The organism is Castellaniella denitrificans (assembly GCF_027214045.1).
GTDB lineage: Bacteria > Pseudomonadota > Gammaproteobacteria > Burkholderiales > Burkholderiaceae_B > Castellaniella > Castellaniella denitrificans_A.
The window spans coordinates 165,844-223,104 of record NZ_JAPWHE010000005.1; the positions used below are offsets into that span (position 1 = coordinate 165,844).

At 66.4% G+C, this 57,261-nt stretch carries 49 protein-coding genes (2 of these 49 cut by a window edge); 23 read left to right on the top strand and 26 right to left on the bottom strand.

The features are described from left to right. The 6 genes in view from O4H32_RS09220 to O4H32_RS09245 are tightly spaced (at most 54 nt apart) and all read left to right on the top strand, a layout consistent with a single transcriptional unit that may run on beyond the window. A protein-coding gene (locus O4H32_RS09220) for an energy transducer TonB (protein WP_269358482.1) crosses the window boundary here: on the top strand, positions 1–327 show its 3' end. It extends 495 nt beyond the left edge of the window; only the last 327 of its 822 coding nucleotides appear in the window; its start codon lies beyond the left edge, outside the window; it ends in the stop codon at positions 325–327. Positions 328–340: 13 nt separating this feature from the next. Continuing rightward, on the top strand, positions 341–1,231 hold the full coding sequence (locus O4H32_RS09225; protein WP_407932638.1) for a MotA/TolQ/ExbB proton channel family protein: 891 nt from the start codon (positions 341–343) through the stop codon (positions 1,229–1,231). Position 1,232: 1 nt separating this feature from the next. After that, positions 1,233–1,694, top strand: coding sequence for an ExbD/TolR family protein (locus O4H32_RS09230; RefSeq protein ID WP_269358484.1), 462 nt, complete (start codon positions 1,233–1,235; stop codon positions 1,692–1,694). Positions 1,695–1,748: 54 nt separating this feature from the next. Beyond that, the gene (locus tag O4H32_RS09235) at positions 1,749–2,423 is read left to right on the top strand and encodes a response regulator transcription factor (protein ID WP_269358486.1); all 675 of its coding nucleotides are present in this window, start codon (positions 1,749–1,751) and stop codon (positions 2,421–2,423) included. Beyond that, positions 2,413–3,537: a sensor histidine kinase gene (locus O4H32_RS09240; protein WP_407932639.1), complete on the top strand. Its 1,125-nt coding sequence runs from the start codon at positions 2,413–2,415 to the stop codon at positions 3,535–3,537. The genes O4H32_RS09235 and O4H32_RS09240 overlap by 11 nt, the downstream gene beginning before the upstream one ends. A 9-nt stretch (positions 3,538–3,546) precedes the next feature. Beyond that, a complete protein-coding gene (locus tag O4H32_RS09245) occupies positions 3,547–5,421 on the top strand; it encodes a potassium transporter Kup (RefSeq protein ID WP_269358488.1) in 1,875 nt (624 codons plus the stop codon). Here O4H32_RS09245 and O4H32_RS09250 read toward each other — a convergent pair whose 3' ends face one another. The 7 genes from O4H32_RS09250 to O4H32_RS09280 all read right to left on the bottom strand — a co-directional run bounded on the left by O4H32_RS09250 (position 5,422) and on the right by O4H32_RS09280 (position 11,964). Then, positions 5,422–5,829 (bottom strand): hypothetical protein, encoded by a 408-nt coding sequence (locus O4H32_RS09250; RefSeq protein WP_269358490.1) that lies wholly within the window; start codon positions 5,827–5,829, stop codon positions 5,422–5,424. 143 nt (positions 5,830–5,972) lie between these two features. Beyond that, positions 5,973–6,305: a monovalent cation/H(+) antiporter subunit G gene (gene mnhG / locus O4H32_RS09255; RefSeq protein WP_269358492.1), complete on the bottom strand. Its 333-nt coding sequence runs from the start codon at positions 6,303–6,305 to the stop codon at positions 5,973–5,975. After that, positions 6,302–6,586, bottom strand: a complete 285-nt coding sequence (locus tag O4H32_RS09260) for a K+/H+ antiporter subunit F (protein ID WP_269358494.1) — start codon at positions 6,584–6,586, stop codon at positions 6,302–6,304. Before O4H32_RS09260 ends, mnhG begins: the two co-directional genes overlap by 4 nt. Continuing rightward, positions 6,583–7,071 carry a Na+/H+ antiporter subunit E gene (locus tag O4H32_RS09265; protein WP_269358496.1) on the bottom strand — a complete coding sequence of 163 codons (489 nt, stop codon included), beginning with the start codon at positions 7,069–7,071 and terminating at the stop codon, positions 6,583–6,585. Before O4H32_RS09265 ends, O4H32_RS09260 begins: the two co-directional genes overlap by 4 nt. After that, the gene (locus tag O4H32_RS09270; protein ID WP_269358498.1) at positions 7,068–8,717 is read right to left on the bottom strand and encodes a monovalent cation/H+ antiporter subunit D; all 1,650 of its coding nucleotides are present in this window, start codon (positions 8,715–8,717) and stop codon (positions 7,068–7,070) included. The genes O4H32_RS09265 and O4H32_RS09270 overlap by 4 nt, the downstream gene beginning before the upstream one ends. After that, positions 8,714–9,055: a Na+/H+ antiporter subunit C gene (locus O4H32_RS09275; protein WP_269358499.1), complete on the bottom strand. Its 342-nt coding sequence runs from the start codon at positions 9,053–9,055 to the stop codon at positions 8,714–8,716. The genes O4H32_RS09270 and O4H32_RS09275 overlap by 4 nt, the downstream gene beginning before the upstream one ends. Positions 9,056–9,057: 2 nt before the next feature. Next, positions 9,058–11,964, bottom strand: a complete 2,907-nt coding sequence (locus O4H32_RS09280) for a monovalent cation/H+ antiporter subunit A (protein WP_269358500.1) — start codon at positions 11,962–11,964, stop codon at positions 9,058–9,060. 244 nt (positions 11,965–12,208) lie between these two features. Here O4H32_RS09280 and hemN point away from each other — a divergent pair, with 244 nt between their 5' ends. Next, positions 12,209–13,639: an oxygen-independent coproporphyrinogen III oxidase gene (gene hemN / locus O4H32_RS09285; RefSeq protein ID WP_269358501.1), complete on the top strand. Its 1,431-nt coding sequence runs from the start codon at positions 12,209–12,211 to the stop codon at positions 13,637–13,639. Here hemN and O4H32_RS09290 read toward each other — a convergent pair. Continuing rightward, positions 13,621–14,031: a YbaN family protein gene (locus O4H32_RS09290; RefSeq protein WP_269358504.1), complete on the bottom strand. Its 411-nt coding sequence runs from the start codon at positions 14,029–14,031 to the stop codon at positions 13,621–13,623. The two genes, hemN and O4H32_RS09290, sit on opposite strands and share 19 nt — an antisense overlap. Before the next feature lie 69 nt (positions 14,032–14,100). Between O4H32_RS09290 and O4H32_RS09295 the strand changes: the two genes are divergently transcribed. Beyond that, positions 14,101–14,760: a Crp/Fnr family transcriptional regulator gene (locus tag O4H32_RS09295; RefSeq protein WP_269358506.1), complete on the top strand. Its 660-nt coding sequence runs from the start codon at positions 14,101–14,103 to the stop codon at positions 14,758–14,760. Between the two features lie 83 nt (positions 14,761–14,843). Here O4H32_RS09295 and O4H32_RS09300 read toward each other — a convergent pair whose 3' ends face one another. Both O4H32_RS09300 and O4H32_RS09305 read right to left on the bottom strand, forming a co-directional pair. Further along, the gene (locus tag O4H32_RS09300; RefSeq protein ID WP_269358508.1) at positions 14,844–16,184 is read right to left on the bottom strand and encodes a hypothetical protein; all 1,341 of its coding nucleotides are present in this window, start codon (positions 16,182–16,184) and stop codon (positions 14,844–14,846) included. 10 nt (positions 16,185–16,194) lie between these two features. Beyond that, positions 16,195–16,422: a DUF2249 domain-containing protein gene (locus O4H32_RS09305; protein WP_269358510.1), complete on the bottom strand. Its 228-nt coding sequence runs from the start codon at positions 16,420–16,422 to the stop codon at positions 16,195–16,197. Positions 16,423–16,641: 219 nt separating this feature from the next. Here O4H32_RS09305 and ubiU point away from each other — a divergent pair, with 219 nt between their 5' ends. The 3 genes from ubiU (at position 16,642) to ubiT (ending at position 19,251) form a co-directional block, all read left to right on the top strand. Continuing rightward, on the top strand, positions 16,642–17,697 hold the full coding sequence (gene ubiU, locus O4H32_RS09310) for a ubiquinone anaerobic biosynthesis protein UbiU (protein ID WP_269358511.1): 1,056 nt from the start codon (positions 16,642–16,644) through the stop codon (positions 17,695–17,697). A 79-nt stretch (positions 17,698–17,776) separates the two neighbouring features. Then, on the top strand, positions 17,777–18,730 hold the full coding sequence (gene ubiV, locus O4H32_RS09315; protein WP_269358513.1) for a ubiquinone anaerobic biosynthesis protein UbiV: 954 nt from the start codon (positions 17,777–17,779) through the stop codon (positions 18,728–18,730). Between the two features lie 38 nt (positions 18,731–18,768). Next, entirely contained in the window at positions 18,769–19,251 is a 483-nt protein-coding gene (gene ubiT / locus O4H32_RS09320; protein WP_269358515.1) for a ubiquinone anaerobic biosynthesis accessory factor UbiT, read from the top strand. A gap of 87 nt (positions 19,252–19,338) precedes the next feature. On the opposite strand, the gene O4H32_RS09325 is transcribed toward ubiT, so the two are convergent. The 7 genes from O4H32_RS09325 to O4H32_RS09355 form a co-directional block, all read right to left on the bottom strand. Then, entirely contained in the window at positions 19,339–22,350 is a 3,012-nt protein-coding gene (locus O4H32_RS09325) for an EAL domain-containing protein (protein WP_269358517.1), read from the bottom strand. Next, the gene (gene nosR, locus O4H32_RS09330; protein WP_269358519.1) at positions 22,343–23,692 is read right to left on the bottom strand and encodes a response regulator c-di-GMP phosphodiesterase, NosR family; all 1,350 of its coding nucleotides are present in this window, start codon (positions 23,690–23,692) and stop codon (positions 22,343–22,345) included. The genes O4H32_RS09325 and nosR overlap by 8 nt, the downstream gene beginning before the upstream one ends. Before the next feature lie 3 nt (positions 23,693–23,695). Then, positions 23,696–24,841 (bottom strand): ATP-binding protein, encoded by a 1,146-nt coding sequence (locus O4H32_RS09335; protein WP_269358521.1) that lies wholly within the window; start codon positions 24,839–24,841, stop codon positions 23,696–23,698. Next, positions 24,838–27,153: a sensor domain-containing diguanylate cyclase gene (locus tag O4H32_RS09340; protein ID WP_269358523.1), complete on the bottom strand. Its 2,316-nt coding sequence runs from the start codon at positions 27,151–27,153 to the stop codon at positions 24,838–24,840. Before O4H32_RS09340 ends, O4H32_RS09335 begins: the two co-directional genes overlap by 4 nt. A gap of 153 nt (positions 27,154–27,306) precedes the next feature. Beyond that, a complete protein-coding gene (locus O4H32_RS09345; protein WP_269358525.1) occupies positions 27,307–28,005 on the bottom strand; it encodes an anaerobic ribonucleoside-triphosphate reductase activating protein in 699 nt (232 codons plus the stop codon). A gap of 4 nt (positions 28,006–28,009) precedes the next feature. Continuing rightward, positions 28,010–28,192, bottom strand: coding sequence for an anaerobic ribonucleoside-triphosphate reductase (gene nrdD / locus O4H32_RS09350; protein WP_269358527.1), 183 nt, complete (start codon positions 28,190–28,192; stop codon positions 28,010–28,012). 38 nt (positions 28,193–28,230) lie between these two features. Continuing rightward, positions 28,231–30,015 (bottom strand): ribonucleoside triphosphate reductase, encoded by a 1,785-nt coding sequence (locus O4H32_RS09355; protein ID WP_269358528.1) that lies wholly within the window; start codon positions 30,013–30,015, stop codon positions 28,231–28,233. A 238-nt stretch (positions 30,016–30,253) separates the two neighbouring features. On the opposite strand from O4H32_RS09355, the gene O4H32_RS09360 reads away from it, so the two are divergent. Beyond that, positions 30,254–30,940 carry a hypothetical protein gene (locus O4H32_RS09360; protein WP_269358530.1) on the top strand — a complete coding sequence of 229 codons (687 nt, stop codon included), beginning with the start codon at positions 30,254–30,256 and terminating at the stop codon, positions 30,938–30,940. Here the strand turns inward: O4H32_RS09360 and O4H32_RS09365 are convergent. Beyond that, positions 30,914–32,062 (bottom strand): MFS transporter, encoded by a 1,149-nt coding sequence (locus O4H32_RS09365; protein WP_269358532.1) that lies wholly within the window; start codon positions 32,060–32,062, stop codon positions 30,914–30,916. The two genes, O4H32_RS09360 and O4H32_RS09365, sit on opposite strands and share 27 nt — an antisense overlap. A 106-nt stretch (positions 32,063–32,168) precedes the next feature. Here O4H32_RS09365 and O4H32_RS09370 point away from each other — a divergent pair, with 106 nt between their 5' ends. Further along, on the top strand, positions 32,169–32,933 hold the full coding sequence (locus tag O4H32_RS09370) for an AraC family transcriptional regulator (RefSeq protein WP_269358534.1): 765 nt from the start codon (positions 32,169–32,171) through the stop codon (positions 32,931–32,933). A gap of 35 nt (positions 32,934–32,968) precedes the next feature. On the opposite strand, the gene O4H32_RS09375 is transcribed toward O4H32_RS09370, so the two are convergent. From O4H32_RS09375 to O4H32_RS09390, 4 genes are all read right to left on the bottom strand, one after another. Next, positions 32,969–33,208 (bottom strand): DUF2249 domain-containing protein, encoded by a 240-nt coding sequence (locus O4H32_RS09375; RefSeq protein WP_043681763.1) that lies wholly within the window; start codon positions 33,206–33,208, stop codon positions 32,969–32,971. Positions 33,209–33,349: 141 nt separating this feature from the next. Beyond that, a complete protein-coding gene (locus O4H32_RS09380; RefSeq protein ID WP_269358536.1) occupies positions 33,350–33,547 on the bottom strand; it encodes an oxidoreductase-like domain-containing protein in 198 nt (65 codons plus the stop codon). 9 nt (positions 33,548–33,556) lie between these two features. Continuing rightward, the gene (locus O4H32_RS09385) at positions 33,557–34,387 is read right to left on the bottom strand and encodes a class II glutamine amidotransferase (protein ID WP_269358538.1); all 831 of its coding nucleotides are present in this window, start codon (positions 34,385–34,387) and stop codon (positions 33,557–33,559) included. Positions 34,388–34,683: 296 nt separating this feature from the next. Then, on the bottom strand, positions 34,684–35,838 hold the full coding sequence (locus O4H32_RS09390) for a cytochrome P450 (protein WP_269358541.1): 1,155 nt from the start codon (positions 35,836–35,838) through the stop codon (positions 34,684–34,686). 193 nt (positions 35,839–36,031) lie between these two features. On the opposite strand from O4H32_RS09390, the gene O4H32_RS09395 reads away from it, so the two are divergent. From O4H32_RS09395 to clpB, 4 genes are all read left to right on the top strand, one after another. Continuing rightward, a complete protein-coding gene (locus O4H32_RS09395) occupies positions 36,032–36,439 on the top strand; it encodes a sulfatase-like hydrolase/transferase (protein WP_269358589.1) in 408 nt (135 codons plus the stop codon). A gap of 218 nt (positions 36,440–36,657) precedes the next feature. Beyond that, positions 36,658–36,939 (top strand): type II toxin-antitoxin system Phd/YefM family antitoxin, encoded by a 282-nt coding sequence (locus tag O4H32_RS09400; RefSeq protein ID WP_269358543.1) that lies wholly within the window; start codon positions 36,658–36,660, stop codon positions 36,937–36,939. Next, positions 36,923–37,201, top strand: a complete 279-nt coding sequence (locus O4H32_RS09405; RefSeq protein ID WP_269358544.1) for a Txe/YoeB family addiction module toxin — start codon at positions 36,923–36,925, stop codon at positions 37,199–37,201. The genes O4H32_RS09400 and O4H32_RS09405 overlap by 17 nt, the downstream gene beginning before the upstream one ends. Positions 37,202–37,274: 73 nt before the next feature. Next, the gene (gene clpB, locus O4H32_RS09410; RefSeq protein WP_269358546.1) at positions 37,275–39,866 is read left to right on the top strand and encodes an ATP-dependent chaperone ClpB; all 2,592 of its coding nucleotides are present in this window, start codon (positions 37,275–37,277) and stop codon (positions 39,864–39,866) included. Positions 39,867–39,873: 7 nt separating this feature from the next. Here the strand turns inward: clpB and glnE are convergent, their stop codons facing one another. Beyond that, a complete protein-coding gene (gene glnE, locus O4H32_RS09415) occupies positions 39,874–42,633 on the bottom strand; it encodes a bifunctional [glutamate--ammonia ligase]-adenylyl-L-tyrosine phosphorylase/[glutamate--ammonia-ligase] adenylyltransferase (protein ID WP_269358548.1) in 2,760 nt (919 codons plus the stop codon). Between the two features lie 44 nt (positions 42,634–42,677). On the opposite strand from glnE, the gene O4H32_RS09420 reads away from it, so the two are divergent. After that, the gene (locus O4H32_RS09420) at positions 42,678–46,256 is read left to right on the top strand and encodes a YhdP family protein (RefSeq protein ID WP_269358550.1); all 3,579 of its coding nucleotides are present in this window, start codon (positions 42,678–42,680) and stop codon (positions 46,254–46,256) included. Between the two features lie 56 nt (positions 46,257–46,312). Here the strand turns inward: O4H32_RS09420 and gdhA are convergent, their stop codons facing one another. The 3 genes from gdhA to trxA form a co-directional block, all read right to left on the bottom strand. Further along, complete coding sequence (gdhA, locus tag O4H32_RS09425; RefSeq protein ID WP_269358552.1) at positions 46,313–47,653, bottom strand: NADP-specific glutamate dehydrogenase; 1,341 nt, start codon at positions 47,651–47,653, stop codon at positions 46,313–46,315. 13 nt (positions 47,654–47,666) lie between these two features. Next, positions 47,667–48,923, bottom strand: coding sequence for a transcription termination factor Rho (gene rho, locus O4H32_RS09430; RefSeq protein ID WP_269358554.1), 1,257 nt, complete (start codon positions 48,921–48,923; stop codon positions 47,667–47,669). Positions 48,924–49,021: 98 nt separating this feature from the next. Continuing rightward, positions 49,022–49,348 carry a thioredoxin TrxA gene (gene trxA, locus O4H32_RS09435; protein WP_269358556.1) on the bottom strand — a complete coding sequence of 109 codons (327 nt, stop codon included), beginning with the start codon at positions 49,346–49,348 and terminating at the stop codon, positions 49,022–49,024. 149 nt (positions 49,349–49,497) lie between these two features. Here trxA and O4H32_RS09440 point away from each other — a divergent pair, with 149 nt between their 5' ends. From O4H32_RS09440 to O4H32_RS09460, 5 genes are all read left to right on the top strand, one after another. Beyond that, the gene (locus O4H32_RS09440) at positions 49,498–51,459 is read left to right on the top strand and encodes a DNA topoisomerase IV subunit B (RefSeq protein ID WP_269358558.1); all 1,962 of its coding nucleotides are present in this window, start codon (positions 49,498–49,500) and stop codon (positions 51,457–51,459) included. Positions 51,460–51,480: 21 nt separating this feature from the next. After that, positions 51,481–53,787 carry a DNA topoisomerase IV subunit A gene (gene parC / locus O4H32_RS09445; RefSeq protein WP_407932640.1) on the top strand — a complete coding sequence of 769 codons (2,307 nt, stop codon included), beginning with the start codon at positions 51,481–51,483 and terminating at the stop codon, positions 53,785–53,787. A gap of 49 nt (positions 53,788–53,836) precedes the next feature. Beyond that, positions 53,837–54,883 (top strand): CDP-6-deoxy-delta-3,4-glucoseen reductase, encoded by a 1,047-nt coding sequence (locus O4H32_RS09450; RefSeq protein ID WP_269358562.1) that lies wholly within the window; start codon positions 53,837–53,839, stop codon positions 54,881–54,883. Positions 54,884–54,956: 73 nt separating this feature from the next. Next, complete coding sequence (locus tag O4H32_RS09455; protein WP_269358563.1) at positions 54,957–56,210, top strand: D-amino acid dehydrogenase; 1,254 nt, start codon at positions 54,957–54,959, stop codon at positions 56,208–56,210. Positions 56,211–56,216: 6 nt separating this feature from the next. Further along, on the top strand, positions 56,217–57,261 hold the 5' portion of the coding sequence (locus O4H32_RS09460) for an extracellular solute-binding protein (RefSeq protein ID WP_269358565.1). It continues 269 nt past the right edge of the window; the window shows 1,045 of its 1,314 coding nt (coding positions 1–1,045); the start codon lies at positions 56,217–56,219; the stop codon falls past the right edge of the window.

The following is a 57,261-nucleotide window of genomic DNA, read 5'->3' on the forward strand; positions in this document are numbered from 1 at the left end:
CAGGCTTCCGAGGCGCGCGGCGAGCCGGTGCCGGTGGATCCCGACCGGCCCCGTGCGATCGGCCAGGTGGACTATCTGGGCAAGCGGCCCAGCCCGGTGTACCCCCGGGTCTCGCAGCGGCGGGGCGAGCAGGGTCGGGTGGTGCTGCGCGTGCTGATTTCCCCGCTGGGCCGGGTGGCCGATGTCACGGTGCGCACTTCGTCAGGCCATGTGCGCCTGGACGAGGCGGCCGTGGAAGCCATGCGCCATGCGCGGTTCCGTCCATACACGGAAAACGGGATCGCCTACAAGGCGCTGGTGGACATTCCCTTCGATTTCGTCTTATAGGAAGGACAGGAACATGATGCTTGATCTGATCGGGAGCGCGGCGCTGACGCTGGCCCAGGCCGTGGGGCCTGATGCCGCCCTGGCCGCCGCCGACGCGGCGGCGACCGCGGTTGCCACGGGCGCGGCGAAGGCCGTCCCCATGGTGCTGGACTCCGGCGCCGTGGGGGCCGGCGGCCAGGGGGTGCTGCATTTCATCGGCCAGAGCGACATGGTGGGCAAGTCCCTGTTCGTCTTCCTGATGCTGATGTCCCTGGCGAGCTGGTACCTGATTCTGGCCAAGGGGCTGACGCATCTGCGCATCCGCCGCCGGTCGCGCAAGTTCCTGTCGGAGTTCTGGGCCGCCAGTTCCCTGGAACAGGTGGAAAACGAGATTTCCACGCACGGGGCCGAAGAACCTTTCGCCCACCTGGCCAGCCATGCCATCCATGCCCAGCGGCACCATACCCGGTACGGCGCGCTCAAGCTGGAGGAAAGCGGTTCCACGGCGGCCTTCGTGACGCGCACCATCCGCAAGGTCATCGACGAGGAGACCGCGCGCCTGGAAAACGGCCTGACGGTGCTGGCGTCCGTGGGATCGACCGCGCCGTTCGTGGGCCTGTTCGGCACGGTATGGGGTGTGTATCACGCGCTGCTGAGCATCAGCATGACCGATGGCGTCACCATCAACCGCATCGCCGGGCCGGTGGGCGAGGCCCTGATCATGACCGGTCTGGGCCTGGCGGTCGCCATCCCCGCCGTGCTGGCCTACAACGCCTTCGTGCGCGTCAACCGTGTCTACCTGGCGCAACTGGACGCCTTTGCGCATGACCTGTTCACTTTCTTGACCACCGGCCAGCAGGTGACCGACGGCAGCCACGAGCGCAACGGCCGGACGATCAGTCTGGCCAGCCACCGGGGAGCCTGACATGGCATTCGGCAGCTTCGATTCCAAGGGGCCGGGCACCACCATGTCCGAGATCAACATGGTGCCGCTGATCGACGTGATGCTGGTGCTGCTGGTGATCTTCATCATCACGGCGCCCCTGCTCAGCCATTCGATCCGCATCAACGTGCCCCAGGTCACGGCCCAGCCGGTGGAGCAGAAGCCCGTGGTGATCGATCTGGCGATCGACGCGTCCGGCGCGCTGTTCTGGAACGAGCAGCCGATCGCCGAGGAAGACCTGGCCGCCCGCTTCGCCGGCGAGGCCGGGGCCGATCCCCAGCCCGAGATCCGCATCCGCGCCGACGTCGACACCCGTTACGGCCTGCTGGCGCGGGTCATGGGCGCGGCCCGCCAGGCGGGCATGAAGCGTCTGGGTTTCGTCACCACGCCGGGGCAGGCCGCCCGGGGCGCTGAGCAAGCATTCAAGCAATCGTCAGCTATGTAACCCCGATGCTTGGACAGTGACGCGGCGTGACCGCTTCAGGCTAGAATCACCCTCATGAGAGTCCTGGTCATCGAAGACGACGCCACCCTCGGACACGCCTTGCAGGAATTCCTGGGCGGTCAGGGCTATGCCGTCGATTGGTTGCAGTCCGGCGACCGCGTCGAAGGCGCGCTCGCCGGACAGATCTACGATCTGCTGCTGCTGGATCTGAACCTGCCCGGCCTGGGGGGACTGGAAGTGCTGCGGCGGCTGCGCGAAGGCGGTTCCCAAGTCCCGGTGCTGATCCTCACGGCGCGCGACGGCCTGGACGACCGCGTCGCGGGGCTGGACGCCGGCGCCGACGACTACGTCACCAAACCCTTCGAACTGCCTGAACTGGCCGCCCGGGTGAGGGCGCTTGCCCGGCGGCACGCGGGCCAGGCCCAGACCATCCTGGAATGCGGCCCCTTGTCCTTCGATACGGTGGGCCGCCAGATCCGGGTGGACGGCAAGCGCCTGGCGCTGTCCGTGCGTGAATTGTCCGTGCTGGAAATGTTGATGGCGCGTCCCGGCCGGGTGGTGACCAAACAGCAGATCGTCAATTCCCTGTCGGCCTGGGATGCCGATTTCAGCGAGAACGCGGTCGAAGTCTATGTCTATCGCTTGCGCAAGCGGCTCGACGGCACCGGGACCAGCATCCAGACGGTGCGCGGCTTCGGCTATCTGCTCGACGTCGAACGTGCCGCCTGAATTCACCGTCGGTCCGCGACCTGATTCCGGGGCGCGGGGCCTGGTCGAGCGCCTGATCCCCAAGGATTCGCTCGCCCGCCGCCTGGTGCGCCGGCTGCTGCCGGCCTTTTTCATTCTGGTGGCCATCGATCTGCTGGCCACATGGTTCATGACGGGCGTGATCCGCCCCCAACCCTGGCTGCTGCGCGACCTGTTCTGGGTCATGATGCTGACCCAGGGCCTGTTGGTGGCGCTGTTCGTCTGGGTGCTGATTTCCGGGATCCGCCTGGAACTGGCTTCCATCAACCGGTTGGCCGACGACATCCGCCAGCGTTCCATCGAGGACCTGCAGCCGCTCGATCTGGCGGGCCTGCCCACCGAGATCGCGCCCCTGGTCCTGCATTTCAACGATCTGCTCCTGCGCCTGGACGATTCGGTCCAGGCGCAGCGCCGCTTCATCGGCCATGCGGCGCACCAGTTGCGCACCCCCCTGGCCGGCCTGAAGGTCGAGTCCGAGCTCATGCTCGGCCAGGAACTGCCCGAGGACATCCGCATGCGTGCGGACCGCATCAAGTCCGTGACGGATCACATGATCCGCATGGGCCAGCAGTTGCTGGTGCTGGCGCGCGCCGAACACGCGGCCCGGCCCCAGGACAGCTTCGTGCGCCTGGATCTGTGCGAATGGATGCGTCAGACAGGCGCGGAATGGCTGGGGCGCGCGCACGACCGCGGTGTCGATCTGCAACTGGTGGCGCCCGACGCCGCGGTCTGGGTGGATGGCGATCCGGTGCTGTTGCAGGAGCTGCTGGGCAATCTGATCGACAATGCCTTGCGCTACGGCCAAGGCGCGCGCCGCATCGTGCTGCGCGTCATGGCCAATCCGCCTTCGTTTTCCGTCGAGGACGACGGCGCCGGGATCCGGGCCGAAGACCTGGACCGTGTCTTCGAGGCCTTCTACCGCGCGGCCGATGCGGGCCGTGGCGGTTCCGGCCTGGGCCTGGCCATCGTGCGCGAGATCGCGCGCGCGCATGGCGCCTGGTGGAAGGTCGCCAGCCGGCCCGCATTCCCCGGCACGCGGGTCTCCCTCGTGTTTCCCGGCCCCCGGCGCGGCGCCTGTCTCACGCGAGCCGAATAAGCGAATGGTATGAATATGCAGAAAGACAAACCGCGGGCGGCCCTGCTGATCGGTGCCCTGGGCGTGGTCTACGGGGACATCGGCACCAGTCCGCTGTACACCATGAAAGTCGCGCTGTCGGGCACGGGCCGGCCCGATGTCGAGCACATCCTGGGGGTGCTGTCGATCCTGTTCTGGATGCTCATCCTGGTGGTATCGCTGAAATACGTGACGTGTATCTTGCGCGCCGACAATCGGGGCGAGGGCGGTACGCTGGCCCTGATGGAGCTCGCCCTGCGGGGCCGGTCCGGGAAGAGCCGCTGGCGCCTGGCGCTGCTGGGATTGATCGGCGCCAGCCTGTTCTATGGCGACAGCATGATCACGCCGGCGATTTCCGTCCTGTCCGCCGTCGAGGGTATCGGTATCGTGTCCCACCGGCTCGACGCCTGGGTGGTGCCGGTCTCGGTGGTCGTGCTGCTGGCCCTGTTCATGTTCCAGGTGCGCGGCACCGGCGCCGTGGGCAAGCTCTTCGGGCCGGTGATGCTGTGCTGGTTCCTGGTGCTGGCGGGGCTGGGCGCCTGGCGGATCGCCGGCCAGCCCGAAGTCCTGCAGGCGATCAACCCGGTCTGGGCGCTGCGCTTCATCGGCGACGCCCCCTGGGAAACCTTTCTGGCCCTGGGCGCGCTGGTCCTGGCCTTGACCGGCGCCGAGGCGCTGTACGCCGACATGGGGCATTTCGGCGCGCCGGTCATCCGCCGCGCCTGGTTCGCCCTGGTGCTGCCGGCGCTCGCCCTGTGTTATTTCGGCCAGGGGGCGCTGCTGCTCAGCGACCCGGGGGCCATCCGCAATCCCTTCTTCCTGCTGGCGCCCGCATGGGGCCTGATCCCGCTGGTGGCGCTGGCCACGCTGGCCACGGTGATCGCCTCGCAGGCGGTGATCTCGGGGGCGTTCTCCATGACACGCCAGGCGGTGCAACTGGGCTACTGGCCGCGCATGGTCATCCAGCACACCTCAGTGCGCGAGGAGGGGCAGATCTATATGCCGCGCGTGAACTGGCTGTTGCTGCTGGCCGTCCTGGTCCTGACGCTGTCTTTCGGTTCATCCGACCGCCTGGCGCATGCCTACGGCTTCGCCGTCACGGGTACGATGCTGATGACTTCGCTGCTGGCGTTTGTCGTGCTGCCCCGGGACACACACGGCCTGCGCCGCCTGGCCTGGCTGGCCCTGATCTCCCTGTTCCTGGTGATCGACGTGTTGCTGTTCTCGTCCAACACACTCAAGCTGCACGAAGGCGGCTGGTTGCCGCTGGTGGTGGGGATCGGCCTGCTGACGCTGATGGCGACCTGGAAACAGGGGCGCCAACGCGTGCATGAAACGCTGGCGGGAGACCAACAGCCGCTGGCCAGCTTCATGGAATCCCTGGAGGCCTACCCGCCGACCCGGGTGCCGGGCACGGCGGTATTCATGAGCATGATCGTGGGCACGGTGCCGCCCGCGCTGCTACACAACTTGAAACACAACAAGGTGCTGCACGAACAGGCGCTGTTCCTGACGATCGAGGTCGCCGATGTGCCCTATGTGCCCTTCGACGAACGGTTGAAGATCGAGCGGGTCAGCCGCAGCGCCTGGCAGGCCGTGGCGCGCTGGGGATTCAAGCAAGAGCCCAACGTGCCCCAGGTCGTGGAGCAGATCGGCCAGGAAATCAAGGATCTGAACCTGGATCCCATGCAGACTTCGTATTTCCTCTCGCGCCAGACCGTGATCGTGGTGCGACGGTTGCCGTGGTACCAGAGCTGGCGGCGGCACTTGTTCGCCTTCATGGCGCGCAATGCCAGCCGCAGCACCCGGTTCTACAAGATTCCGCCCAATCGCGTCGTGGAAATGGGCATGCAGATGGAACTCTGATCAGGAGCCGGCCGCGGGCGCCGGGATCGTGATCGTGGTTTCGCGCAGCACGCCGCCCGACTGGACCGAGCCTTGCATGCGGACATTCGCGTCATCCATCAGTTTCATGCATTCCTGGCGCTGGTCGGCGGGCAGACTGTCGCAGCGTTTGCTGCGGTTGAGCGCTTCGGCCTGGGCCGAAGGCTGGGTCAGCGCGTCCTGGCGGGCGGCCTGGGCGGCGGCGCCGGCTTCCTTGAGGCAGGCCTGCACGTCGATTCCCGGCGTGTTGTGGCAGCGCGCCACGTCCTGCTGGTATTGGGTCTGCGCCTGCGTTCCGGCGGCCTGTGCCCCCGGGGCGAACAGGGTCGCGCAGCCCAGGCTGGTGGCCAGCAGCGCGGCGCGCAGCGGCATGTGCTTTTCTAGACGCATGATGGACACTCCTAAAGGGTGAATTCCGGACATTTTTCCCGGCCCGGTTCAGGGACTGGTCTGCCGCGCGCGCGATGAGTCGGATCCGCCAGCGCGGGTTCTGGATCAGTGTACGGGTTTCCCCTAGATCCGATGTAACCGGATCATTCAGCCTTGGCGGGGGTGTCCGGGCCTCCGCGCTGGCGGCGGCGGGCGCTCTGCATCAGCAGGATGGCCGTGACCGGCGCCGTCATGAACAGGAACAGGCAGATCAGCCATTCATGGACGATGGGCCGATGCTGCAACAGGCTGGCGATCAGGGTGGCCGCCAGGGCGACGCAGAAGGTGCCCATCGTCATGCCCATGGTCGGGGCGTGCATCCGTTCGCGGAAGCTGCGCAGGCGCAGCAGCCCGAGGGACCCGATCAGGGTCACCAGTCCCGCCAGAACGAGCAGCAGTGCGGCCGGTACGGCGGCCCACAGAGGCAGGTCGGTCATGGCTCGATCACCTCGCCGCGCAGCAGGAACTTGGCCAGGGCGGACGAGCCGACGAAGCCGAACAGCGCGATCAGCAGCGCCACGTCGAAATACAGTCCGGCCTCGAAGCGCAGACCCAGCACCAGCAGGATCAGCATACCGTTGATGTAGAGGGTGTCCAGGGCCAGCACGCGATCCTCGGCGCCGGGGCCGCGGATCAGGCGGATGGCGGCGCAGCCCAGCCCCAGGGAAAAACACAGCAGGGCGAAGCCGCCGGCCCAGTACAGTATCGTCGCGCTCATTCGAAGATCTCCATCAGGGGGCGTTCGTAGCGGTCCTGGATCATGCGGGTCAGGCCGTCGGGGTTGCTCAGATCCAGCACGTGCAGAGTCAGCACGTTGCTTACGGGATCGTGCCCGGCCCAGACGGTGCCGGGCGTGAAGGTGATGATGCAGGCGAGCGCCGCCAGACCGTGCGGGTCGCGGATGCGCAATGGAATGTCCAGGAGCCCTGGGCGCGTGTCGGCGCGGCGACCGCGCAGGATGATCCGCCCTACATCGCGGTTCGAGCGGGCGATGTCGGCGGCCACGTGTCCGGCCAGGCGCATGGCGGTGAGCGGATGCGACAGTCGTGCCCGGACCGGACGCAGGATCGGCGTCAGCAGGGCGAGCGTCAGGGCGATCGCCGTTCCCAGGATCAGATGGTCCGCCGACAGGCTGTCGTTCAGCACCAGCCAGAGGATCAGCAGCAGGCAGGCCAGCGGCAGGGCGCGGAACAGGCGTTTCATCGCGGGCCTCCGGACCCGGGCGCCGGTGCCGGGAAGTCGTGCTGGTCCTGGCCCAGCACCGCCTCGATGTAGCGGTCCGGCTGATCCAGGTACCAGGCGGTGTCCTCCAGGTAGGCCATCACCGATCCGGCCCGCGCTGTCAGCAGGACGCAGGCCGACAGCAGCACCAGGATGGGGATGGCCTCGTTCAGCCGCAGGGCCGGGACGTGGAGGTCTTCCGGCACCCAGAACAGGCGCACGCCGCAGCGCCCCAGGGCGATCAGGCCGGCCACGCCGGAGAACAGCATGGCCCCGACCAGCAGCCAGACGTTGACGGTGGGTGCGCCGTATTCGGCGGTGCGCAACGCGGCCGACAGCAGCGAGAATTTAGCCACGAAGCCCGATAGCGGCGGCAGGCCGATGATCAGCAGGGCGCAGGCGAAGAAACTCAGGCCCAGGAAGGCCATGGTGGCCGGCAGCGGCACGCCCACCGCCTGGCCGCTCAGGTCGGCCGCGTCGGGGTCGTCGTTCTCGAAGGCTTCCTGTGTGATGGCCAGCATGTTGGCACCGAACGATTGGCTGCGTTCGGTCAGTTCCAGCAACAGGAACAGGGCGCCCAGGGCCAGGACCGAGCTGAGCAGATAGTAGAGGGCCGGTCCCGTCAGGGTGGCGCCGGGCATGCCCAGGGCGGCGAACAGCGTCCCGGAGGACGTGATGATGGCGTAGGCGGCGATGCGACGCGCCTGTGTGCTGGCCAGCATGCCCAGGGTGCCGAAGGCCAGGGTGGCGATGCCGGCGGGGAACATCCAGGCGCCGCCGAAGGCCGCCGGGGCGCCCGCCGGCAGCAGCAGCGAGCCGATGCGCAGCAGGGCGTAGATGCCGACCTTGGTCATGATGGCGAAGAGCGCGGCCACCGGGGCGCTTGCCTCGGAGTAGGTGTTCGGCAGCCAGAAGTTCAGCGGCCAGGCGGCGGCCTTGATCAGGAAAGCGACACCCAGGATCGCGGCGGCGCTGTCGAACAGTTGCCGGTCCGCGCCGCGCAGGGCCAGGGCGCGCACCGCCAGATCGGCCAGATTCAGCGTGCCGGTCAGGCCGTAGATCAGGGCGATCGCCACCAGCAGCAGGAACGACGCGATCAGGTTGACGGCGATGTAGTGCAGGGCGGCGCCGACCCGGCGCTTGCCCGAGCCGTGCAGCATCAGGCCATAGGAGGCGGTCAGCAGGATTTCGAAGAAAACGAAAAGATTGAACAGATCGCCCGCCAGGAAGGCGCCGTTCAGGCCCATCATGATCAACAGGAACAAAGGGTGGAAGTGGCTGCCGGCGCGGTCCCAGCGGGCCGTGGCGTAGATCCAGGCGCACAGACCCAGGACCGCGGTCAGGCCCAGCATCAGCGCGGACAGGCGATCGGCCACCAGCACGATGCCGAAGGGCGCGGGCCAGTTGCCCAGCAGATAGACGCCGATGTCGTCGGGCCAGCGGGGCGCGCCGATGCCCTGGGTGGCGCGCACCAGCATCAGGGCGGTCAGTGCCATGAGGCCGAGCGCGCCCGCACCCAGGATCACGCGCAGCCGGCGCTGGCTGTCGCGGGTGAGCAGCATCAGCGCGCTCGTGAGCAGGGGGATCAGGACCGGCAGGACCGGCAGGTGCTGCAGCCAGAACCTCATGCGCGGTGTTCCTCGCCATCCACGTGGTCGGTGTCGCTCATGCCGCGCGAGGCCAGCAGCACCACCAGAAACAGCGCCGTGGTCGCGAAGCCGATGACGATGGCGGTGAGCACGAGCGCCTGGGGCAGGGGGTCGGCGTAGCTTGCCGGGTCGGCCCAGGCCGGATCAATGACCGGTGGGGCGTCCACCCGCAGTCTTCCCATGGCGAAGATGAACAGGTTGACCGCGTAGCCCAGCAGCGCGAGGCCCATGATGAACTGGAAGGTTCGCGGCCGCAGCAGCAGCCAGACCCCAGAGCCCGCGAGCACGCCGATCGCCAGTGCCAGTATCCATTCCATGGTCAGGGTCCTCGTTCAGTCAGGGCGGGGGTCGCGGCTTCGACGAGCTTGCGGTGCAAACGCAGGGACTGGTGCGCCAGGGCGATGATCATCAGGATCGTCGCACCCACCACCAGCATGTACACGCCCACGTCGAACAGCAGCGCGCTGGACAGGTGCAGCGTGCCGACCAGGGGCAGGGCGAGATCCAGCGTGTGGGAAGCGAGCAGGGGTTTGCCGGCCCACCAGACCGCCATGGCGGCGGCGCCGGCCACCAGCAGGCCCAGGGCGATCCAGGCTTGCGGGCGGATCAGGGGGCGGGCCTCGACCCACAGGATGCCGCCCACCATGTATTGCAGGATGATGCCGGTGGCCATGATCAGTCCGCCGATGAAGCCGCCGCCCGGCAGGTTGTGTCCGCGCAGCAGGAAATACAGCGAGATCAGAGTGGAGACCGGCAGCAGCAGGCGGACCAGGACGGCGGGCACGCGCAGTGTGCCGTCGGGCAGCGGCGCTTGCAGATCGGGTTCTTCGAAGGTGGCGGGCATGCCGCCGCGATGGCGCAGCGGTGCGGCGATGGTCTCGGCGGGCGGGCGGAAACGCCGCAGCAACGCGTAGACGCTGAGGGCCACGACCCCCAGTACGGTGATTTCGCCGAACGTGTCGAAAGCGCGGAAGTCGACCAGGATCACGTTGACCACGTTGGCGCCGCCGCCCAGAGGCCAGGCCTGCTGGACAAAGTAGGCGGCGATGCTGTCGTGCGCCGGGGGCCGCGTCATCATGACATAGGCCAGCACCGCCATCAGGGCGCCCGTGGACGCGGCCGCCAGGAAGTCGCGCCGTCGGCGCCAGCGCGTCGTCCCGGGGGTGGGGCCGGGGAATTCCTCGATGCGGGGTGGCAGCCAGCGCAGCCCCAGCAGGATGAGCACGGTGGTGACGACCTCGACCGTGAGCTGGGTCAGGGCCAGGTCGGGGGCCGACAGCCAGGCGAAGGTGAGGCAGGTGGCCAGGCCGGCCGCGCCGGCCAGCATCAACGAAGCGGCGCGATGGTATTTGGCCTGGTAGGCGGCGGCCAGGGCGCAGGCGCCGCCCGCCAGCCAGATCAGACCGAAGGACCACTGCGCCGGGGTCGTCAAGGTGACGCGCGGCCACCAGCCGCCCGGCAGCAGGGGCAGCAGCGTCACCGACCCGGTGGCCAGCACCAGCAGGAATACCTGCGGCTGCAGCCGCTGGGTCTGCAGCCAGCTCAGCAGGCGGGCCGAGCCGGCGTCGATGGCCTCCAGCAGGGTTTCGAAGGTCTGGCGCCCGTCCAGCCGGTAGATCAGGGGCACCTGGCCCGGCACGCGCCGGTCGTGCGCGCGCAGCCCCAGGTACAGGCCGATGCCGGCGATCATGGCGGCCAGGCTCATGAGCAGGGGCAGGTTCAGTCCGTGCCATACCTGCAGGTCGTAGGCCGGGACGTTGTTGCCCAGCAGGGCGCGCATGACCATGGTCAGGACGGGCTGCAGGAACAGGCCGGGCAGAATGCCCACGGCCAGGCAGAACAGGACCAGCACCGCGCAGGGGATCAGCATCATGCGGGGCGGATCGTGCGGCGTGCGCGGAAGGTCTGTCGCCGGGGGGCCGAAGAACACCTGCAGGATGAAGCGCAGGGAATACGCCACGCTGAGCGCGCCGGCCACCACGGCGGCGAGCGGCAGGCCCCAGCGGCTGGCCCAGTGCCCGGTGACGAACACGGTTTCCGCGAAGAACATTTCCTTGGAAATGAAGCCGTTGAGCAGGGGCACGCCCGCCATGGCGGCGGCCGACACCATGGCCAGCGTCGCGGTCAGCGGCATCAGGGTCCGCAAGCCGGACAGGCGCGTCAGGTCGCGGGTGCCGCTTTCATGGTCGACGATCCCGGCCGCCATGAACAGGGATGCCTTGAAAGTGGCGTGGTTGATGATGTGGAAAACGGCGGCCACCAGGGCCAGGCGGCTGTTCATGCCCAGCAGCAGGGTGATCAGGCCCAGGTGGCTGATGGTGGAATAGGCCAGCACGCCCTTCATGTCGCGCTGGAAGGTGGCGGCGTAGGCCCCCAGCAGCAGCGAGCACAGGCCCGCGCCGCCGATGATCCAGGTCCACCAGTCGGTGCCCGAGAAAATCGGCCAGAAGCGCGCCAGCAGGAAGACGCCCGCCTTCACCATGGTGGCCGAATGCAGGTAGGCCGACACCGGGGTGGGCGCCGCCATGGCGTTGGGCAGCCAGAAGTGGAAGGGAAACTGGGCGCTCTTGGTCAGGGCGCCCAGGGCCAGCAGGACCAGCAGGATCGGATACCAGCGGTGTCCCCGGATCGCCGTGGCGGCCGCGAGCACCGCGTCCAGATCGTAGCTGCCGACGATGTGTCCGATGATCAGCATGCTGGCCAGCAGGCAGAAGCCGCCGGTGCCGGTCACGATCAAGGCCATGCGCGCGCCGCGACGGGCATCCATGCGATGGTGCCAGTAGCCGATCAGCATGAACGAGGACAGGCTGGTCAGTTCCCAGAACACCAGGAGCTGGATCAGGTTGCCGGCCAGCACCACGCCCAGCATGGCGCCCATGAAGCTGAGGAGAAAGGCGAAGAAACGGGGAACCGGGTCCTGGGCCGACAGGTAATAGTGGGCGTAGAGGGCGATCAGGGCGCCCATGGCCGAGATGATCACGGAAAACAGCCAGGCGTAGCCGTCCATGCGCAGGGTCAGATCGACCCCCAGGGTCGGAATCCAGGGCAGGCGGAGCTTGATGATGCCCGAGGTGGCGATCTCGGGCGTGAGCCAGAGCGTCAGGACCAGACAGGTCAGCGCGCTGCCGCCCGCCAGCCAGGCCCCCGCTCGGCGCGCGGTCGCGGGCAGCAGCGAGGCGCACAGGCTGCCGGCAAACGGGATCGCGAGGATCAGGGTCAGAAGCATGGAGTGTGGTTGATACGGGAATCGGGCGACACGCGACACCTGGCGGCCGGTGGCGCGGCGCCGATGGTGCGAGTGCGAACGGGCTTGCTCGTAATTCCTTAATGATACGCGAAGACGACGGCTTGACCTGAGTCAAGTCGATCGAGCGCTTTTTGCGGGAGACTATGTTGAAATGTAGAACAATGCCGCCTGAAGCACCGGACCCATCGGTTTCCGGCGCGGCCTTGTCGCAGGAGCTTGCCGCATGACCACCCAAGAAATGCCCGCCGCGGCCTCCGGTCCGGAGGACATCGCCTTTCCCGACCTGGAGATTTCCGAGGCGCTGATCCGCCGTTTCGACCAGTCCGGCCCGCGCTATACCTCGTACCCGACGGCCGACCGTTTCCAGCAGGGCTATCCGGCGTCGGCCTACATCGAGCGTCTGCGGGGCCGGGCGGCCGCCGAACAGGCGCCGCCCTTGTCGATCTACGTGCACCTGCCGTTCTGCGAATCGCTGTGCTATTTCTGCGCCTGCAACAAGATCATCACCCAGGACCACAGCCGTTCGGCGGATTATCTGGACATCCTGTACCGTGAAATGGACCAGGTCGGCCCGCTGCTGGGCCGCCACAACCGCGCGGTGCAACTGCATCTGGGGGGCGGCACGCCAACCTTTCTGAGCGCGGATGAACTGACCGCGCTGATGGACCGGATCCGGCGCCACGTCGAGTTCACCCCCGACGCCGAGCTGGGCGTGGAAATCGATCCGCGCACTGTCCGGCCCGCTTCCCTGGCCATGCTGGCGGGCCTGGGCTTCAACCGCACCAGCTTCGGTGTCCAGGACTTCGACCCGCTGGTCCAGGCGGCGGTCAACCGCATCCAGCCCTACGACATGGTGCGTACGGCCTTGCAGGCCAGCCGGGACAATGGTTTCCAGTCCATCAACGCCGATCTGATCTACGGCCTGCCCAAGCAGACGCTGGACAGCTTCAGCCGCACCCTGGACCAGTTGATCGAACTGTCCCCCGACCGCATCGCCCTGTACAACTACGCCCACCTGCCCGACCGCTTCAAGGCGCAGCGCCTGATCCATGCCGAAGACCTGCCCAGCGCCGACACGCGCATGGGCATTTTCCTGATGTCGGTGCGCCGCCTGCTGGCGGCCGGCTACGTCTACATCGGACTGGATCATTTCGCCAAGCCCGACGACGAACTCAACCAGGCGCGCCTGAACCAGAGCCTGCATCGCAACTTCCAGGGCTATACCACCCGTGCGGAATGCGACCTGGTGGGCTTCGGCATTTCGGCGATCGGCAAGATCGGGGACGCCTACATCCAGAACCATCATTCGCTGAACGCCTACCGCGACAGTCTCGAACGGGGCGAACTGCCCACGGCCAAGGGCTTCGACCTGAGCCCCGAGGACGCCTTGCGCCGCGAGGTCATCATGACCGTCATGTGCAGCATGCCGCTCGACTTCGACGCCTTCCGGGCGCGCCACGGCCGCGCTTTCGAGGCCTGTTTCCCGGACGAACTGGAGCGTCTGCGTCCTTACGCGGACGCCGGCCTGCTGGAACTGGACGCACGCGGACTGCGGGTGCTGCCCAAAGGCCGCGTGTTCGTGCGTGCGCTGGCGATGGTGTTCGATCAGTACGTGCGCCGACCCCGTGTGGCGACCTATTCCCGGCTGATCTGATCGGGGGGCGGATCCGGCCGGTCGGCGGCGCCGCCCGGCCGGGTGGGCAGGCGCCACAGATAGATCGTCACGCCGATGCCCGGGATCAGCAGGAACCAGCGCGCCCAGGGCACCGGCATGATCGAGGCCGACAGGGCCAGCGAGGGCCACATCAGGGCCAGGGCGATGCATTTGCTGCGCAAGGGGATGCCGCGCCCCGCCTGAAAGTCGCGGATGTACGGACCGAGGATGCGATGGGACATCAACCAGGCATGCATGCGCGGCGAGCCGCGCAGGAAGCAGAAGGCCGCCAGCAGCAGGAACGGAGTGGTGGGCAGCAGGGGCAGGAAAATGCCCAGCCCGCCCAGGGCCAGGGCCACGTAACCCAGGAAGGACAGGAGGGCGCGGATCATCGTACCGGGGATTCTATCAATCCGTGGCGTCTGCGGGGCGGGGGTGACGACCGCTCGCGCCACGCGCGGATGCGCGACCTGCTGTCCCAGGTGCCGCTGTTCAACGAACTGCCGCCGCAGGATCTGGACCCCATCGCCCGGGGGACCAGCGAGATCAGCGCCGTGCGCGGGGACATCATTTTCCGGCGCGGGGATCCGTGCGTGGGATTCCATGTGGTGGTCTACGGCCAGGTGAAGCTGCTGTTCGTCTCGAATTCCGGGGTGGAGCGCGTGGTGCGCCTGATCGGCCCGGGCGACGGCTTCGGCGAGGCGCTGATGTTCATGGGTCAGGACTACATCGTTACCGCCGAAGCCCTGCGCGACACCCTGTTGCTGCACGTGGGGCGCGACGCGCTGTTCGATCAGCTCGACCGCAACCCCGGTGTGGCGCGCAAGATGCTGGCGGGCCTGAGCCGGCGCCTGTACAGCCTGATGGGCGACGTCGAGGCCTACACCTTGCACACCGGCGCCCAGCGCCTGATCGCCTATCTGCTGCGTGAATGGCGTGGCGAGGTCGGCCAGCCTTTCCGCATCGAGATCAGCAAAGCCGTCGTGGCCTCGCGCCTGAACCTGACGCCGGAGCATTTCTCCCGCATCCTGCGCGACCTGAGCGACCGCGGCCTGATCCGCGTCCGGGGCCGCGAATACACCGTCCTGGATCCCGACGGACTGAGGGGCTATAAAGGATGAGTCTGGACACGAAATGATCCCTGCGGATCATTTCGTGCCTGACGAATCGGAGCGGCCTGCAAGCCGCGACGTGGGGGGCTGCCTCAATCAGAGATGGATGAAGCCGCCGCCGCCATCACCCGTAATGTTTTCCGGTAGAGCCGCAGCGCCCGGCCGAGGTTCCAGGCCAGGCCGGCGGCCGAGACGATCTGCAGCGGGCCGGCCGCCAGCGCCGCAGGGGACCAGCCGGCCGCCGCCAGCGACCAGCACAGCACGACGGCGACATGGGCGGCCCATTGCCACCGGGCCGGGCGCTCGCCGACGTAGGCCGCCATCTTGGGCAGGATCTTCAGGTAGACGCGGGCCTGGCCCGGATCCCGGTCGGGCACGATCATGGCGTCCTGGGCGTGCTTCCACAGCAGGAAGGGCACGATCTTGTACAGCATCCCGTTCACCACCGAGCCCAGCACCCCCGCGATGATCACCACGCCCAGCACCGGCCCCGCCCGGGGGGATTGCCCGAGCGTCATCCAGATCCAGAGCGGCGCGCAGGCCAGCAGGCCGAGCATGCCCGTGTACCAGAACAGGGTCGTGGCTTCCGGGGCGGGCCGTTTGCGGGTCCAGAGCAGCCGCAGCGTGACACAGGCCCACAGCGCGTAGGCGCCGACCAGCAGCAGTTCCGCGGTCTCCCGCATCAGGCGGGGCAGGCCGGCGGAAGCGTCCAGCGCCGTCCAGGCCAGCAGCAGGCCTGGGATCAGCAGCGGCAGCCAGCGCGCAAGAGGCCTGGGGTAGAGCTCCGTCACCTGGAAGATCGGCAGCAACTGGAAGGACATGCCCATCAGCAGCAGGCCGCCCCAGCCGGCCAGCCCCCACAGCACGTGGGCGTCGACCCAGTCGGGCAGCGCCCATCCCAGGCCCAGGGACAGCGCCAGGACCAGGCCGATCAGCGCCGTACAGGACAGGGCGATCAGCGCCCCGCGCACCGGGACGAGGATTTCGCGGGCGCCCTTGTAAACCTGGCGCCGGTGCCGCCAGAGCGCCCGCGTTACGGCCGCCAGGTATAGCGCGAAGGCCGGGCCGAGCAGGGCCGCCGCCCCGATCCAGGCGGCCGGCCACCAGCTCAGGAATCCCGCCGCCAGCAGCAGCGTGCCCGCCGTCAGCAATGCGTGCGTCAGGCCGGCGACCGTGCGGGCGGCACCCACCGGGACGTTGCAGGCCACCGCCAGGATCTGGATCAGGGCGCCCAGCATGGCGCTGCCCAGGATGCCCAGGGTCCACAGGTGGGTGAGGGCCAGGGCGGCGCCATTCCAGCGCGAGGCGAAGGCCTGCGGCCCCGCCCAGGTGGCCAGCAGACCGGCCAGCAGCGCGAACAGCGGCACGTTCAGGAAAAAAGGCAGGGGCACGCCCAGGGCGGGCGTCTTGTCGAAATCCAGGGCGCGCCGCATCGCTATGTCACTATTTCGCGTCGTACCAGATCGTGACCTGGAAATGCGTGTCTTCGAAGGTGCAGCAATGCTGAAAGCCGTCGCGGTCCAGGATGGTGTATAGCGGGTACGGCTCGCGGTCGATGAGCATGTGCAGGCGCTGGCCCGGAGCCAGGTCGGCCAGGGCTTCCAGGCAGTGTTCCAGCGGTTCCGGTGCGGGCAGCGAACGTACGTCGAGGGTCAGGTCGGGAAGGGCCATGGAAAGGTCCGGAAGGAGGGCCGGGAGGGCGCGCGGCGCCGGTGCCGTTACCTTACACGATCCCTCGCTCCGCGTGCGACAAGACCTTGCGCGGAAGTCAGGATGCGGGCTTCTTGATCCGGATTAAGGTCCGATGCCGCTCGACAGGGCATAGTTTCCGCTATTGCCGAAGCGGGGCCCGGCGGTGCGCCCCGCCACGAACCCCTCTGGACTTCCCCCATGTCAGCCCTCCCCGAATCTCACCGTCCCGGCGTGGTGCCCCGCCACGACCTGTCGGACTTCGAACTCGTCTGTCCCGCAGGCAGCCTGCCCGCGCTCAAGGCCGCCGTCGACGAGGGCGCAGACGCCGTCTACCTGGGCTTTCGCGACGCGACCAACGCACGCAATTTCGCCGGCCTGAATTTCGACGCCGCCGCCATCGCCGAGGGCATCCGCTACGCACACGACCGCCAGCGCAAGGTGCTCCTGGCCCTGAACACCTATCCGCAGCCCGATGGCTGGCAGCTCTGGCGGGATGCCGTGGACCGCGCGGCCGGTGCCGGGGTGGACGCCGTCATCATGGCCGATCCGGGCCTGATGGCCTACGCCAGCGAACGCCATCCCAGCCTGCGGCTGCACCTGTCGGTGCAGGGCTCCGCCACCAACTACGAGGCCATCCGCTTCTATCACGACCGCTTCGGGGTGGCGCGCGCGGTGCTGCCCCGCGTGCTGTCGGTGGCCCAGGTCCAGCAGGTCTGCGAGAACACGCCGGTCGAGATCGAGGTCTTCGGTTTCGGCAGCCTGTGCGTCATGGTCGAGGGCCGTTGCGCCCTGTCGTCCTATGCCACGGGCGAATCGCCCAACACGCACGGCGTCTGTTCGCCGGCCAGGCACGTGCGCTGGCAGCAGACCGACAAGGGCCTGGAGTCACGCCTGAACGGTGTGCTGATCGACCGCTACGACGACGGCGAGAATGCCGGTTATCCCACCCTCTGCAAGGGCCGTTTCGATGTCGCGGGCGAAAACTACTACGCGCTCGAGGAACCCACCAGCCTCAACACCCTGGAACTGCTGCCCCGGCTGATGGCCATGGGGGTGCGGGCGATCAAGATCGAAGGCCGCCAGCGCAGCCCGGCCTACACCGCCCAGGTCACCCGGGTCTGGCGCCAGGCCATCGACCTGGCCCGCAACTCCCCGTCCCGTTATTCGGTGCATCCGTCCTGGATGGCCGAACTGAACAAGGTCGCCGAAGGCCAGCAGCACACGCTGGGCGCCTACCACCGGCCCTGGAAATGATCCCGCGCGGGACCATGCGCCCGGCGACCCGGCCGGGGACGCGGGTCGCCCCGCGCATTGCGCACAAGGAAACCTCATCATGAAAATCGCCCTGGGCCCCCTGCAATACTACTGGCCCCGCGTTACCACTTTGGAATTCTACGCCGCCGTGTGCGACTGGCCGGTGGACATCGTCTATCTGGGGGAAACCGTCTGTTCGCGTCGCCACGAACTGCGCCTGCCCGACTGGATCGAGGTCGCCGACATGCTGGCCGAAGCCGGCAAGACGCCCGTGCTGTCCACTCAGGTCCTGCTTGAATCGGGCAACGATCTGAACACTCTGTGCAAGATCACCGAAAACGAACGTTATGCCGTCGAAGCCAACGACATGGGGGCCGTGCAGCGGATGCAAGGCAGGCCCTTCGTCGCCGGCCCGTTCCTCAATATCTACAGCAAGCCGACCCTGGACGTGATCGCCGCTCAGGGCGCGGTCCGGTGGATCATGCCGCTGGAAATGGGCCGCGCCGGACTGACGCAGTTGCAGCGGGACCGGCCCGCCGGCCTGCAGACCGAGGTCTTCGCCTACGGCCGCATGCCCCTGGCTTTTTCCGCCCGCTGCTTCACGGCCCGCAACCGCAATTTCCCCAAAGACAATTGCCAGTACGTCTGCATGGATCACCCGGACGGCCTGTTGCTCGAAACCAAGGAATCCCAGGCCTTCCTGACGATCAATGGCATCCAGACCCAGTCGGCGCTGGTCTACACGCTGATCCACGCCCTGGATGAACTGCGCGACCTGGACGTGGACGTGATCCGGCTCAGCCCGCAGTCCCTCCACATGGACCAGGTCGCGGCGGCCTTCCGGGCCGTGCTCGACGGCCGCGAATCGGCCGAAGAGGCGCATCGGCGGCTGGTACCGCTGATGCCGGCCGGTCCCTGCAATGGCTATTGGCACGGCCGTGCCGGTCTGGACATGGTGGCTCCCGGAGAAATCGTCGTGTCGCAGGCCCCGGATGCGCGCACCCCCGGGGTCAAGGCGCGCAGCGTCGCCTGACGCCCGCCGTTTCCTCCATTTTTTCCATGAACCCGACCATGCAAAATCCCTCGACCCCCGCCTACCGTATTCCCGAGCCCGTGGCCCGGGTGCTCGGCCGTCTGCCCCGCTATCCGGGCTCGGTGCTCTTCGTCACCGGGCTGAATCTGGTGCTGGCCCGTCATCTGCACCCCGACACCCTGCACAGGCTGGAAGGCCGCTCCCTGCGCATCCACGTGGCGGATGCGGGTCTGCGCTTTGACTACACCTGGCGCGACGGCGCCTTCCGGGCGGCACGGCACGACGTGGCCGAACCCGACCTGACCTTCCGCGCCGATGCCTGGGATTTCCATTGCCTGCTGCAGCGCCGTGAGGATCCCGACACGCTGTTCTTCAGCCGCCGCCTGGTGATCGAGGGGGATACGGAACTGGGCCTGATGGTGAAGAACACACTCGACTCCATCGACATGGCGGTCTTTCATCCCAAGGCCATCCTGCGCGATCTGCTGGCGGGGCAGCGCCATCGCCTGCGCTTCCGGTAGCCTTGCAGCGGTTTACTGGCGATCGCAGAAGCCCCTGCCCGACCATTTCGGGCAAGGCTTCCGCGACTCCGGGGCCGGCAGGAACAACTAGCGAAGCCGCTCGCGTTCAGCGTTCAGGATTTCCTGGACATCCCGGGATCTTTGGTCGATGAAGGCCTGTTCGATGTCCTTGCGCAGGCTTTCGTCGTCCCAGGGCTTGGTGATGAATTTGTAGATGGCGCCATGGTTGATGGCCTCGGTCACGGATTTCAGATCGGTGTATCCGGAAAGGATCATGCGCGTGGTGGCCGGATACATCTCCTTGACCTTGCTGAAAAATTCCGTGCCGGTCATCTCGGGCATGCGCTGATCGGATACGATCACCTGCACCTCATGCCTGGCAAGCAATTCAAGAGCCTGAGGCGCGTTGTTCGCGGTCAGTATGCGATAGCCGTCCCGGCGCAACAATCGAGTGAGGGCGTTCAGGATGTTTTGTTCGTCATCAACCAGCAACAGCACGCGTTCGGATGTTGCCGTATCCAGAGGCTGCGTCGTGAAGTGGCCGCTGTTTTCGCTCAGCCTGTCGATCAGTTCGTCGAAGGTCAGTGGCCGGGCAAAAAGATAGCCCTGGAATTCGTCGCAATGGCTGCGTTTCAGGAAAGCCAGCTGGGACTCTGTTTCCACCCCTTCCGCAATCACCTTCAGGCCCAGATGGTGAGCCATGGAGATGATGCCTTGCGCAATGGCGGCCGCCGCCGGGTCGTGGACCACATCGGTCACAAAAGAGCGATCAATCTTCACCTTGAAGATCGGCAAGTTCTTCAGGTAATTGAGGTTTGAATAGCCTGTTCCGAAGTCATCGATGGAGGTCTGGATGCCCATGTCCCGCAGCTGTGTCAGCTTCAGGATGGCCGCTTCCTTGTCGTCGAGCAGCACGCCTTCGGTGATTTCAATCGACAGCAGCGTGGCCGGCAATGTCGCATCACTCAGGTTCTTGCGGATTTTTTCAACGAAATCGGTGCGCTGAAAATAAAGCGGCGAAATATTGATGATGACGGGCAACGCCGAAAATCCTTTTTTGCGCAGCGCGTCACTGTCGCGGCAGGCGGTCGCGAGCACCCATTCCGTCAGGCTTGCGATTTGACCGGTTTCCTCCGATAAAGGGATGAATCGGGAAGGGGAGATATAGCCCCGCGTCGGGTGCCGCCAGCGCACCAGCGCTTCGACGCCGACCACCCGCCCCGAATGCCCGGCGATGATGGGCTGGTAATGCAATTCCAGCGCGCCCGCGTCCAGCGCGCTTTGCAGATCGTTGCGCAGCTCCAGTCGATCCGCGACACGGGCGCTCAGATCCTCGGTATAGGTATGCCATGTGTTCTGGCCATCCTGCTTGGCCCTCAGCATGGCCAGATCCGCTTCGCGCACGAGCTGCATGTGATCCCGGGTGTGGCCATCGCTGATCGTGATGCCGGCGTTCGTCGTGACGCGCAAGGCTTTGCCGGTGACGAAGTAGGGCTTCGCAAGTTCGTGCATGATGTGTTGCGTGCGTTCCTGGACCTGCCGCAGCTCGAGGCCGGGAAACAGCAAGACGAATTCATCGCCGCCGAGGTGGGTGACGCTGCCATCCAGTTGCACGTCGTTGAGCAGGCGGTCCGACGCTTCCATCAGGACGGTATCACCGATCCGGTGGCCCATGGAGTCGTTGATGAGCTTGATGCCGTCCAGATCCAGAAACACGACGGACACCGACGATTTCCCGGTTCTTGCCCGGGTGCAGGCATCCTGGAGCGTTTGTTCGAGCATGCGCCGGTTCGGCAAGCCCGTCAGCGGATCGTGCAATGCGCTGTGGCTGAGCTGGTCCGAGCGTTCGCGCGCAATGCGTGCCAGTCTTTGGCTGGAGCCAAGGAGAAAGGTGAACAGCAGGCCCGCGAGCAGGACGAATTCCGGCAATACATCCGCGCCGAGGTCGCCGGGCGCTTTCGCATAAGCATACGCAAGCTTCAGGTCGAGATCGTGGTTCAAGGCGATGGTCAGTTCGCCGGCCGCAAAGGGGTTTTCTGGCGGCGTGTCAGCGGTTCGGTAGAGCGTGCGGCCGTCATGATTGATGCTGAAATAGCCACGCGGGGTCTTCGCGATTGCCCGCATGAAAATATTGACCAGATTCAGCCGTGTGATGGTGTACCAGCCCTTCATGGCCGGATTGGACTGAGGGGTGATGATCAATCCGATGTTCTGGTTGCCCGAGAGGCGATCATCGAGGACGAAGTGGGGGTTGCCGCTGTCGATCACATGGTCCAGCACGCTGCGCAGCGAGCGGTTCGTGATCGAGTCCCGCACCCAGTCGGACGTAACGCCCGCCCTGTTCGACATCGCAACAATGGACGGTCCCGTGTCAACCAGGGCAAAACCATCAAAGAAGAGAAAATCACTGAGGTGATTGTCGAACTCCTCCCGGAGGAAGGCCTGCGATGGGACATGGCCCATCACTTTCCAGCGTTGGGCCTGTCTTCCTGCAAAGGCGACCGTCCGGGAGATTCTTTCAGTGATCTCATTCGCCACCGTCCTGGCGGATGCGTTGGCGAATCTTTGCCGGGTGACGATGTCGTTTTCGATCAGACCGTAGGACAGCAGGGTCGGCAGGGCGATGCCCAGGAGCGCAGTCAGGGAAGCCCCCAGGCGAGGCCAGGCGGATGGCGGGCGCCGGACTTCCTTGTTGCGCAGCGCCAGGGCCACCAGTGCGCCCAGCAGGGCCACGGATGTGGCGAAAGCCGCCGACACGGTCCGGCCATTCACCCATGCGTCGTACCAGCGCGGCGCGATCAGGGCCCAGACTAGCATGCCGATCATGGCGATCCCGAACAGAGGCGCATGGCGGGTGTAGGCGCGGGCGGCATGCAGCGCGAGGCCGCACAGGATCATGACGAGGGCGAAGTAGGGCGAGATGAACACCGCATGTCCGTCGACGTCGCCCAGTCGCGCATGGCCGATATAGGCGATGGTTCCCATGCAGAGGCATGCGATGACAATGATTCTGGCGGCGATCCGTAATTGCCCCTGCTGAGAATCCATGAGGCGCTCTGGATCCGCTTGAAATGGATCCAGGCTGCGCGAGTCAGTCATCAAGCTCCTCCGGGGCGGGGCGACGGACATGGAATTGGAACGCTTCGTCCCCGTTGTGTTCAAGTTCCTGCAGTCTTTCGATCAGCCGTTGATTCAGGATTTTGCCTTCGCTCAGCAGCAGGGTGCCGGAACCCGAATACAGTTTTTTCATCATGATCATCCCGGGCTCCAGCGCATGTGAGCCCAGGACCAGGATCGATGCGTCCAGCGGGGTCCGGTCCTCGGAGAGACCGGTCGCCGCGTCGATGAATGCGGGGCACAGGACAGGATCGTATGAGCGCCCCGCGGATTGCGCGATCAATTTGAGCGCGTCCGGCCGCGGGATGGGGCGTGCCTGGATCATGCCCATTTCCATTTCGATCGTGTCCACGGCCAGCTTGAGCAGCCTGGCGCCCATGGGGATGGCGTCGCCGCTCAGGCCATCAGGATAGCCAGTGCCATCCCAGCGTTCCTGGTGATGACGGATCAGCACCGCGGCGTCTTGTGCCGGATCGAGCGCCATCAGCAGGCTTTGGCCGATGCGGGGATAGTCGCGAAAGCGGTCGCGCTGCTCTTTGCTCAGGTGATCGGCGGGAAGAGCGAGCATCTCGTCGCGCCAGGTCAGCTTGCCGATGTTGTAGAGCGCGGCGGCCATCGTGAGATTGCGCGCTTCCTCTTCCGGCAGTTTTTGTGCCTGGCAAAAGGCCTGGATCAAATGAATGACCTTCTGGTTGGTTTGGCGGCTTTGCGGCAGTCGCTGGTTGATCAGCGAGGAAAAGACCTCGGTGGCGGTGACGTAGCCGCGTTCGAGCTCCTGATTGGCGTGTTCGAGCAGTTGGGCGGTGGCGGCCAGTTCGGCAGTGCGTTCCCGTACCCGGCGCTCCAGGCTTTCATTCAAGTCCTGGAGTTCCAGATTCTGGGCGTGCGTCAGTTCCTGCAGGCGCAGGCGTTCGCGTTCCGCATATTGGTAGGCCAGGCTTTGTTCGATCACCTGAAGCACTTCGGCATCGTGCCAGGGCTTGCCCAGGTAACGGTAGATCTTGCCTTCGTTGATCGCCTTGATCGTCGTGTCGATGTCATTGTGGCCCGTGAGAAAGATACGGATGCATGCGGGCCAGCGCGCGTAGACTTCGCGCAGCAGCGTGGCGCCGTCCATTCCGGGCATGCGCGCGTCGGACACGATCAGGTCGACAGGATCGGCTTCCATCAGGCTCAGCGCTTGTTCGCCGCTTTGCGCGGTGAGCACGCGATAGGGCCTGTTGCGCAGGATGCGGCGCAGCGCCGCCGTGACGTTCGGCTCATCATCGACCAGGAGCAGGGTCGCCTGCGTTTCCAAGGGGGTGGGGGGTTCAGACAGCCGCATGGCTCACTCCGGAGAATCGAACAAATGCGGTTGCGCGATGGGAAGCCAGACCCGGATGCGGGTGCCTTGGCCGGATTCGCTGAAAATTTCAATATGTCCGTGATGCTTTTGGACGATCCTGTACGACAGCGCCAGACCCAGTCCGGTCCCTTGCCCCACGGGCTTGGTGGTAAAGAAGGGCTCGAATACCCGGGTCAGGAACTCGGGGGGGATGCCCTTGCCGGTATCCTCGATTTCAAACCAGGCGCTGGATTTTTCCTGGCCGGTCCTGACCGTGATGACGCCTTCATGATCGATCGCCTGCGCGGCGTTGACAATCAGATTCAGGATGACTTGATTGATTTGCGAAGCATTGCACTCGACGCTGGGCAGATCGCCGTATTCCTTGACGACGATCGCCTTGTACTTGATCTCGCTGGTGGCCACGCTCAACGTCGTGTCCAGGCAGGCGTGCAGATCGTGCGCGGAGAATTCTTCCGTGTCGATATGGCAGAAATCCTGAAGGGCTGAAATGATTTTCTTGATGCGGTCGATGCCTTCGCCCGATTCCTTGATCAGCGCCTCGACGTCGTCGCGGATGCCGGTGTATTCCAAAGAGTTCTTGAGCCGCCGGATCGCTTCGATGTCCTGGACCTCATCGACCGCGTCGATGATCTTCAGGAGATCGGTCACATAGCCGGCCAATGTCCTCAGGTTGGAAAAAACGTATCCGACCGGGTTGTTGATCTCGTGCGCGACCCCGGCCGCCAATTGGCCGATGCCGGCCAGCTTTTCGGACTGGATGAGATTTTCGTTCGCGCGTTCGATTTCCGCGAGCAGGCGCCGTTGTTCGTTGCGCGCTTCCTGGATGTCTTTGATGGCGCCCGAGAAGCTCTGGTGAAAACCGCTGGCCTCGGTGGATTCCGGTTCGTAGAACAGCGCGACATGATAACGATTCCCCGCTTTGTCCGTGAAGGGAAAATTCATCAGCGCATCCAGCCGGTCCACCGCGAAGGCCGAATCAAACGGTTCACCGATCGCCTGATCCGCCGCGACCCCCGCCAGCGTGGCCATATGGGTGTTCATGTGCCGCACGATCCGGTCCTGGTCCAGGACCACCAGACCGATCGGGATGTTTCTGTAGAGGCTGCTTAACAGGTTCTGCATCATGTCCTTGTCGAGAAGAATTCATAACCGTTCCGCCCGGTTTCCTTGACATGGTAGAGGGCCTCGTCCGCGTGCCGCAGCAGCAGACGGGCATCCGTCGCGTGGTCGGGGTACAGCGCGATGCCCACGCTCACGCCCACCGTCAGTTCGTGGCGATCGACCTGGAACGGCCGCGCCATGGCGTCGACGATTTTTTCGGCCACGAGCCGCGTCTGGTCCGATGAAATGTCGTCCCCCAGAATCATGGCGAATTCATCGCCGCCCAGTCGCGCGACCAGATCCGACGCGCGCAGGCATTCCCGGAACCGGTCCGCCACTTGTTTGAGCAGGCCGTCGCCGACGTCATGGCCGTACTGGTCGTTCACAGCTTTGAAGAGATCGAGATCGGCGAAGCAAACCGCCATCCGCGAGCCCTGGCGCTGCGCGTTCGCCAGGGCCTGCCCGAGGTGCTCCATGAGCAGGGAGCGGTTGGGCAGACCGGTGAGCCCATCGTGCAAGGCCAGTTGTTTCAGGCGCTCCTCGTAGTCTTTCTGTGCGGAAATATCATTGAATACCCCGACATGATTGACCGGGTTTTCGTCCTGGTCGTAGATGACGCTCAGGCTGAGCAGGGTGGGGAACGCATCCCCGGTCTTGCGTTGGGCCCAGGCCTCGCCTTTCCAGTGCCCCGTCAGGGCCAGTTGGCGGACGATCCGGCGAATGAAGCGCTCGCCGTGCCGGCCGGCGGGCCGGTACAGCAGGGCATCGAGCGTCCGGTCCACGGCCTCGGCGCTCGAGTAGCCCGTGATGCGGGTGAAAGCCGGGTTCACCGTCAGGATTGCGCCAGTCCGGTTCAGGATCACGATCGCCTCGGCCGACTGTTCGACGGCGGTTGCCGTGAGCTTGAGGTTCGTCTCCAACCGCTTGCGGGTGGTGATGTCGATGAACTGCACCAGGAAGCAGGCGCGCCCGTGCAGTTCGACGCACTCGACATTCATCAGCACGTGGCGCGGCCGGCCCTGGCTCTGGGCAATGACCTCGTGGTTGCGCAAGTAGCCATGCTCGAGCGCCCGCGATGCGATGTCGTCGCGCAGGCGCTGGCTCGACCAGATGCCGAGCTCGATGGAACTGCGTCCCACCACGGCTTCCTCAGGCAGTCCGAGCCATTCGAGCATTTCCTCGTTGGCCGCCAGGCAGGTTGCGATTTCCGCATCCGTAATGAAGGCGGGCAGGGGGCTGTTTCTGAAGATCGCTTCCCAGCGTTTTTCAACGGCACGCGTGCGGGATTCCTCCCGGCGGCGCTCGGTGATGTCCTGGATGGTGCCGTGAGCCTTGAGCAGCTTGCCTAGCGGATCGAACAGCGCCTCGGCCCGGACGATGACGATATGTTTTTCGCCATTGGCATGGCGCAGGGCATGCTCGATTTCCAGCGTGGCCTCGCCTGGGATTCTGGCCGATTCGAAAGCGGCGATCAGCCTGTCCTGATCGTCTCGCGGCACCATGGCCAGATATTCAGCCGCCGTCGTCGGCAGATCGGTCTGGTTCAACCCCAGGATTTCGTCCGAGTGCGCATCGATGTGCAGATGCCCCGTTCTGGGATTCCAGTGCCAGTGTGCCAGCCGGGCGATGCGCTGCGCCCTGCGCAATCGCGCATGTTCTTCCCTCAGGCGTGTTTCGTAGAGCCGGACTTCGATGAAGCGCCCGATATCGCTGCGCAGGGATTCGAAGAGATCCCGCGTGCCGGGTTGGAGGTCGGTCGAAGCCCTGCGGATGAGTTCGATGGCGCCATAGTGGGTGTGGCCGCACCGCAACGGGAAGACCAGGGCGTTGTTGAACGGCAGGCCCGCGGCTGTCCGCGCGCGGGGCAATCCGGCCTGGGCGGAGAAATCATCGATCCAGACGACCTTGTCTTCCCGGATGGCCAGGTCCGGCAGCCCCTGGCCGGATTCGAATCGACAGGCGCGGCTTTCCGCAAGGAACGACAAGGCGTCGGGGTCGAACACACTCCATTCGTATCGCTGGACCCATGTCCCGTCTTCCAGCACCCAGCCGATGACGATGTCCCACTGCTTGATTTCCCCGATCGCCCGCAGCACCTGCGGGATTGCGTCGTCGATGGTCGTGGATTGCGCCAGAATGCCCGCGACTTCATATTGCAGGCGCTGCCTTCGGGCAAGCACATGGGAGTGTTCCAGCAAGGTGCTGAGTTCCGCCAGACGCGCGGCATCGGCGCGTGTCCGGGCTTCTAGTTCGTGAACGAGACGCCGCAGCGGATCATTCGCCTGGGGATGTTCATCAGGCCCGTTCCGCGCCGGAGGCATGGATTCAGGGGACACGGAAATCCCCGGAGATCGTGCGTGTTTCGAGGCCACAATGTACCGTCTGGAAGAAAAGGGTTGAACCTGAACGTGATGGCGGTATTTGTGACAGGATGAGGCCGATAAAGGCGAGGCTTTTGTTTCAAAGGTTAACTTCAGGGTATTGGCCTGTCAAGCCGCGCGCCGCCATTCGAAAAACGGAAACAGGGCGTTCAGGGCCTCCCGGATGGACGCGCCCGGCCAGTCTCGCAGGGACCGCCCGCGCGCGTTCAGGTCCTTGTCGGCGCAGCCCTGCGGGCGGAACACCTGGACCGCGTAGCGCCGCACGCCCAGGCTCGCCAGTTCGCGGCCCAGGGACAGCAGGGCGTCCGCATCGATCAGATCGGGATGAGCGGTGGTGCGGCATTCGAAATCGACGCCGCTGTCCAGCACGGCCCGCAGGCTGTCGCGGGCCGGTTCGCCGCTGCCGGCCACCCGGGTGACGCGTGCATAGTCCTGGAAACCGGCCTTGATGTCGAGTCCGACCCAATCGACGTCCGGCAGCACCTGGGCGAGGCGGCGCGGATGGGTGCCGCCGGTGTGCAGGCCGATGCGGTAGCCCAGGGCGCGGACCTCGCGGATCGCGCGCCCCAGGCCGGGGTCCATGGTCGGTTCGCCGCCGCTGAAGACCACGCCGTCGATCAGCCCGACGCGGCGGCGCAGGAACGCCATGACATCGTCCCAGTCCAGCGGGCTGTCGGCCGTGCGCGGCTGCAGGTGCGGGTTGTGGCAATAGCCGCAGCGCCAGGGGCAGCCTTGCACGAAGAGGACGGCCGCCAGCAGTCCTGGGTAGTCCGTGGCGGTGAAGGGCACCAGCCCGCCGGTTTTCATTCCGTCAGGCGGCCTGGCGGGCGGGCGCCTGGCCGGTGTGCCGTTCGACGAAGAAGCGGCGTTCGTGGAATTCGCCTTTCTTGCCGATGTTGAAGGACGACATGGGACGGTGGTAGCCCATGACGCGGGTCCAGATTTCGCAGGGCTGGCGTTCGGCGTCGTTCAAGGTGACGGGGGTCGGATTCATGGAGATGCTCCTGTTGAGGTGGGGAAAAGAGGGGAGGATCAGGCCGCCGCTGCTCGCGTCGCCGTCTCGTCATGAAGTGCCGCCCGTTGTTTGCGGGCGATCAGTTCGTCGTCGCATCGCGGGCAGAACTCGTGCCTGCCCGGCAGGTAACCATGTGTGGGGCAGATGGAAAAGGTCGGCGTGACCGTGATGTAAGGCAGCGAGAAGCGGCCGAGCGCGCGGCGCACCAGTTCGCGGCAGGCGTCGGCCGTGGACAGCGGTTCGGTCATGTACAGGTGCAGCACGGTGCCGCCGGTGTATTTGCGCTGCAGTTCGTCCTGGCGCTCCAGCGCCTCGAAGGGGTCGTCGGTGAAGCCCACCGGCAGTTGGGACGAGTTGGTGTAGTAGGGCATGTCCGGCGTGCCGGCCTGCAGGATGTCCGGCCAGCGGGCGCGGTCTTCCTTGGCGAAACGATAGGTCGTGCCTTCGGCCGGGGTGGCTTCCAGGTTGTACATATGACCGGTGGCTTCCTGGAATTCGACCATGCGTGCGCGCACGCGATCCAGCAGGCGCACCGCGAAGGCATGCCCCCAGGGGCTGGTCAGGTCGTGCGCGTCGGCCGTGAAGTTGCGGATCATTTCATTGATGCCGTTGACCCCCAGCGTGGAGAAGTGGTTGCGCAGGGTGCCCAGATAGCGCCGCGTGTAGGGGAACAGGCCGTTGTCCATGTGAGCCTGGATCACGCGGCGCTTGATCTCCAGGCTGTTGCGGCCCAGTTCCAGCAGTTCGTCCAGGCGGGCCATCAGGCCGGCCTCGTCGCCGGCGTGCCGGTAGCCCAGGCGCGCGCAGTTGATGGTGACCACACCCAGCGACCCGGTCTGTTCGGCCGAGCCGAACAGACCGTTGCCGCGCTTGAGCAGTTCGCGCAGGTCCAGTTGCAGGCGGCAGCACATGGACCGGATCATGTTCGGCTTCAGCTCGGAATTGATGAAATTCTGGAAGTAGGGCAGGCCGTACTTGGCGGTCATCTCGAACAGCCGTTCGGCGTTCGGGCTGTGCCAGTCGAAGTCGGGCGTGATGTTGTAGGTGGGGATGGGGAAGGTGAAGGCGCGGCCGCGCGCATCACCGGTCATCATGACCTCGATGTAGGCGCGGTTGATCATGTCCATCTCGGCCTGCAGTTCGCCGTAGGTGAAGGGCATGGTCTCGCCGCCGATCACCGGGACCTGTTCGCGCAGGTCTTCCGGACAGACCCAGTCGAAGGTCAGGTTGGTGAAGGGCGTCTGGGTGCCCCAGCGCGAGGGCACGTTCAGGTTGAAGATCATTTCCTGGATGGACTGGCGGACCTGTGCGTAGTCCATGGCGTCCTTGCGGACGAAGGGCGCCATATAGGTGTCGAAGGAACTGAAGGCCTGGGCGCCGGCCCATTCGTTCTGCAGCGTGCCCAGGAAGTTGACGATCTGGCCCACGGCGCTGGACATGTGGCGCGGGGGGGCGGACTCGATCTTGCCGGGCACGCCGTTGAGTCCCTCGTTCAGCAGGGTGCGCAGCGACCAGCCGGCGCAATAGCCCGACAGCATGTCCAGGTCGTGGATGTGCAGGTCGCCCTGGCGGTGCGCCTGGCCGATGGGTTCCGGGTAGACATGGCTGAGCCAGTAATTGGCGATCAGCTTGCCCGAGGTGTTCAGGATCAGGCCGCCCAGCGAATACCCCTGATTGGCGTTGGCGTTGACGCGCCAGTCCTGCTGGCGCAGGTATTCGTCGATGGATCGGATCACGTCCACGTGGGGGACGGGGCGCTCGGGCGGGCTGCCGGACGTGGTGGGCACCTGAGTGGGAGTCATCCTGAATTTACCTATATATTGTGTGTTTTTGAATCGTAAGCACAATATATAGTGTCATCAAGCAGCCGGGCGATTTTTTTGAATAGCCTTGATGAGGGTCAAGAATGGGCATGCGCGCGAGGCCATGGAATCTTCAAGGACGCAAAGTCCTGACACACATGCAGCGCTCCCGCGCTTGTTGGGCGACGGACAAACCCGCTATCGTGGGCCATTCAAGTGGATTCCAGGAGAGTCGGGGATGGTGCGCTGGTTCGGATGGCTGCTGTCGGCGTGGTGCGGGATCGTGCCGGCCTGGAGCATGGCGGCGGGTGTGGCGACCGTGCAGGCCGGGGAGCGGACTTTGACGGTGTCCTTCGATGGCGCGGATGCGCGGGTCGATGTGGGCGGCATCGGCCAGGGCTATCTATTGATGCGCGGCGACAAGCTGTATTCGGTGATGCGGATCGGCGGCCAGCCGCTGGTCATGGATGGAGGCGCCATGGCCCGATTGCTGGGGGGCGGCGCCTTGCCGCCTGCGCCCGACATGATCCGCTCGCTGGGCCGGATCGAACCGACCGGCGCGCGCGAGACGGTGGCCGGCCGCGCGGGTTCCGTCTATACCGTGTCTTACCAGGATGAGCGGGGACGGAATCGTGCCGGCCGGGGCGTCCTGGGCAAGCAGCCCGAAGTCCGGGAATTGACGCGCGCGCTGGGCCGGATGGCCGTCCTGCTGCAGACGGCGGCCGGGCAAGCGCCGGACGGCGCGCGGCAGGTGCTGGATGCGCTGGAAGAAAAAGGCCTGGGCCTGCTGGCTTATGACAAGCAGTTCCGCGTGGAGCGGCTGGCGGCCACGCCGCCCGCGCCGGGAAGCCTGGATCTGCCGGCGAAACCGGCGCAACTGCCTCAGGGCCTGGGGCCGTTATTGCAGGGGTTGCGTGCGCAGTGATCGGGGGCGCGGTCCGCACAGACCGATCGCCGTGCAGCCACAGACGATCAGCGTGCCGCCCAGCGCCTGGGTCCAGCCCACCAGCAGCATGCCGGCGCCGATCAGCAGGTAGTACATGAGTCCGAATACCGCGCCGGCCGTCCCGATGCGGTCGCCATAAGCGCGCAGTGCTTGACCCAGGACGTTGGGAATCGCGATGCCGAAGGCCATGACGACCGCCAGCATGGGCGCCAGGAACCAGACACTGTCCCGCATCGCATGGACCGCGATACCGCCCCCGAGCAGCAGGGCCGCTGCCAGGGTTTCCAAGGTGGCGGGCGCATGGCCCGTGTCCAGCAGGCGCTTGTTCAGCCAGGAGCCGCTCGATGCGCCTGCGGCCAGCATGACACCGCTGTAGCCGTACCACTCGAGCGCGGTGTGCAGGCGCTGGAAGATGAACGGACCCAGCGAATAGTAGCTGAACAGCGCGATGTTGAAGGCCGCGACCAGCAGGGCGGAACGCCAGATGAAGGGGTCCGCGAGCATCGTCCGGCCGGTCTGAGCCAACGCATTGCGTGCGCGGACGGCCGGTCGGGTTTCGGGCAGGGCCGCGGCGGTCCAGGCCCACAGGACGGCGGCCAGGCCGGCCAGGCCCAGCATGGTGCCACGATAACCGAATCCTTGGACCAGCCCCATGCCGACGGCCAGCCCGATGGCTGGGCTGATGGCCAGTGCCATGCCCACCAGAGAGAATGTCCGGGCCAGCGCGGGGCCGCTGAACTGATCGCGCAGGACAGTTTGTGTCACGACTGAGCCTGCGGCGGCGCCGAGCGCGGCGAGCGCCTGGGTCGCCAGGAGCGCCTCGAAAGTCTCGACGGACAGGGCCGTCACCGAGGCGGTTGTGAACAGCGCCAGACCGTACAGCATGGCGGGCCGGCGACCGACCCGGTCACACAGGAGCCCCCAGCCGACAACGCCGAAGGCGAAGGCCAGAAAATAGACCGTCAGGGCCTGCGAGGCGGCTTCGGGTGGGACCGAAAACATCGTGGCGAAGTCGGCCAGCGCGGGACTGTACAGAGTCTGCGCCAGTTGTGGAAACATGAGCAGCGCGATGGCCAGGGGGAGATATGTGGATGTGCGCATGGGGAACCGCCGTGCGTAGAGGCATTGAAAGACGCATTATGCGTTTCCCCCGGGTGTCTTGATATGTAAAAATAGACAAATTATCAATCGAATAAGACATCTTTCCATGGCATGGCTCGATCCGCGGGACGCATTCGATCCGGATATCTTTCAGGCGCCCGTGGTCGGCATCGCCGCTTCTATGGTCGATCATGATTCAGGGGTGCATCGACATGGCCGCGGGCAGTTGCTATATGCGCGCCGGGGGAGTATCCGCATCACCCTCGCACAGCAGCTCTGTCTCTTGCCGCCGACTCGCGCCGCCTGGATTCCGCCGGGTGTCGAGCATCGCGCCGTCATGCGGCAGATCGCAGATTACCGGTCCTTGTATTTTTCGCCGGCCCTCTCCGCCACCTTGCCGTCCGACATCCGGGTGATCGACATCGGCCCGCTGCTGCATGTCGTGCTGGAGTCGATGGTCCAGGCCGGGTTCGACCAGGATTGGGCGCGTGGGCGCCATGCGCATCTGCTCGGTTTGTGCCTGGAAGAAATCCGCCTCGCGCCGTGCCGGCCCATGCTGTTGCCTTTGCCACGGGACAGGCGGTTGGCCGGCCTGTGTGCCCGGCCGGATGTGTTGCCACCGGCCCTGGGGGTGCTGGAGCGGCAGGTCGGTGCCAGCGGCAAGACCATCAGTCGCATCTTCTCGAGGGAAACCGGGATGGGCTATCAGCAGTGGCGTCAGCAATGGCGGTTGATGCGGGCGATCGAACTGATGGCGGCGGGGCATGGCCTGTCGCATACCGCCGGGGCGCTGGGTTTTGCAAGCGACAGCGCATTCATCCTGTTTTTCAAGCAGCGGGCCGGCTGTACGCCAAAGGCATTTTTCAAATAGGCCGGCCCGGCCTGGTGCGGGACTGCTTCCCGGGATCAGGGCACGATGTGAAAATCGATGACGATTTCGCCGGGGTTGCGGGCCAGGTATTCGAACTGGATATTTTCGCCGAAGTGGTTCTTCAGTTGCTGCAGCAGCGGCAGGGGGTCGTGGTCGTTGCAGAAGCGCATGGTTTCGCCCGGTTGCAGCGCCGACAGGGCGCCGAAGATGGCGGCATGCCGGAAGCGCTTGGCGATGCCGCGCGCGTCGAGGGGATAGGTGTTTTCAGCGAACATCGGGATAGCGTCGGAGGCCACGGTGCGTCATTCCTGGAAAGGTGGATGAGAGCCTCCGATTATAGGAACGCGATCCGGGAAAACCCCCGGGAACCCTATGCCCAGCAAGGTTGTCGGCGTGACTGACGAAGGGGATCCGGCTCAGGATGCCGGCGCGGCGCCGGCCGGGTCCCGATGGCGTTCTTCCCAGTCTTTCACCGCTTGTTGCCAGGCGCGCCGTTCCTCGGCATAGGTGTCGAACACGCACGGTTCGCAGCCGTTGCCGCAGCATGCGTTGAGATCGGGTTCGACGGGCTCCTCGGGGCGGGGATCGTCGGCGGGACCGTTCGTCATGTCCATGCCGGTTCGTCAGACGCAGGCCAGGTTGGCCTGATTGCTGCGCCGGACGTCGTCGGGGATGTCGATGATCCGGCCGGACTGGGGTCTGCCGTCGACGAACATCATCAGTTCGCCCGGCTGGAAAGCGGTCCAGGTCTCGTTGTCGGTCAAGGGCTTGGTCGTGATGACCGAGACGCAGTCGCCGCGGGCGTTGGTCTGTGAAAAGTCCACCGACATGTCGGTGTCCACCAGGTGGGCCACCTGGAAGGGCCAGGCGCGCACGATGTAGTACAGGTTCGTGGAGCAATGCGCCAGCATGCAGCGGCCGTTGGACATCAGGAAATTGAACACCCCGTGGCGCGTGAGTTCGGCCGTCATGTCGGCCACGGCCGCGAACAGTTCGGTGTCTTCCGGTTCGCGGTTGCCGAAACGGTCGCGCAGTCCTTCCATCATGGTGCAGAAGGCCCGTTCGCTGTCGGTCTGGCCGATCGGCAGGTGATCGCCGCGCAGATCGGGATCGAAGTGCTTGAGGTCGCCGTTATGGGCGAACAACCAGTGCCGGCCCCACCGTTCGCGCACGAAGGGATGGCAGTTCTCCAGTTCCAGCGCGCCCTGGGTGGCCTTGCGGATGTGGGCGATGACGTTGCGGGATTTGATCGGATAGCGCTTGATCAGTTCGGCGACCGGCGAATGGCAGCAGGGCGCGTTGTCCAGGAAGCAGCGCGAACCGCGATTTTCGTAGAAGGCGATGCCGAAGCCGTCGGCATGGTGGTCGGTGCCGCCGCCGCGCGCGGCGAACCCCGCAAAGGAAAACGTGATGTCCGTGGGCGTGGCGCAATTCATGCCCAATAACTGACACATGGCAGGCAAGTTCCAAGCAAACCGGGGCGGATGCCGCCCCGAATGGTTCATGCCTGAATTGTAGTCTTGCCGGGCCGGATATGACCGTCGCCTGGTATGAGAATCCGTGATGAGCTTATTCAGTGTCCTTTCTTCGCCACGAAATTGCGCCCCCACGCTGCGCAGCCTTTGGCTGCTTGCTGCCCCCCGAGGGGGCGCGTTTTGCCTTGGGGTTGCCCGGCGGCAAAACAAACCCTGTCGTGCGGTCGTCCAGGGACGCCCGGCATGCTGTCGGGGACGCCGGGACCGTCTACGGTTCAGGTGTGGCGCAATTGCAGCATGGCCTGGCGGTAGCCGCTGGCCGGGTAGATCGCCGGCATGGGCGGCTGGTCCGGGACGGGTTCCAGTGCGCGTGTGCCCGCCAGCAGGGCCTGGATCATGGCTTCGATTTCCAGTCGCGCCAGCGGCGCGCCCGGGCAGGCGTGGATGCCGGCGCCGTAGAGCAGGTTCAGGGACGGGTCGCGGTCCAGGCGGAATTCGTCCGGATCGCCGAAGACGGCTTCGTCGCGGTTGGCCGAGGCCCACATCAGCGTGACCCGTTCGCCGGCCGGGATCTGGGTGCCGCCGAGCCTGACCGGACAGGTGGTGGCGCGGCGGTTGGCGATCAGCGGCGCATGGATGCGCAGGATTTCGTCGTTGGCGGACCGGACCAGTTCCGGATGGCGGCGCAGGCGGTTCTGCAGATCGGGGTGGGTGGCCAGGTAGTGGGCGATGATGCCGACGCTGGAGGCCATGGTGCCCAGTTCGCCGACGGTCCAGTTGCGCAGGATGCTGACGATCTCGTCCTCGGCCAGAGGCCGGCCGTTCACGGTTTCGCGCAGCAGCCGCGTGGTGACGTCGTCGGGCGCCCGGTCGCCGGCGTCGCGGCGGATTTTCAACAGGGCGCGGATGGTCTCGTCGAATTCAGTGGCCACGGCCGCGATGGCATGGAGATCGCCCGAGAGCGTGGCGACGTTCTTTTTATGGATCCATTGCCGCAGCGGCTCATGCAGGCTGTCGGGCCAGCCCAGGAAGGCGCACTGCATGCGCAGGGCGAAGGGGTGCGCCAGACCGAACATGATTTCGACGCGTTCGTCGCGGGGCAGCGCGGCGACCAGGTCGGCGCACAGGCGGCGGCAGACCGGCTCGAAGGCCGCCATGCGGTCCGGGCCGAAGTAGGGCTCGATCAATTGGCGATAGGCCGTGTGCTCGGGCGGATCCATGCTGTTGGGCACGGAGACGTGGCGGGACGCCTGGCTGCTGAAAGTCTTGTGGTCCAGCAGGATCCGCATCACGTCGGCGTGACGGAACACGGAATGATGCAGATAGTCGCTGTGGGCCACCGGACAGCGGCCGCGCATGCGGTCATAGGCGGCGATCGGGTCGGCGAGCACTTCCGGGGCGCGTGGGTCCCAGTCCTGGGGGGCGTTCATGGTGGTTCTTTTGAGGGCCGCACGGGCGGCTTGATATCAGATGCCGAAAACTGTAGCACCGGGTAAACCCTGGGTGTTGCCGTCCGTCCGTGAAACCTGGCTTTATCTCCCATGGTTTTGACTTTTCTCAATCTGCGGGGAGAGCGAGATTGGGTTTCGATGCTTCTCTGGACATTCAGGCCTTTGCCGGGGGATCCACGGCCGGGCCGATCACCCCCTGTTCGTGATGGCCATCACCATGGAAAACCATGGCCCCCTGCATCTGGAAACGGCTCGACCGGGCGAGGCCGATGCCTTGTATACCCGGCCGCCGCCCGGCTGCGAGGACTTGACGATCTATTTGCGCCATCTGCGCCACGCCGACCAGATGGCCGCCAGCCTGCGCGACACCCTGGAATCCCTGGATCGGCCCGCCAGCCTGTGCTGGTATGGCGATCATGTGCCCATCCTGCCGGAAGTCTACCGCCGCTATGGGCTGCCCTCGGGCCGGGTGCCGTACGTCTGCTGGCACAACTGGGCATCCGGCCCGGGCCGGTCGCTGGACCTCGCCGCCGAAGACCTGTCGCGGTACTGGTTGCGGGGCGCCGGCCTGATGCAGTGACGATTTCATCCGTCGGGATTTGTCCGATCTGGTGCGGGACGGACGCCGAGCGCACACTGACTGGATTCTTCACCGGACCCGCTGAGATCATGTCAAAGCCCACTGCTGCGCTGCCTCCGCTGAACCGGCCTGCGTCTGGAAGACGCGGCACTGGTGCGATGCATACGGATCCAGATGGTTTTGTACAATATATCTGTACAACTATGGGCGGATCTGCCATGACTATCGAAACCACCTACAGCCAGGCCAGAGAGCAGCTCAAGTCCTTGATGGACCGTGCCGTTGATGATCGTGAAGTCGTGCTGGTGCGTCGGCGTTCGGGCGGTGCGGTCGCGATGATCGCAGCTGACGAATTGCAAAGCCTGATCGAAACCACCCAGCTCCTGCGCTCTCCCAGGAACGCGGAACGTTTGCTGGCGGCCCTGGCGCGCGCGCGTGCCGGTGATCTTGCCCCGACCGAGGTCGAGTCGCTAGAGAAAATCCATGGCTTCCGGTCCTGAAGCACGCCGTGTTGCGGTGTTTCAGCCGGAATTCCTGGAAGACCTGAGCTATTGGGTCAAGATAGAACGCCGTACGGCCAAACGGCTCTTGGAATTGGTCAAGGCGATTCTGCGTGATCCATTCAAAGGGATCGGCAGCCCCGAGCCACTGAAGTATCTGGGTGCAGATGTCTGGTCGCGCCGCATCACACAAGAACATCGATGCGTCTATCTGATCAAGGCGGACCGGATCGAATTTCTGCAGGGGCGTTATCACTATTGAAAATCCTCCCGCCAGCCGCATATATATCGCATCTCGGGGCGTATGCGCCCCTTCCCTATAAAGGGCTCCACCCATGCGATTCGATAAACTGACGACGAAGTTCCAGCAGGCGCTCGCCGACGCCCAAAGCCTGGCGGTGCGCCACGACAATCCCTATATCGAGAATGCCCATCTGCTGTCTGCCCTGCTGGGCGACGCGGACAGCGGCGCGGCCAGCCTGCTGGCGCGCGCGGGCGTGGCGGTGCCGCGCCTGCAAACCGAGCTGGACCGCCAGATCAAGGCATTGCCGGCGGTCCAGGGCGCCGAGGGCAACATCCAGGTCAGCCGCGATCTGCAGGCCGCCCTGGCGCGCACCGACAAGGAAGCCGGCCAGCGTGGCGACGCCTACATCGCCAGCGAACTCTATCTGCTGGCGCTGGCCGATGACAAGGGCGAGGTCGGCCGCGCCCTGCGCGAGGCCGGGCTGCAGCGCAAGGCGCTGGAAACCGCCATCGAGGCGGTGCGCGGCGGCGCGGCCGTGACGGGTGCCGAGGACGAGGACAACCGCCAGGCACTGAAGAAATACACCCTGGACCTGACCGCCCGTGCCCGCGAGGGCAAGCTCGACCCGGTGATCGGGCGCGACGACGAGATCCGCCGCACCATCCAGATCCTGCAGCGGCGCACCAAGAACAACCCCGTGCTGATCGGCGAACCCGGCGTGGGCAAGACCGCGATCGTCGAAGGCCTGGCCCAGCGCATCGTCAACGGCGAGGTGCCGGAAACCCTCAAGGGCAAACGCATTCTGGCGCTGGACCTGGCCGGGCTGCTGGCCGGGGCCAAGTACCGGGGCGAGTTCGAGGAGCGCCTCAAGGCCGTGCTGAAGGAACTGTCCCAGGATTCGGGCCAGACCATCGTCTTCATCGACGAGCTGCACACCATGGTGGGCGCCGGCAAGGCCGAGGGCGCCATGGACGCCGGCAACATGCTCAAGCCCGCGCTGTCGCGCGGCGAACTGCATTGCGTGGGCGCGACCACGCTGGACGAATACCGCCAGTACATCGAGAAGGACGCCGCGCTGGAACGGCGCTTCCAGAAGGTGCTGGTGGACGAGCCCGACGTGGAATCCACCATCGCCATCCTGCGCGGCCTGCAGGAACGCTACGAGCTGCACCATGGCGTGCAGATCACCGATCCGGCCATCGTGGCGGCGGCGGAACTGTCGCATCGCTACATCACCGACCGCTTCCTGCCCGACAAGGCCATCGACCTGATCGACGAGGCGGCGGCGCGCATCCGCATGGAAATCGACTCCAAGCCGGAAGTCATGGACCGGCTCGACCGGCGCATCATCCAGCTGAAGATCGAACGCGAAGCCGTCAAGAAAGACAAGGACGAGGCCTCCGGGCGCCGCCTGAAGGCGATCGAGGACGAACTGGAATCGCTGCAGCGCGAATACAACGACTACGAGGAAGTCTGGAAGGCGGAAAAGGCGGCCGTCCAGGGCTCGCAGGCCGTGAAAGAGGAAATCGACCAGGTCCGCGCCGAAATGGCGGAACTGCAGCGCAAGGGCCAGTACGACAAGCTCGCCGAACTGCAGTACGGCCGTCTGCCCGAACTGGAGGCCCGCCTGAAGGCGGCGGAATCCGCGCCCAAGGACGAAGAGGCCGGCAAGCCGCGCCTGTTGCGCACCCGGGTCGGCGCCGAGGAAATCGCCGAGGTCGTGTCGCGCGCCACCGGCATCCCCGTGTCGCGCATGATGCAGGGCGAACGCGCCAAGCTGTTGGGCATGGAAACGGTGCTGCACGAGCGCGTGGTGGGCCAGGACGAGGCCGTGCGCCTGGTGTCCGAGGCCATCCGCCGTTCGCGCGCCGGGCTGTCCGACCCGAACCGGCCCTACGGCTCGTTCCTGTTCCTGGGGCCGACCGGCGTGGGCAAGACCGAACTCACCAAGGCGCTCGCCAGTTTCCTGTTCGATTCGGACAACCATCTGGTGCGCATCGACATGAGCGAGTTCATGGAAAAGCATTCGGTGGCCCGTCTGATCGGCGCGCCTCCGGGCTATGTGGGCTATGAAGAGGGGGGCTACCTGACGGAGGCCGTGCGCCGCAAGCCCTACAGCGTGATCCTGCTCGACGAGGTCGAGAAGGCCCACCCGGACGTGTTCAACGTGCTGCTGCAGGTGCTGGACGATGGCCGCCTGACCGATGGCCAGGGCCGCACCGTGGATTTCCGCAACACGGTGATCATCATGACCTCGAACATCGGCTCGCAGCACATCCAGAACCTGGCCGACCAGCCCTACGACGTGGTCAAGGAAGTCATCCGCGACGAACTGAAGACGGCGTTCCGGCCGGAATTCCTGAACCGGATCGACGAGATCGTGGTCTTCCACGGTCTGGACGCGACGCACATCGAGCCGATCGCCCGCATCCAGCTGAAACGCCTGGCCGAACGCCTGGCCCAGCAGGAAATGCGCCTGGAAGTGTCCGACGCCGCGGTCACAGAGCTCGCCCGGGCGGGCTACGATCCGGTGTTCGGTGCACGGCCCCTGAAGCGCGCCATCCAGCAGCACGTGGAAAATCCCGTGGCGCGGCTGATCCTGGAAGGCAAGTTCGGGCCGCGCGACGTGGTTCCTGTCGACTGGGACGGCGAGAAGTTCGTGTTCGAGCGCACGCTGCAGTAATCGGCCTTTACAAGCCTGTTTCCTCTAGCACGTGCGCCCACAGCAGGCGCACCGCTTCGCGCTCGCGTGCGAATTCCGACTGGGGCACGCGCGCCTTGTCGGCGCCTTGCAGGCGCAGGGTGTGCTGGCGCCGGCGGAAGACGCGGTAGGCGTCCGCCGCTTCGGCGGCCAGCGGGCCCGGGATCAGGCCCGCCCGGGCCGCCAGGCCCAGCAGGGCGATGTTGCCCAGGTTGTCCAGCAGTTCGGGATGGGCGCCCGATTGGCTGAGCACCAGGAACTGGGTGATGAACTCGATGTCCACCATGCCGCCCCGGTCGTGCTTCAGATCGAAGTCGCCGCTGCGATTGGGGTGTCCCTGGGAAATCTTGTCGCGCATCGCGAGTACCTCGCGGCGCAGGGCCTCGGGGTCGCGCGGCAGCAGCAGGATGCGCCGGCGGATGTCCTCGAAACGGGCACCGATGGCGGCATCGCCCGCCACGAAGCGCGCCCGGGTCAGGGCCTGGTGTTCCCAGGGCCAGGCCTGCGTCAACTGGTAGTGCTCGAAGGCGTCGATGGGCAGGGCCAGCAGGCCGGCGTCGCCGTCCGGGCGCAGGCGCAGGTCGATCTCGTACAGCCGGCCCGACGAGGTCAGGGTGGACAGCCAGGACGCCACCCGGCGCCCCAGCTTGGCGTAGCGTTCGCCGGCCTCCTGGTCCGGGTCGTCGTACAGGAAGACCAGGTCCAGGTCCGATGCGTAGCCGATCTCCTTGCCGCCCAGCTTGCCGTAGGCGATGATGGCGAACCGGGGCTTGCCCGGATCGGCGCGGCGTTCGCGCGGCAACACCTGGGGCCAGACCCGGTGGATGGCCTCGGCCAGCATCAGGTCGGCCAGGGCGGACAGGTGATCGGCCAGCCCTTCGACGCTGATGACATTTTCCAGATCCTGGGCCAGCAACTGGAACGTGATCTGGTGCTGGACGTCGCGCACCAGGTTCATCTGCTGTTCCACATCGGGCTGCCCGTCGGGCAGCAGGCAGGCGTCCAGGTCGTTGCGCAACTGTTCGGCCAGGGCCGGGAAATCCGGCGCCTGCATCAGGCTGCGCCATTCGATCAGGCTGTCGAGCAGCAGCGGATAGCGGGTCAGGTATTCCGAGGCCCAGGGGCTGGCCTGGACGATGCGCGCCACGCGGGCCAGGGTTTCGGGGTATTCGGCCAGCAGCGCCAGGTAGGCGCTGCGTTGGGCGATGTGCTCGACCAGGTTCAGCAGCCGCTGCAGCGCGACGGGCGGGTCATCGGTGCGCGCCGCCGCCCGGGTCAGGCCCGGCAGCAGGGCCTGCAGCCGTTGCAGGCTGGCGTGCGGCAGGCTGCGGATCCGGTGGCTGTCGAGCAGCGCGTCGATGCGGGCCTGCATGGCGTCGGTCTGGCCGTCCGACAGCGGCGCCGCGGGCGTTTCGGCTCTCGGGGGTTCCGGCTCCTGCGTATCGCCGCCCATGCCGGCGATGCGGAAGGCATCGCGGAAGCACTGCGAGACGAAGGCGCGGTGCCGGTCCAGCTCGGCCAGGAACCCGGCCGTGTCGGCGTGGCCCATGGCCCGGGCCAGGGCCGTCATGCCCTCGTCCGTGCGAGGCAGCAGGTGGGTCTGTTCGTCCTCGCGGTATTGCAGCATGTGCTCGACCCGCCGCAGGTGGATGTAGGCGGCCTCCAGACCGGTGGCCTGGGCCTCGTCCAGGATACCGGCGCGGCGCTGTTTGTGCAGGGCCGCCAGCAGATTGCGCTGTTGCAGGGAAGGCTGGCGCCCGCCACGGATCAACTGATTGAGCTGGACGACGAATTCGATCTCGCGGATGCCGCCCTCGCCCAGCTTGATGTTGTGGCGGGTGTCCAGGCCCTTGCGCGCCTGGGCGCGGCGCTGCCAGTCCATGCGGATGCGCTCGCGCAGGCCGCGCAGGGCCGCCAGCGCGTCGAAATCGAAATATTTGCGGTACACGAAAGGCCGCCGCAGGGATTCGACATCGCGCGCCTGGGCGGCGAAGGCCGCCTCGTCGAACAGCGGACAGGGGATCAGCCGGGCCTTGAGCCAGGCGTAGCGTTCCCATTCCCGGCCCTGGACCACCAGATAGTTTTCCAGCGCCGCCAGGCTCCAGGCCAGCGGTCCGCTGTCGCCGTCGGGGCGCAGGCGCAGGTCGGTGCGAAAGACGATGCCGTCGGCATCGGGCTCGGACAGGATCGGCATCATCAGCCGGCAGACCTTGCCGTAGAACTCGTGGTGGCTGATGCGCCGCCGGCCGTCGGTTTCGCCCTCCTCATCGTAGAGCATGATCAGATCGATGTCGGACGAGACGTTCAGTTCCTTGCCGCCCAGTTTGCCCATGCCCAGGATCAGCATGTCCTGGGGCGCGCCGGTGTCGGGATGGCGGGGGGTTCCGTGGGTCTCCATCAACGTATGCATGGCGCAGGCATAGGCTTCGCCCACGGCCAGGTCGGCCAGGTGCGACATGGTCGACACCACCTCGTGCAGGGGAGCCAGGCCGGCGACGTCGCGCACCGCCAGGGTGGCGAAGACCCGGGCCCGGAGCCGCCGCAGGGCGCGTCGCAGATCGGCCTGCTGGGGCGGCCGGGCCGGTGCGGGGCCGATCAGTTCCGCGTACCAGTCGGCCAGAATCCTGCGGGTGACGGGCTGGGCGGCGTCGGCCGCCAGGCGGGCCTCCTGGTCGGGGTGCGCCGTCAGGCAGCGCCGCAGAGCGCCGGACCATTGCAGGGCGGGCTTGAATATAATGGTCTCGGACATGGGGGCCGCTGTTTAAAAGCCCCTAACATACTGCAAAAGGTGGCATGCGCCAATTCATTTCACGCCATGGCTCCACCTGGGGGCGCCGGCTTCTCGCAGTCGCCGTCGGCCTGTATTTCTGCGTGGGGATCGCCCTGCTGGTCTTGCGGTACGCCGTGCTGCCGCAGATCGACGCCTGGCGCCCACGCATCGACGCGCGCCTGTCGCAGGCGCTTGGCGTCCAGGTCGCGTTGGGCTCCATCCAGGTCCGCTGGCACGGCTGGGATCCCGAATTCGATGTGCGGGACACGCGCCTGCGGGCCGCCGACGGCCGCGATCTGCTCACCATCCCCGAAGCACGCGCGCGGCTGGACTGGCGTGCCATCCTGCCGGGGCATCGGGGGCTGCTGGACTTGCGGGTCTGCGGCATGGACCTGACGCTGGACCGTTTGCCGGACGGGCGCCTGGGCCTGTTGGGCCAGACCCTCGCCCTGAACGGCGCGCAGGGTTCCGGGGACGCTCCTGTGCTGGGGTGGCTGCTGGCCCAGCCCCGGATCGCTTTCCTCGACACCACGCTGCGCTGGGTGGATCAGGCGCGCGCGGCGCCCGAGTTGCGCCTGGAAAACGTCGAGGCCGTCCTGGAACGCAACGGCGGGATGTTGGCCATGTCGCTCGGCGCCCGGGTGCCGGACGCGGGCGGCGCCCGGCTCGAACTGAGCGCGCGGCTGGCCGACCCCGACACGCTGGCACAGGGCCGCCTGCCTGCGGACTGGCAGGCCTGGCTGCGGATCGGATCCGTCCGCTCCAAGGCTTGGCGCACCTGGGTGGATCTGCCCGAAGCCCTGCTGCGGGGCGGCGCGCAGGCGCAGGCCTGGGTGCGCACGCAGGATGGCCGGCCCCGCCTGACGCTGCTGCTGGAAACCGACGCCGCGCGCTGGTCCGACGAGTCCGGCTTGTCGCTGGACGTGCCTCGCGCGGGGATCTGGGCCGAGGGCGCGCTGGACCAGTGGCTGGCCCTGGACCGGAACGGTCCGATGGATGACGGCCTGAATTTCCAGGTGCGCGCCCAGGGCGCCCGGGGCACCTTGCCGGGCGTGTTCGCCCAGCCTTTGTCGCTGGGTTTTCTCGAGGCCCGGGGCCGATTGCGGCGCGCCGGGGCCTGGGCCTTGGCGCTGGACGATCTGGATTGGCGCAACCCCGACATCGCCCTGCGGGGCTCGGGTGTCTGGACGTCCGGCGGTCCGGCCGGCCAGGCCGATTTCCAGGGGACGATCGCCCGCGCCCGCCTGGATGCGATCCATCGCTATCTGCCGCTCGAGGTCAATCCGGATGCCCGGGACTGGCTGGCGGGCGGTCTGCGCGCGGGCGAGGTCGTGGATGCCCGCTGGCGCCTGCGGGGCGATCTGGCGGAATTTCCTTTCGGCGCGCAGCCACAGGCGGGCGATTTCCGTATCCAGGGGGACTTTCACGACGCGCGCATCGAATTCGTGCCCGGGGCGCCCCCCAAGGAAGCCTGGCCCTTGCTCGAGGCCGTCTCGGGGACGGCCGATCTGCACCGCACCGACCTGCGTTTGAGCGCCTCCACCGCCCGGATGCGTCCGGAGTCCGGCCAGGAAATCGTCCTGTCGGGGCTGACGGCCCGGATTCCGGATCTGGAGAATCAGTCCACCCTCCAGGTCTCGGGGCTGACTTCGGCTCCGGGCGAGGCCTATATGTCGCTGATCCGGCATTCGCCGTTGGCCGCCTTGCTGGACGGCGTCTTCGACGAGGCGAGCGCCGGGGGTGATTGGGCTGTGCCGCTTTCCCTGACCATCCCCTTGCTGCATAGCGAGGACACCCAGGTCCAGGGGCGCGTGGATTTGCGGCAGGCCAGTCTGCGGTTTCTGCCGCATGCGCCGGCCTTCCAGGCGATCGAAGGGCGGCTGCATTTCAGCGAGCAGGGCGTGCGCATCGCCCAGCCCCTCAGCGCCCGGCTGCTGGGGGGGGATGTGAAAATCAGCGGTGGTCTGGGCGGCCCGCAGGACGCCGGCCTGGACTTCCAGGGCCGGATCGGCGCACGTGCGCTGGCCGATTACGTGGGCGTGCCGGGCATGCGCCGCCTCACGGGCGCGCTGGACTATCGGGCCTCTCTGCGCATGCAGGGGCGCGCCACGGTCTTCGCCCTGGATTCGGATACCCGGGGCCTGGGACTGGACTTTCCCGCGCCCCTGGCCAAGCCGGCCGCACAATCCCGACCCTTGCACGTGCAGTGGTCCGATGCCGATCCGAATTCGGACAGGCTGGACGCGCAGTACGGCGATGCCTTGCGCCTGGCCCTGCGGCACGACCGCAAGGCCAGGCGCGGGCCTTATTTCCAGGGCGCCGCCGTGGGGGCGGGGCGCGCCGCCGACGCGGGCGCGGACGGCATGCGGGTCGAGGTCGCCTATCCGCTGTTCGACCTGGATCGATGGAATCGCATCGTCGACGAGTTCTCCATCCCCCGGCGCGGCGCCGGCGCACGGCAGCCCGCCACGCGGCCGCTATGGCCGGATTTGAGTCTGCTGAGCGTCCAGGCCGACCAGATGCGGCTGATGGGCACGCGCCTGGATCAGGCCGTGCTGCGGGTGTCGCGCACCCCCGAGGAGCAATGGTCGATGAACCTGCGTTCCGACCAGACCAGCGGCACCCTCAAGTGGCAGGAGCGCGACGGCCGCGTGCAGGGCCGCGTGTCGGCGCGCTTCGCCCGCCTGAGTCTGGGCGACGATCCGCGTGATGCCCGTTCCCTGTTGCCCGAGGCCGAGCCCGACGAGAACGCCTCTTTCGACGACGATCTGGAAATCCCCGGGATCGTGTTGCAGGCCGACGAACTGCGCCTGTATGGACACGCGATGGGGGCCTTGTCCCTGGAAGGCGTGCGCGATAGCGTCCGCCACCTCTGGTCTCTGAACAACCTGCGCCTGGGCGACGAGGATGCCCGGCTGCGCGGGTCGGGCCTCTGGCGCTTGCGCGGTCCGGACCGTGGCCTGGAGCTGAACGCCTCGGTCCAGGCGCAAAACCTGGGCGCCTGGATGGACCGGGCCGGCTGGAAGGATGTGATGTCCGGCGGCGAAGGCACGCTCAAGGGGCGCTTCCAGTGGCGCAATCTGCCCTGGACGCGCGAAAAGGCGGACCTGGGCGGCAGTGTGCGGATCGAGCTGGACAAGGGCCGCTTCCAGAAACTGGGTTCGCACACGGGCAAACTGCTGGAATTCCTGTCGCTTCAGTCCATTACCCGGTTGACGAAGCTGGACAGCGGGCTGGCCGGCCTGCCGAAGGACGGTTTTCCCTTCGACCAGTTCCGGGGCGCGCTGGACATGGACCGGGGCAAGGTCAAAGTCCGCGATTACAAGGTGATCGGGCCGGTGGGCACCATCCTGCTCGAGGGGAGTGCCGACATTGTGGACGAGACCCTCGACCTGCAGGCCGTCATCGTGCCCAGCCTGGATGTCAGCGGTGCGGCCCTGGCCGCCGGCATCGCCGTTAATCCGTTGATCGGCCTGGGCGCCTTCGTCACGCAATGGTTGCTGAAGGCGCCCTTGGCCCGGAGCATGACGGCGCGCTACCGCATCACGGGGACGTGGGACGATCCCAAGATCCAGGATGTGCCGGTGGCCGCGGGGCAATGAAAAAAGCTCCCGAGGGAGCTTTTTTCATTGCCGGGGAAATACCGTCCGAAGCGTCATCAGTACACTCCCTGGGCCAGCATCGCGTCGGCCACTTTCACGAAGCCGGCGATGTTGGCGCCGTTCAGGTAGTTGACGGTCTTGTCCGCGCCGCCGTAACGCACGCAGTTCTGGTGGATGTCGCGCATGATGGCATGCAGCTTGGCGTCGACCTCGTCCCGCGTCCAGGACAGGCGCTGGGCGTTCTGGCTCATTTCCAGGCCGGACACGGCCACCCCGCCGGCATTGCTGGCCTTGCCGGGCGCGTACAGCACGCCGGCCTCGATGAAGGCGCTGGCCGCCTCGATGGTGGAAGGCATGTTGGCGCCCTCGGCCACGCAGCGCACGCCATTGCCGATCAGGGTGCGAGCGTCCTCGATCTCCAGTTCGTTCTGGGTCGCGCAGGGCAGGGCCACATCCACGGGCACGTGCCAGGGGCGTTTGCCAGCCTCGTAGGTCAGGCCGAACTGTTTGGCGTATTCCTCGACGCGGCCGCGTTTTTCGTTCTTCAGTTCGATCAGGGCCGCGAGTTTTTCCGTCGTGAAACCCGCCGGATCCACCACGCAGCCGTGGGAATCGGACACCGTGACGACCTTGGCGCCCAGTTGCAGGCATTTCTCGATGGTGTACTGTGCCACGTTGCCCGATCCGGAAACCGAAACCGTGTAGCCGTCGAGGGACTGGCCGGCGTGCTTGAGCATTTCTTCGGCGAAGTAGACCGTGCCGTAGCCGGTGGCCTCGGGGCGGATCAGGCTGCCGCCGAAGCTCAGGCCCTTGCCGGTGAAGACGCAGGCGCCCTGGTTGGACAGTTTCTTCATCATGCCGGCCATGAAGCCGACCTCGCGGGCACCCACGCCGATGTCGCCGGCCGGCACGTCCGTGTCGGGTCCCAGGTGGCGGTGCAGTTCGATGATCAGGGCCTGGCAGAAACGCATGACTTCGGCGTCGGACTTGCCCTTGGGGTCGAAGTCGGAACCGCCCTTGCCGCCGCCCATGGGCAGGGTGGTCAGCGCGTTCTTGAAAGTCTGCTCGAAGGCCAGGAATTTCAGGATGGAGAGGTTCACCGAGGGGTGGAACCGCATGCCGCCCTTGTAGGGGCCGATGGCCGAGCTGTGCTGGATGCGGAAGCCCCGGTTGACCTGGATCCGTCCGGCGTCGTCCATCCAGCTGATGCGGAACTGCAGGGCGCGCTCGGGTTCGACGAGACGCTCGAGCAGAGCCTGGCTGGCGTAGCGCGGATTCTGCTGGATGAAAGGCCACAGGCTGTGCATGACTTCTTTCACGGCCTGCATGAACTCGGGCTGGTGCGGATCCCGGGCCTGAATCCGGGTGAGGAACTGATCGACGGAAGAAAGTGTCATCAAAGGTGCTCGCTTATTTTTTCATCATGTCAAAAAATTCGGCGTTGTTCTTGGTGGCCCGGATTTTGTCCAGGATGAATTCCATTGCTTCGGCGTCATCCATGTCATGGATGAACTTTCGCAGGACCCAGATCTTCTGTAGAAGCTCGGGCTTGATCAGGAGTTCTTCGCGACGCGTGCCGGATTTGTTCAGGTTGATGGCCGGGTAGATGCGTTTCTCGGCCAGACGGCGCTCCAGGTGCACCTCGGAGTTGCCGGTGCCCTTGAATTCTTCGTAGATGACTTCGTCCATGCGGCTGCCGGTCTCGATCAGGGCCGTGCCGATGATCGTCAGGGAACCGCCTTCTTCCAGGTTCCGCGCCGCGCCGAAGAAGCGCTTGGGGCGTTGCAGGGCGTTGGCGTCCACGCCGCCCGTCAGGACCTTGCCCGAGGCCGGCACTACGGTGTTGTAGGCGCGCGCCAGGCGGGTGATGGAGTCCAGCAGGATGACCACGTCCTTTTTCATTTCGACCAGGCGCTTGGCCTTTTCGATGACCATTTCGGCGACCTGGACGTGGCGCGTGGCCGGCTCGTCGAAGGTGGAGGCCACGACCTCGCCACGCACGGTGCGCTGCATTTCGGTGACTTCCTCGGGGCGCTCGTCCACCAGCAGCACGATCATCACCGCATCGGGATAGTTGTCGGTGATGGCGTGCGCGATGTGCTGCATGATCACCGTCTTGCCGGACTTCGGGCTGGCGACCACCAGGGCGCGCTGGCCCTTGCCGATCGGCGCGAAGATGTCCATGATGCGGCCGGTGATGTTTTCCTTGCTCTTGATGTCGCGTTCCAGCACCAGCGGTTCGTCGGGGTGCAGCGGCGTCAGGTTCTCGAACATGATCCGGTGCTTGATGGCTTCCGGGACCGTGCCGTTGACCTTGTCGACCTTGACCAGCGCGAAGTAGCGTTCGCCATCCTTTGGCGTGCGGACCTCGCCTTCGATCGAATCGCCCGTGTGCAGGTTGAAGCGCCGGATCTGGGAGGGCGAGATGTAGATGTCGTCGGTGCTGGCCAGATAGGACGTTTCCGGCGAGCGCAGGAAACCGAAGCCGTCGGGCAGGACTTCCAGGACCCCGTCGCCGAAGATCTGTTCGCCCTGCTTGGCCCGCCGTTTCATGATGGCAAACATCAGTTCCTGTTTGCGCAGCCGATTGGCGTTTTCGATCTCGAGACCGGCGGCCATTTCGAGCAGCTGCGAAACGTGCAGCGCTTTGAGTTCGTTCAGGTGCATGGGAAAGAGGGAGAGGGAAGAGAAGTGGAAGTCGTTGAGTGGTCGGCGAACCCGGGACCGGGTTCGCGCGCGGAATCAGAGCGGACGGACGAGGCGTGTCAGAGGGCTTCGTCGAGGAAGGCCTGGAGCTGGGTGCGCGACAGGGCGCCGACCTTGGTGGCGGCGACCTTGCCGTCCTTGAACAGCATCAGGGTGGGAATGCCGCGGATACCGTATTTGGCCGCGCTGTCGGGGTTTTCGTCCACATTCAGTTTGGCGATGGTGACGCGGCCCCGGTATTGGGCGGCGGCCTCGTCGAGCAGGGGGGCGACCATTTTGCAGGGGCCGCACCATTCGGCCCAGTAGTCGACCAGCACGGGCAGATCGGATTGGAGCACGTCGCCCGTAAAGGACGCGTCGCTGACGTGCTTGATGGAGTCACTCATGTCGTGTGCGCGGATGCGAGGATAAGGGAAGACGGCGGACCGGAATGAAACCGCCCCGAGGAAGGGCGCGTCGGTCCAATGGCGATAAGCATACCATTAATTCTCCGTAAAATAGGCCTCTTTCGAATCACACCGACGGATGGAAAACATTGAGCACCGCACGCTACGATGAGTCGTCGATCCGCGTCCTGAAGGGGCTGGAGCCTGTGCGCCAGCGTCCCGGCATGTACACGCGCACCGACAATCCGCTGCACATCATCCAGGAAGTCGTCGACAACGCCGCCGACGAGGCGCTGGCCGGTCATGCCCGCAACATCGCCGTCACACTGCACGCCGACGGCAGTCTGACGGTCGAGGACGACGGGCGCGGCATTCCGGTGGGCGAGCATCCCGAGGAACACGCGCCCGTGGTCGAGCTGGTCTTCACCCGCCTGCATGCGGGGGGCAAGTTCAGCAAGGCCGACGGCGGCGCCTATGCTTTTTCCGGCGGCCTGCACGGGGTGGGGGTGTCGGTCACCAACGCCTTGTCCACGCGGCTCGAGGTCACCGTCTGGCGCGACGGCGGCGAATGGCGCATTGTCTTCGCCGACGGCGACGTGGTCGAGCCGCTGGCCCAGGTGGCCACCGTCGGACGGCGGCGTTCCGGCACCCGGGTGCGCGCCTGGCCGGATGCGCGCTATTTCGATCATGCCCAGGTGCCGCTGGGGGAGCTGGAGCACGCGCTGCGCAGCAAGGCGGTGCTGCTGCCGGGCACGCGGGTGACGCTGACGCTGGAAAAGACCGGCCAGCGGCGCGAATGGCACTATGAATCCGGCCTGCGCGGCTACCTGGACGAGGCCCTGGGCGGCGCGCCGACCCTGGCGCCGCCCTTCGAGGGCGGCCAGTACGCGGGCCCGGACGACGAGCAGTACGCGCCGGGCGAGGGCGCCCAGTGGGTCGTGGCCTGGACCGAGGACGGTCCCGTGGTGCGGGAATCCTACGTCAACCTGATCGCCACCCCGGCCGGCGGCACCCACGAATCGGGCTTGCGCGAGGGCCTGTTCGGCGCGGTCAAGTCCTTCGCCGAACTGCACAACCTGCTGCCCAAGGGCATCCGTCTGCTGCCCGAGGACGTGTACGCGCGCGCCAGCTTCATCCTGTCGGCCAAGATCCTGGATCCGCAGTTCCAGGGCCAGATCAAGGAACGCCTGAACAGCCGCGACGCGGTGCGCCTGGTGGGCGGCTTCCTGCGCAATGCGCTGGAACTCTGGCTGCACGCCAACGTGGAACACGGCAAGAGGATCGCCGAGCTGGCCATCGGCCAGGCCCAGGCCCGTTCCCGCGCCGCGCGCAAGGTCGAGAAGCGCAAGGGTTCGGGAGTCGCGGTCCTGCCGGGCAAGCTCACCGATTGCGAGTCGACGGACGTGAACCGCACCGAGGTCTTCCTGGTCGAGGGCGATTCGGCCGGCGGTTCGGCCAAGATGGGCCGCGACAAGGAATTCCAGGCCATCCTGCCGCTGCGCGGCAAGATCCTGAACGCCTGGGAAGTGGAGCGCGACCGGCTGTTCGCCAACCAGGAGATCCACGACATTTCCGTGGCCATCGGCGTCGACCCGCACGGCCCGGGCCAGGAGGCCGACCTCTCGGGCTTGCGCTACGGCCGCATCTGCATCCTGTCGGACGCGGACGTGGACGGCGCGCACATCCAGGTGCTGCTGTTGACCCTGTTCCTGCGTCACTTTCCGCGCCTGATCGAGGCCGGCCACGTCTACATCGCCCGTCCCCCATTGTTTCGCGTGGACGTGCCCGCGGCCGGCAAGCGCCCGGCGCGCAAGCTCTACTGCCTGGACCAGGCGGAACTCGACGCGGTGCTGGACAAGCTGCGCGGCGAAGGCCTGCGCGAAGGCGGTTGGCGTATCAGCCGTTTCAAGGGGCTGGGCGAGATGAACGCCGAACAGCTCTGGGACACGACGCTGAACCCGGATACCCGCCGTCTCGCGCGGGTGCGCCACGGCGGCGAGGGACTGACGAACTCGGCGCGCATGTTCGACATGCTGATGGCGCGCGGCGAGGCCGCCCAGCGGCGCGTCTGGCTCGAGGAAAAAGGCAATCTGGCCGACGTGGATGTGTGACGGACTGGGTAAGGGACTGGAATGGATTTGAATCAGACTGAATTGCCGGACGGCGACGACGACGGCCTGGTGCTGGCGCGCTACGCCGAACAGGCCTACCTGGATTACGCCGTGTCGGTGGTGCGCGGCCGCGCGCTGCCTGAAGTGTCCGACGGCCAGAAACCGGTGCAGCGCCGCATCCTGTACGCCATGGACGCGATGGGTCTGGGGCCGCAGGCCCGGCCCGTGAAATCCGCCCGTGTGGTGGGCGACGTACTGGGCAAATATCACCCGCACGGCGACCAGGCGGCCTATGACGCCATGGTGCGCATGGCGCAGAATTTCGCGCTGCGCTACCCCTTGATCGACGGGCAGGGCAATTTCGGCTCGCGCGACGGCGACAACGCCGCCGCCATGCGCTACACCGAGGCCCGCCTGACGCCATTCTCTCGTTTGCTGCTGGATGAACTGGACGAGGGCACGGTCGATTTCACCCCCAACTACGACGGCAGCCAGCAGGAACCCGTGTGCCTGCCGGCGCGTCTGCCGGTCATGCTGCTGAACGGCGCGTCGGGCATCGCGGTGGGCATGGCCACGGAAATCCCCTCGCACAATCTGCGCGAGGTTGCGCGCGCCTGCGTGGCCCTGTTGCGCAAACCGGGCCTGCCCGACGCGGAACTCTTCGCCCTGGTGCCGGGTCCGGACTTCCCCGGCGGGGGCCAGATCATCACGCCGCCCGAGGACATCGCCCAGATCTACGCCGGTGGCCGGGGCACCCTGAAGGCCCGCGCCCGCTGGCATTTCGAGGACATGGCGCGCGGCCAGTGGCAACTGGTGGTGACCGAACTGCCGCCCGGGGCCTCCGCCCAGAAGATCCTGGAGACCATCGAGGACCTGACCAATCCCAAGCCGCGCGCCGGCAAGAAATCCCTGTCGGCCGAGCAGCAGCAGACCAAGGCGCTGGTCCTGGGCATGCTGGATTCGGTGCGCGACGAATCCGGCAAACAGGATCCCGTGCGGCTGGTCTTCGAGCCCAAGACCAGCCGCATCGGCCGCGACGAGTTCGTCAACATGCTGCTGGTGCGCACCGGCCTGGAAGGCAACGTGCCGATCAACCTGGTGTGCATCGACACCGACGGGAGGCCGGGCCAGCGCAGCCTGCGCCAGGTCCTGGAGTCCTGGCTGGCCTTCCGTGCCCAGACGGTCACGCGGCGCACCCGCCACCGCCTGGACAAGGTGCTGGACCGCATCCACATCCTGGAAGGCCGCAGCATCGTCTACCTGAACGTGGATGAAGTCATCCGTACCATCCGCGAGGCGGACGAGCCCCGCGCGGCCTTGATGGAACGTTTCCGCCTGACCGAACGCCAGGCCGACGACATCCTGGAAATGCGCCTGCGCCAGCTGGCCCGGCTGGAAGGCATCCGCATCGAGCAGGAACTGGCGCAGAAGCGCGCGGACCAATTGGCGCTGCAGGAACTGCTGGACGATCCCGCCGCCTTCAAGCGCCTGATGATCCGCGAGATCGAGGCCGACGCCAAGCAGTACGGCGACGATCGCCGCACGCTGATCGAGCCGGCCGAGCGCGCCGTCCTGGAAACCCAGGTGGTGGACGAGCCCGTCACCGTGGTGGTATCCCAGAAGGGCTGGTTGCGCGCCCGCCAGGGCCACGGCCACGACGCGACGCAGTTCGGCTTCAAGACGGGCGACTCGCTCTATGACGCCATCGAATGCCGCAGCACGCAGGAACTCATGGCCTTGTCGAGCACCGGCCGGTCCTACAGCATCGCGGTGGCGAGCCTGCCGTCTGCGCGCGGCGACGGGCAGCCGGTGACTTCGATGGTCGGCCTGGAGCCGGGCGGACGCATCGTCCACATGCTGGCGGGCGCGTCCGGCCGCCGCGTCCTGCTGGGCGTGGCGTCCGGCTATGGCTTCCTGGCGCGGATCGGCGACCTGTCCACCCGCCAGCATGCCGGCAAGCAGTTCATCACCCTGGAAAAGGGCGACACGCTGCTCAAGCCCTTGCTGTTGCGCGACGACGACACGGCCGTGGCGCTGCTCAGCCGCAAGGGCAAATTCCTGGTGGTGGCGCTCGACGAACTGAAGACGCTGTCGAGCGGTGGCCGAGGCACCATCCTGATGGGGCTGGACGAGGGCGACCGTATCGAACAGTGGGCCGGGGTGGGGGCCGCAGGCGTGGTGTTGCGCGGCGTCTACCGGGCGCGCGACACGGAACTGGTCCTGACGCCGGAGGAACTGGCGCTGTATGCGGGCCGGCGTGCCCGCAAGGGACGGCTGCTGGACGTCAAGATCAAGCAGCCCAGCCTCTGGCCGGGGGCGGGGGACTGACCGGAGGGCTAGAATAGGACTCCTGCAACACGCCGATGGAATCCACATCATGAGCTTCAAGGTCACGGTGCTGCCGGCCGATCGGGAATTCACGGTCGAGCCGGGGCAGACGGTCCTGGATGCCGCCCTCGCGGCCGGCATCGTCCTTCCCTACAGTTGCCGCAACGGCACCTGCTCCACCTGCGAGGGCCGCGTGGTCTCGGGCGAATACGACGCGGGGCCCGCGCCGGCCCGCATCCTCGACGCGGCCGATCTGGCGCGGGGGCATACCCTGTTGTGCCAGGCGCGACCGGCCTCCGATCTGGTGATCGAGGCCCGCGAGGTCCGCATGGCCGACGACATCGTGGTGCGCAAGATGCCCGTTCGGGTGCTGTCGCTCGAACCGCTTGCGCCCGACGTGATGGAGATCACCCTGCAACTGCCCTCGGCGGAGGCCTTCCGCTTCCAGCCCGGGCAATACCTGCAATTCATCTTCAAGGACGGCACCCGGCGCAGCTATTCCATGGCCTGCGCCCAGGCGGAGGGCCATCGGGTGCGTCTGCACGTGCGCCACATGCCGGGCGGGCTGTTCACCAGCCGGGTCTTCGGCGCGGGCGACGAGCCGCTCAAGCCGCGCGAGATCCTGCGCATCGAGGGACCGCTGGGCTCTTTCTTCCTGGACCCGGACGATCCGCGGCCGATCGTCTTCCTGGCCAGCGGCACGGGCTTCGCCCCCATCCAGTCCATGATCGAAGGCATGCTGGCCCGGGGCGACGCGCGCCCGGCGACGCTGTATTGGGGGGGGCGCCGTCCCGCCGACCTGTACCGCCAGGCCCTGGCGCTCGAATGGCGGGATCGCCTGCCGGGCTTCCGCTTCGTGCCGGTCCTGTCCGATGCCGAGCCCGGCGACGGCTGGACGGGGCGCACAGGCTGGGTCCACCAGGCCGTCATGGAAGACCTGCCCGATCTGTCCGGCCACCAGGTCTATGCCTGCGGCGCTCCGGCGATGGTCGAGGCCGCGCGCCACGACTTCATCGAGCGGTGCGGGCTGGCGCCCGACGCCTTTCACGCCGATGCCTTCACCTCGGCGGCAGACCTGGCCAGGGTCGAAGCATGAAAATCACCCACCACGCCGCGCCTTCGGTCTGCCGTCCCCGGCGGTGCGCTTTCCATTCTGGAGCGGTCCTGCGATGAAAATCGCGGTTTTCGGCGCGGGCGTCATCGGGGTGTCCAGCGCGTGGTGGCTGGCGCGCGCCGGCCACGAGGTCGAGGTCGTCGAGCGCCGCGCGGGCGCGGCCCTGGAGACCAGCCGGGCCAACGGCGGCCAGATCTCCGTCTGCTACGCCGAGCCCTGGGCCAGCGCGCACACCCTGCGCAAGGTCATGCGCTGGATCGGACGGTCGGATGCGCCGCTGCGCGTGTCGCCGCGCCTGGATCCCCGGCAATGGCTGTGGTGCGCGCGCTTCCTGAACGAATGCCGCGCGCCACGCTTCGCGGCGAATCTGCGCGCCATGGCGACCCTGGCGCTATACAGCCGCGCCACGCTGCGCGAACTGCGGACGGGCCTGGGCATCGAGTATGACCACCTGGAGCGCGGCATCCTGGCTTTCTACCGCGATCCGCGCGAATTCGAGTACGCCCGGGCCAGCGCCGCGAAAATGCGTGAACTCGGCGTGGACCGGCGCATCGTCGACGCGGCCGAGGTCCTGCGCATCGAGCCGGCCCTGGCGGCGTCCCGATACCCGATCGTGGGCGGCGATTTTACGGCGGACGATGAATCCGGCGACGTGCATCTGTTCACGCGCGCCCTGGCCGAACGTGCACGGGACGCGGGCGTGACCTTCCGCTACGGCACCCGGGTCAACCGGCTGGTGCCTGTGGACGGTCGCATTTCCGTGGCCGAACTGATCGAGCCCGACGGCTATTTCCGTCCTTTGCAGGCCGACGCCTATGTGCTGGCACTGGGCAGCTTCACGCCGGAGCTGACGGCGCCGCTGGGCCTGTCCTGCCCGGTCTGGCCGGCCAAGGGCTATTCCGCGACTTTTCGCCTGCGCGATCCGGACGCGGCGCCCATGGTCAGCCTGGTGGACCAGGAGGCCAAGATCGTCTTCTCGCGCCTGGGTGACCGGCTGCGCATGGCGGGCACGGCCGAGATCGGCGGCTATTCGCGCGTCCTGGACACCGCTCGTTGCAATCGGCTGGTCGAGCAGGCCCGCGACTTGTTCCCAAGCGCCCTCGATTTTGATAACGTTCAGTTCTGGTCCGGCCTGCGCCCCACGACGCCTTCCAACGTCCCCCTCATTGGCCGTACCCGGATACGCAATCTCTACCTGAACACGGGCCATGGCAGCCTCGGCTGGACCATGGGGGCGGGTTCCGGCAGGGTGCTGGCTGATCTGGTGTCCGGCCGGACGCCGGATATCGACTTTCCTTTTTTGGATTGACTCATCATGAATCTTGCTTTCGGTTCCGGCATGCCGCGTCCGGGGATGCGTGCTGTCTGGGCGCTCGTGGCAGCCATCGCTGTCGCGCCCGCATGGGCGGCCACCGAGGTGCCGGTCTGGCATTCTCTGAAGGGGCATAACGCCGAAGCCTTCCAGGACCTGATCAAGGCCTACAACCGAAGCCAGTCCGACATCAAGGTCGTGGTGCGCGACTTCGATACCCCGCAGGCGCTCGATCAGGCGCTGGGCGCCGCCGCCCAGTCCGGGAAACTGCCCGCCCTGGCGCAGATCGGCGACAGCCACACCCTCGAGGACATCGCCCAGCGCAGCTACGTGCAACCGTTCCATGTACTGCAGAAATCCTCGGCGCTGAAGAACACGCGCTGGTTCGTTTCGCCGGACAATGCCTTCATCCACGATGCCAAGGGCCAGCTGATGGCCTTTCCGTACATGCTGGAAATCCCCGTCATGTACTACAACCAGGACGCCTTCAAGAAGGCCAATCTGGTACCCGCCGTGCCGCAGCGCACCTGGATGCAACTGCAGGGCCAGCTCGTGACCATGGCCAACAACGGTTCGCGCAAGTGCCCGCTGACTTCCGACCTGCCGGTGTCGATCAACCTGGAAAACCTGGCGGCGGTCAACAATCAACTCTTTGCCAGCGCCGACAACGGCCTGAAGGCCAAGGGCCTGCCCAGCTTCTCCTTCGATTCCACCTATGTGCGCCACCTGGCCCTGATGATCAGCTGGGTGCGCTCCGAGATCATGGTGCGCCCGGATGCCGGCATGCGCTCCATCGAGCGCTTCGCCAAAGGCGAATGTGCCGTGCTGATGTCCAGTTCCGGGCATATCGGCGAATTCAACGATCGACGCAAACTGGACTACGCGGTGTCCGGCCTGCCGTACTACCCCGAAGTCACCCGCAAGCCCGGCAATCCCTTCGTCAGCGGCGCCGGCCTGTGGGTCATGAAGACCGACAAGTCCGTTACACAGGCCACGGCCGCCTTCCTGGGCTGGTTGTCGCAGCCCGAGCAGGCGGCGCGCTGGTACC

Coding starts and splice junctions, on each gene's coding strand:
- O4H32_RS09225 (WP_407932638.1), top strand. CDS start 341: ATGATGCTTGATCTGATCGGGAGCGCGGCGCTGACGCTGGCCCAGGCC.
- O4H32_RS09230 (WP_269358484.1), top strand. CDS start 1,233: ATGGCATTCGGCAGCTTCGATTCCAAGGGGCCGGGCACCACCATGTCC.
- O4H32_RS09235 (WP_269358486.1), top strand. CDS start 1,749: ATGAGAGTCCTGGTCATCGAAGACGACGCCACCCTCGGACACGCCTTG.
- O4H32_RS09245 (WP_269358488.1), top strand. CDS start 3,547: ATGAATATGCAGAAAGACAAACCGCGGGCGGCCCTGCTGATCGGTGCC.
- O4H32_RS09250 (WP_269358490.1), bottom strand. CDS start 5,829: ATGCGTCTAGAAAAGCACATGCCGCTGCGCGCCGCGCTGCTGGCCACC.
- mnhG (WP_269358492.1), bottom strand. CDS start 6,305: ATGACCGACCTGCCTCTGTGGGCCGCCGTACCGGCCGCACTGCTGCTC.
- O4H32_RS09260 (WP_269358494.1), bottom strand. CDS start 6,586: ATGAGCGCGACGATACTGTACTGGGCCGGCGGCTTCGCCCTGCTGTGT.
- O4H32_RS09265 (WP_269358496.1), bottom strand. CDS start 7,071: ATGAAACGCCTGTTCCGCGCCCTGCCGCTGGCCTGCCTGCTGCTGATC.
- O4H32_RS09270 (WP_269358498.1), bottom strand. CDS start 8,717: ATGAGGTTCTGGCTGCAGCACCTGCCGGTCCTGCCGGTCCTGATCCCC.
- O4H32_RS09275 (WP_269358499.1), bottom strand. CDS start 9,055: ATGGAATGGATACTGGCACTGGCGATCGGCGTGCTCGCGGGCTCTGGG.
- O4H32_RS09280 (WP_269358500.1), bottom strand. CDS start 11,964: ATGCTTCTGACCCTGATCCTCGCGATCCCGTTTGCCGGCAGCCTGTGC.
- hemN (WP_269358501.1), top strand. CDS start 12,209: ATGACCACCCAAGAAATGCCCGCCGCGGCCTCCGGTCCGGAGGACATC.
- O4H32_RS09290 (WP_269358504.1), bottom strand. CDS start 14,031: ATGATCCGCGCCCTCCTGTCCTTCCTGGGTTACGTGGCCCTGGCCCTG.
- O4H32_RS09295 (WP_269358506.1), top strand. CDS start 14,101: ATGCGCGACCTGCTGTCCCAGGTGCCGCTGTTCAACGAACTGCCGCCG.
- O4H32_RS09300 (WP_269358508.1), bottom strand. CDS start 16,184: ATGCGGCGCGCCCTGGATTTCGACAAGACGCCCGCCCTGGGCGTGCCC.
- O4H32_RS09305 (WP_269358510.1), bottom strand. CDS start 16,422: ATGGCCCTTCCCGACCTGACCCTCGACGTACGTTCGCTGCCCGCACCG.
- ubiU (WP_269358511.1), top strand. CDS start 16,642: ATGTCAGCCCTCCCCGAATCTCACCGTCCCGGCGTGGTGCCCCGCCAC.
- ubiV (WP_269358513.1), top strand. CDS start 17,777: ATGAAAATCGCCCTGGGCCCCCTGCAATACTACTGGCCCCGCGTTACC.
- ubiT (WP_269358515.1), top strand. CDS start 18,769: ATGCAAAATCCCTCGACCCCCGCCTACCGTATTCCCGAGCCCGTGGCC.
- O4H32_RS09325 (WP_269358517.1), bottom strand. CDS start 22,350: ATGACTGACTCGCGCAGCCTGGATCCATTTCAAGCGGATCCAGAGCGC.
- nosR (WP_269358519.1), bottom strand. CDS start 23,692: ATGCGGCTGTCTGAACCCCCCACCCCCTTGGAAACGCAGGCGACCCTG.
- O4H32_RS09335 (WP_269358521.1), bottom strand. CDS start 24,841: ATGATGCAGAACCTGTTAAGCAGCCTCTACAGAAACATCCCGATCGGT.
- O4H32_RS09345 (WP_269358525.1), bottom strand. CDS start 28,005: ATGAAAACCGGCGGGCTGGTGCCCTTCACCGCCACGGACTACCCAGGA.
- nrdD (WP_269358527.1), bottom strand. CDS start 28,192: ATGAATCCGACCCCCGTCACCTTGAACGACGCCGAACGCCAGCCCTGC.
- O4H32_RS09355 (WP_269358528.1), bottom strand. CDS start 30,015: ATGACTCCCACTCAGGTGCCCACCACGTCCGGCAGCCCGCCCGAGCGC.
- O4H32_RS09360 (WP_269358530.1), top strand. CDS start 30,254: ATGGTGCGCTGGTTCGGATGGCTGCTGTCGGCGTGGTGCGGGATCGTG.
- O4H32_RS09365 (WP_269358532.1), bottom strand. CDS start 32,062: ATGCGCACATCCACATATCTCCCCCTGGCCATCGCGCTGCTCATGTTT.
- O4H32_RS09370 (WP_269358534.1), top strand. CDS start 32,169: ATGGCATGGCTCGATCCGCGGGACGCATTCGATCCGGATATCTTTCAG.
- O4H32_RS09375 (WP_043681763.1), bottom strand. CDS start 33,208: ATGTTCGCTGAAAACACCTATCCCCTCGACGCGCGCGGCATCGCCAAG.
- O4H32_RS09380 (WP_269358536.1), bottom strand. CDS start 33,547: ATGGACATGACGAACGGTCCCGCCGACGATCCCCGCCCCGAGGAGCCC.
- O4H32_RS09385 (WP_269358538.1), bottom strand. CDS start 34,387: ATGTGTCAGTTATTGGGCATGAATTGCGCCACGCCCACGGACATCACG.
- O4H32_RS09390 (WP_269358541.1), bottom strand. CDS start 35,838: ATGAACGCCCCCCAGGACTGGGACCCACGCGCCCCGGAAGTGCTCGCC.
- O4H32_RS09400 (WP_269358543.1), top strand. CDS start 36,658: ATGACTATCGAAACCACCTACAGCCAGGCCAGAGAGCAGCTCAAGTCC.
- O4H32_RS09405 (WP_269358544.1), top strand. CDS start 36,923: ATGGCTTCCGGTCCTGAAGCACGCCGTGTTGCGGTGTTTCAGCCGGAA.
- clpB (WP_269358546.1), top strand. CDS start 37,275: ATGCGATTCGATAAACTGACGACGAAGTTCCAGCAGGCGCTCGCCGAC.
- glnE (WP_269358548.1), bottom strand. CDS start 42,633: ATGTCCGAGACCATTATATTCAAGCCCGCCCTGCAATGGTCCGGCGCT.
- O4H32_RS09420 (WP_269358550.1), top strand. CDS start 42,678: ATGCGCCAATTCATTTCACGCCATGGCTCCACCTGGGGGCGCCGGCTT.
- gdhA (WP_269358552.1), bottom strand. CDS start 47,653: ATGACACTTTCTTCCGTCGATCAGTTCCTCACCCGGATTCAGGCCCGG.
- rho (WP_269358554.1), bottom strand. CDS start 48,923: ATGCACCTGAACGAACTCAAAGCGCTGCACGTTTCGCAGCTGCTCGAA.
- trxA (WP_269358556.1), bottom strand. CDS start 49,348: ATGAGTGACTCCATCAAGCACGTCAGCGACGCGTCCTTTACGGGCGAC.
- parC (WP_407932640.1), top strand. CDS start 51,481: ATGGATTTGAATCAGACTGAATTGCCGGACGGCGACGACGACGGCCTG.
- O4H32_RS09450 (WP_269358562.1), top strand. CDS start 53,837: ATGAGCTTCAAGGTCACGGTGCTGCCGGCCGATCGGGAATTCACGGTC.
- O4H32_RS09455 (WP_269358563.1), top strand. CDS start 54,957: ATGAAAATCGCGGTTTTCGGCGCGGGCGTCATCGGGGTGTCCAGCGCG.